Source organism: Salipiger bermudensis HTCC2601 (assembly GCF_000153725.1).
GTDB classification, from domain to species: domain Bacteria; phylum Pseudomonadota; class Alphaproteobacteria; order Rhodobacterales; family Rhodobacteraceae; genus Salipiger; species Salipiger bermudensis.
Window position 1 is genome coordinate 1,047,223 of sequence record NZ_DS022276.1, and the last position, 57,671, is coordinate 1,104,893.

Annotated in this window: 49 protein-coding genes and 2 pseudogenes (1 of these 51 running past the window's edge); 28 read left to right on the plus strand and 23 right to left on the minus strand. The window is 66.8% G+C overall.

Translation table 11 applies throughout. The features are described from left to right. Positions 1-205 precede the first annotated feature (205 nt). Entirely contained in the window at positions 206-2,086 is a 1,881-nt protein-coding gene (locus tag R2601_RS05050) for a hybrid sensor histidine kinase/response regulator (protein ID WP_007794525.1), read from the plus strand. Further along, positions 2,083-2,784, plus strand: coding sequence for a response regulator transcription factor (locus R2601_RS05055; protein ID WP_007794528.1), 702 nt, complete (start codon positions 2,083-2,085; stop codon positions 2,782-2,784). The genes R2601_RS05050 and R2601_RS05055 overlap by 4 nt, the downstream gene beginning before the upstream one ends. Positions 2,785-2,951: 167 nt before the next feature. Here R2601_RS05055 and R2601_RS26930 read toward each other — a convergent pair whose 3' ends face one another. From R2601_RS26930 to R2601_RS05090, 8 genes are all read right to left on the minus strand, one after another. Beyond that, positions 2,952-3,113 carry a hypothetical protein gene (locus R2601_RS26930; RefSeq protein WP_007794531.1) on the minus strand — a complete coding sequence of 54 codons (162 nt, stop codon included), beginning with the start codon at positions 3,111-3,113 and terminating at the stop codon, positions 2,952-2,954. Positions 3,114-3,170: 57 nt separating this feature from the next. After that, on the minus strand, positions 3,171-3,617 hold the full coding sequence (locus tag R2601_RS05060) for a DUF2383 domain-containing protein (RefSeq protein ID WP_007794533.1): 447 nt from the start codon (positions 3,615-3,617) through the stop codon (positions 3,171-3,173). A gap of 59 nt (positions 3,618-3,676) precedes the next feature. Next, positions 3,677-4,876, minus strand: coding sequence for a Zn-dependent hydrolase (locus R2601_RS05065; protein ID WP_007794535.1), 1,200 nt, complete (start codon positions 4,874-4,876; stop codon positions 3,677-3,679). A 75-nt stretch (positions 4,877-4,951) separates the two neighbouring features. Beyond that, positions 4,952-5,383, minus strand: a complete 432-nt coding sequence (locus R2601_RS05070; protein WP_007794538.1) for an acyl-CoA thioesterase — start codon at positions 5,381-5,383, stop codon at positions 4,952-4,954. Beyond that, positions 5,380-6,141, minus strand: a complete 762-nt coding sequence (locus R2601_RS05075) for a TIGR02186 family protein (protein ID WP_007794541.1) — start codon at positions 6,139-6,141, stop codon at positions 5,380-5,382. The genes R2601_RS05070 and R2601_RS05075 overlap by 4 nt, the downstream gene beginning before the upstream one ends. Continuing rightward, positions 6,138-7,043 (minus strand): sulfite exporter TauE/SafE family protein, encoded by a 906-nt coding sequence (locus R2601_RS05080; protein WP_007794545.1) that lies wholly within the window; start codon positions 7,041-7,043, stop codon positions 6,138-6,140. The genes R2601_RS05075 and R2601_RS05080 overlap by 4 nt, the downstream gene beginning before the upstream one ends. 106 nt (positions 7,044-7,149) lie before the next feature. Next, entirely contained in the window at positions 7,150-7,827 is a 678-nt protein-coding gene (locus R2601_RS05085; protein ID WP_254656033.1) for a DUF4386 domain-containing protein, read from the minus strand. Positions 7,828-7,896: 69 nt separating this feature from the next. Continuing rightward, positions 7,897-8,574 carry a TetR/AcrR family transcriptional regulator gene (locus R2601_RS05090; protein WP_254656034.1) on the minus strand — a complete coding sequence of 226 codons (678 nt, stop codon included), beginning with the start codon at positions 8,572-8,574 and terminating at the stop codon, positions 7,897-7,899. Between the two features lie 140 nt (positions 8,575-8,714). Here R2601_RS05090 and R2601_RS05095 point away from each other — a divergent pair, with 140 nt between their 5' ends. Next, positions 8,715-9,908, plus strand: coding sequence for an efflux RND transporter periplasmic adaptor subunit (locus R2601_RS05095; protein ID WP_007794553.1), 1,194 nt, complete (start codon positions 8,715-8,717; stop codon positions 9,906-9,908). 30 nt (positions 9,909-9,938) lie between these two features. Further along, on the plus strand, positions 9,939-13,073 hold the full coding sequence (locus tag R2601_RS05100; protein WP_007794556.1) for an efflux RND transporter permease subunit: 3,135 nt from the start codon (positions 9,939-9,941) through the stop codon (positions 13,071-13,073). 139 nt (positions 13,074-13,212) lie between these two features. Here R2601_RS05100 and R2601_RS05105 read toward each other — a convergent pair whose 3' ends face one another. Beyond that, positions 13,213-14,133, minus strand: a complete 921-nt coding sequence (locus R2601_RS05105; RefSeq protein WP_007794559.1) for a hydrogen peroxide-inducible genes activator — start codon at positions 14,131-14,133, stop codon at positions 13,213-13,215. A 111-nt stretch (positions 14,134-14,244) separates the two neighbouring features. On the opposite strand from R2601_RS05105, the gene R2601_RS05110 reads away from it, so the two are divergent. The 3 genes from R2601_RS05110 (at position 14,245) to pheT (ending at position 18,527) form a co-directional block, all read left to right on the plus strand. Further along, positions 14,245-14,889 (plus strand): peroxiredoxin, encoded by a 645-nt coding sequence (locus R2601_RS05110; RefSeq protein ID WP_007794563.1) that lies wholly within the window; start codon positions 14,245-14,247, stop codon positions 14,887-14,889. A gap of 142 nt (positions 14,890-15,031) precedes the next feature. Then, positions 15,032-15,907 (plus strand): MBL fold metallo-hydrolase, encoded by an 876-nt coding sequence (locus R2601_RS05115; protein WP_007794566.1) that lies wholly within the window; start codon positions 15,032-15,034, stop codon positions 15,905-15,907. A 223-nt stretch (positions 15,908-16,130) separates the two neighbouring features. Beyond that, positions 16,131-18,527, plus strand: a complete 2,397-nt coding sequence (pheT, locus tag R2601_RS05120) for a phenylalanine--tRNA ligase subunit beta (protein WP_007794567.1) — start codon at positions 16,131-16,133, stop codon at positions 18,525-18,527. A 179-nt stretch (positions 18,528-18,706) separates the two neighbouring features. On the opposite strand, the gene R2601_RS05125 is transcribed toward pheT, so the two are convergent. Further along, a complete protein-coding gene (locus R2601_RS05125; protein WP_007794570.1) occupies positions 18,707-19,048 on the minus strand; it encodes a carboxymuconolactone decarboxylase family protein in 342 nt (113 codons plus the stop codon). 293 nt (positions 19,049-19,341) lie between these two features. Between R2601_RS05125 and R2601_RS05130 the strand changes: the two genes are divergently transcribed. Continuing rightward, positions 19,342-20,466 carry an enolase C-terminal domain-like protein gene (locus R2601_RS05130; protein ID WP_040545163.1) on the plus strand — a complete coding sequence of 375 codons (1,125 nt, stop codon included), beginning with the start codon at positions 19,342-19,344 and terminating at the stop codon, positions 20,464-20,466. 5 nt (positions 20,467-20,471) lie between these two features. Here R2601_RS05130 and R2601_RS05135 read toward each other — a convergent pair whose 3' ends face one another. Next, entirely contained in the window at positions 20,472-21,242 is a 771-nt protein-coding gene (locus R2601_RS05135; RefSeq protein WP_007794576.1) for a sulfite exporter TauE/SafE family protein, read from the minus strand. Between the two features lie 146 nt (positions 21,243-21,388). Here R2601_RS05135 and R2601_RS05140 point away from each other — a divergent pair, with 146 nt between their 5' ends. Beyond that, a complete protein-coding gene (locus tag R2601_RS05140; protein WP_007794579.1) occupies positions 21,389-23,077 on the plus strand; it encodes an acyl-CoA dehydrogenase family protein in 1,689 nt (562 codons plus the stop codon). Between the two features lie 458 nt (positions 23,078-23,535). On the opposite strand, the gene glpK is transcribed toward R2601_RS05140, so the two are convergent. Then, positions 23,536-25,020 carry a glycerol kinase GlpK gene (gene glpK, locus R2601_RS05145; protein WP_007794582.1) on the minus strand — a complete coding sequence of 495 codons (1,485 nt, stop codon included), beginning with the start codon at positions 25,018-25,020 and terminating at the stop codon, positions 23,536-23,538. Positions 25,021-25,092: 72 nt separating this feature from the next. Further along, a pseudogene (gene glpD / locus R2601_RS05150) lies at positions 25,093-26,690 on the minus strand (glycerol-3-phosphate dehydrogenase). 278 nt (positions 26,691-26,968) lie between these two features. On the opposite strand from glpD, the gene R2601_RS05155 reads away from it, so the two are divergent. The 4 genes from R2601_RS05155 (at position 26,969) to R2601_RS05170 (ending at position 30,256) form a co-directional block, all read left to right on the plus strand. Then, the gene (locus R2601_RS05155; protein WP_007794589.1) at positions 26,969-27,736 is read left to right on the plus strand and encodes a DeoR/GlpR family DNA-binding transcription regulator; all 768 of its coding nucleotides are present in this window, start codon (positions 26,969-26,971) and stop codon (positions 27,734-27,736) included. Positions 27,737-27,853: 117 nt separating this feature from the next. Beyond that, complete coding sequence (lepB, locus tag R2601_RS05160; protein WP_007794591.1) at positions 27,854-28,687, plus strand: signal peptidase I; 834 nt, start codon at positions 27,854-27,856, stop codon at positions 28,685-28,687. Next, entirely contained in the window at positions 28,684-29,367 is a 684-nt protein-coding gene (gene rnc, locus R2601_RS05165; RefSeq protein ID WP_007794595.1) for a ribonuclease III, read from the plus strand. Before lepB ends, rnc begins: the two co-directional genes overlap by 4 nt. A gap of 19 nt (positions 29,368-29,386) precedes the next feature. Beyond that, complete coding sequence (locus R2601_RS05170; protein WP_007794598.1) at positions 29,387-30,256, plus strand: DMT family transporter; 870 nt, start codon at positions 29,387-29,389, stop codon at positions 30,254-30,256. Here R2601_RS05170 and R2601_RS05175 read toward each other — a convergent pair whose 3' ends face one another. Next, positions 30,257-30,541, minus strand: coding sequence for a hypothetical protein (locus R2601_RS05175; RefSeq protein WP_144266895.1), 285 nt, complete (start codon positions 30,539-30,541; stop codon positions 30,257-30,259). Positions 30,542-30,681: 140 nt separating this feature from the next. On the opposite strand from R2601_RS05175, the gene era reads away from it, so the two are divergent. Both era and R2601_RS05185 read left to right on the plus strand, forming a co-directional pair. After that, complete coding sequence (era, locus tag R2601_RS05180; protein WP_007794606.1) at positions 30,682-31,587, plus strand: GTPase Era; 906 nt, start codon at positions 30,682-30,684, stop codon at positions 31,585-31,587. A gap of 4 nt (positions 31,588-31,591) precedes the next feature. Next, entirely contained in the window at positions 31,592-31,924 is a 333-nt protein-coding gene (locus tag R2601_RS05185; protein WP_007794608.1) for a DUF1491 family protein, read from the plus strand. Between the two features lie 8 nt (positions 31,925-31,932). Here the strand turns inward: R2601_RS05185 and R2601_RS05190 are convergent, their stop codons facing one another. Continuing rightward, entirely contained in the window at positions 31,933-32,370 is a 438-nt protein-coding gene (locus R2601_RS05190; RefSeq protein WP_007794612.1) for a PACE efflux transporter, read from the minus strand. Positions 32,371-32,586: 216 nt separating this feature from the next. Here R2601_RS05190 and R2601_RS05195 point away from each other — a divergent pair, with 216 nt between their 5' ends. After that, complete coding sequence (locus R2601_RS05195; protein ID WP_007794615.1) at positions 32,587-32,964, plus strand: GFA family protein; 378 nt, start codon at positions 32,587-32,589, stop codon at positions 32,962-32,964. A gap of 8 nt (positions 32,965-32,972) precedes the next feature. Here the strand turns inward: R2601_RS05195 and R2601_RS05200 are convergent, their stop codons facing one another. The 5 genes and pseudogenes from R2601_RS05200 to recO form a co-directional block, all read right to left on the minus strand. Beyond that, the gene (locus R2601_RS05200; RefSeq protein ID WP_007794618.1) at positions 32,973-33,743 is read right to left on the minus strand and encodes a FadR/GntR family transcriptional regulator; all 771 of its coding nucleotides are present in this window, start codon (positions 33,741-33,743) and stop codon (positions 32,973-32,975) included. Positions 33,744-33,835: 92 nt separating this feature from the next. Beyond that, entirely contained in the window at positions 33,836-34,294 is a 459-nt protein-coding gene (locus tag R2601_RS05205; RefSeq protein WP_007794621.1) for a molybdenum cofactor biosynthesis protein MoaE, read from the minus strand. 13 nt (positions 34,295-34,307) lie between these two features. Further along, entirely contained in the window at positions 34,308-34,556 is a 249-nt protein-coding gene (gene moaD / locus R2601_RS05210; RefSeq protein WP_007794624.1) for a molybdopterin converting factor subunit 1, read from the minus strand. Further along, positions 34,553-35,219: pseudogene (gene pgsA / locus R2601_RS05215) on the minus strand (CDP-diacylglycerol--glycerol-3-phosphate 3-phosphatidyltransferase). Before pgsA ends, moaD begins: the two are co-directional and overlap by 4 nt. A gap of 54 nt (positions 35,220-35,273) precedes the next feature. Continuing rightward, complete coding sequence (recO, locus tag R2601_RS05220; RefSeq protein WP_007794634.1) at positions 35,274-36,002, minus strand: DNA repair protein RecO; 729 nt, start codon at positions 36,000-36,002, stop codon at positions 35,274-35,276. 57 nt (positions 36,003-36,059) lie between these two features. Between recO and R2601_RS05225 the strand changes: the two genes are divergently transcribed. Beyond that, positions 36,060-36,656 carry a Pr6Pr family membrane protein gene (locus tag R2601_RS05225; RefSeq protein ID WP_007794636.1) on the plus strand — a complete coding sequence of 199 codons (597 nt, stop codon included), beginning with the start codon at positions 36,060-36,062 and terminating at the stop codon, positions 36,654-36,656. Between the two features lie 360 nt (positions 36,657-37,016). Here R2601_RS05225 and amtB read toward each other — a convergent pair whose 3' ends face one another. Both amtB and R2601_RS05235 read right to left on the minus strand, forming a co-directional pair. After that, the gene (gene amtB / locus R2601_RS05230; protein WP_007794639.1) at positions 37,017-38,354 is read right to left on the minus strand and encodes an ammonium transporter AmtB; all 1,338 of its coding nucleotides are present in this window, start codon (positions 38,352-38,354) and stop codon (positions 37,017-37,019) included. 39 nt (positions 38,355-38,393) lie between these two features. After that, a complete protein-coding gene (locus R2601_RS05235) occupies positions 38,394-38,732 on the minus strand; it encodes a P-II family nitrogen regulator (protein WP_007794645.1) in 339 nt (112 codons plus the stop codon). 257 nt (positions 38,733-38,989) lie between these two features. Here R2601_RS05235 and R2601_RS05240 point away from each other — a divergent pair, with 257 nt between their 5' ends. The 4 genes from R2601_RS05240 to rlmH all read left to right on the plus strand — a co-directional run bounded on the left by R2601_RS05240 (position 38,990) and on the right by rlmH (position 44,653). Further along, the gene (locus R2601_RS05240) at positions 38,990-41,173 is read left to right on the plus strand and encodes a transglycosylase domain-containing protein (protein WP_007794648.1); all 2,184 of its coding nucleotides are present in this window, start codon (positions 38,990-38,992) and stop codon (positions 41,171-41,173) included. Positions 41,174-41,276: 103 nt separating this feature from the next. Beyond that, complete coding sequence (locus R2601_RS05245; RefSeq protein WP_007794653.1) at positions 41,277-43,610, plus strand: aldehyde dehydrogenase family protein; 2,334 nt, start codon at positions 41,277-41,279, stop codon at positions 43,608-43,610. Between the two features lie 190 nt (positions 43,611-43,800). Beyond that, entirely contained in the window at positions 43,801-44,172 is a 372-nt protein-coding gene (rsfS, locus tag R2601_RS05250; RefSeq protein WP_007794657.1) for a ribosome silencing factor, read from the plus strand. 10 nt (positions 44,173-44,182) lie between these two features. Continuing rightward, a complete protein-coding gene (gene rlmH, locus R2601_RS05255; protein WP_007794659.1) occupies positions 44,183-44,653 on the plus strand; it encodes a 23S rRNA (pseudouridine(1915)-N(3))-methyltransferase RlmH in 471 nt (156 codons plus the stop codon). Between the two features lie 266 nt (positions 44,654-44,919). Here the strand turns inward: rlmH and R2601_RS05260 are convergent, their stop codons facing one another. Further along, positions 44,920-45,723, minus strand: coding sequence for an undecaprenyl-diphosphate phosphatase (locus tag R2601_RS05260; protein WP_007794662.1), 804 nt, complete (start codon positions 45,721-45,723; stop codon positions 44,920-44,922). Positions 45,724-45,949: 226 nt separating this feature from the next. Here R2601_RS05260 and R2601_RS05265 point away from each other — a divergent pair, with 226 nt between their 5' ends. The 7 genes from R2601_RS05265 to R2601_RS05295 form a co-directional block, all read left to right on the plus strand. Then, positions 45,950-47,386, plus strand: a complete 1,437-nt coding sequence (locus R2601_RS05265) for an NAD(P)-dependent oxidoreductase (RefSeq protein WP_007794664.1) — start codon at positions 45,950-45,952, stop codon at positions 47,384-47,386. Positions 47,387-47,466: 80 nt separating this feature from the next. Further along, positions 47,467-47,904, plus strand: a complete 438-nt coding sequence (locus R2601_RS05270) for a GFA family protein (protein ID WP_040544381.1) — start codon at positions 47,467-47,469, stop codon at positions 47,902-47,904. Continuing rightward, positions 47,901-48,452 carry a Spy/CpxP family protein refolding chaperone gene (locus R2601_RS05275; RefSeq protein ID WP_007794671.1) on the plus strand — a complete coding sequence of 184 codons (552 nt, stop codon included), beginning with the start codon at positions 47,901-47,903 and terminating at the stop codon, positions 48,450-48,452. Before R2601_RS05270 ends, R2601_RS05275 begins: the two co-directional genes overlap by 4 nt. Positions 48,453-48,468: 16 nt before the next feature. Next, a complete protein-coding gene (gltB, locus tag R2601_RS05280; RefSeq protein ID WP_040545165.1) occupies positions 48,469-53,010 on the plus strand; it encodes a glutamate synthase large subunit in 4,542 nt (1,513 codons plus the stop codon). A 391-nt stretch (positions 53,011-53,401) separates the two neighbouring features. After that, positions 53,402-54,067 (plus strand): monofunctional biosynthetic peptidoglycan transglycosylase, encoded by a 666-nt coding sequence (gene mtgA, locus R2601_RS05285; protein ID WP_007794677.1) that lies wholly within the window; start codon positions 53,402-53,404, stop codon positions 54,065-54,067. Positions 54,068-54,558: 491 nt separating this feature from the next. Then, positions 54,559-56,877, plus strand: coding sequence for a sensor histidine kinase (locus tag R2601_RS05290; protein WP_007794680.1), 2,319 nt, complete (start codon positions 54,559-54,561; stop codon positions 56,875-56,877). A 166-nt stretch (positions 56,878-57,043) separates the two neighbouring features. Continuing rightward, positions 57,044-57,671, plus strand: partial view of a response regulator transcription factor gene (locus R2601_RS05295; RefSeq protein WP_007794682.1) — the 5' portion only. Its footprint extends 14 nt past the window's final position; only the first 628 of its 642 coding nucleotides appear in the window; the start codon lies at positions 57,044-57,046; its stop codon lies off the right edge, out of view.

Below are 57,671 nucleotides of genomic sequence, written 5' to 3' on the forward strand. Positions count from 1 at the left end.
AGAGTGACGGGGCGCAGCGCTGCCTGTCTGGCGGGCGCCTGGGGCGCGGGTGCAGGGGCGCTGCCCCTCTGCGGCAGGGCCGCATTCACCCCCGAGGTATTTTCGAACCAAAGAAGATATGGGGGCCTTGTCCGACGTTGCGTCGGTTCGGCTTCCGCGCGCGGGTGGGGAGTGCTAGCCATGGGGCCGAGAGGCGGGAGGCGCGATGAGCAAGGATGCACTGACACAGGCCGGGCTGAACCTGATCCAGCAGGCTCTGTCGATTTATGACAGCGACCTGCGGCTGGCGGTGTGCAACCGCCGCTTCGCCGAGATGTTCGATCTGCCGAAGCGCCTCACCGACGAGGGCGCGCGGTTCGAGGACACCATCCGGCATCTCGTCGAGCGCGGCGAATACGGTCACGTGGACGATCCCGAGAGCTTCATCGCGGTCCGGGTGCAGCAGGCCCGCGCCTTCGAGCCGCATTACATGGAACGCACCCGCGCCAACGGGCGCACCATCTCGGTCGAGGGCTCGCCGCTGCCGCAGGGCGGCTGGGTGACGGTCTATACCGACATCACCGGCATGAAGCGACAGGAGCAGCTGCTGCGCACCCGCTCGGAGCTGCTCTCGGAGGAGGTGTTGCGGCGCTCGGAAGAAGTGTCGGCCAGCAACCGTCAGCTCGAGGCCACCAACGCGGCGCTGCAAGAGGCGCGGCGCGAGCTGACCGAGATCGAGGCGCGCACCCGCCTCACCACCGAGATGATGCCGGCGCACCTTGCACGGGTCGACGCGGCGGGGCGCTACACGTTTTCCAACCGGCGGCTGTCCTCGGTGATGCCGGGGCGGCCCTCTGAGATCCTCGGGCTGCATGTCTCCGAGGCACTGGGGCCAGCCTACGAGAAGGTGCGGCCGCATCTCGAGCGCGCGCTCGGCGGGGCGCAGAGCATTTTCGAGTTCACCGACGAGGGCTCGTCGCGGCGCATCCGGGCGGTGTTCACCCCCGATCCCTGCGAAAGGGGGGTCTACATCCTGAGCCATGATGTCACCGAGGAGACGCAGGCACGGGCGGCGCTGCAGCAGACCAAGCGGCGGGAGCTGGCGGCACAGCTGACCTCGGGGCTGGCGCATGACTTCTCGAACCTGCTGACCATCATCCTCGGCATGCAGGCGAAGCTCGCGCGCATGGTCGAAGGGGAGGAAGCCGAAGCGCTGATCACCGCCACGCTGCAGGCGGCGCGGCGCGGCGGCGAGCTGCTCAACCGCATCGCCGACATCACCAGCCACCGGGCCTGGCGCCCCGAGCCGGTGGCGCTGGCCCGCTTCCTGCGTGATCTCGAGACGCTGGCGCGGCCGTCCCTGCCCGAGGCACTGGCGCTGCGCATCGTGCAAGAGGCCGAGGGCGCCTTCCTGATCGACCCCGGAATGTTGCAGGACGCGGCGCTGAACCTAGTGCTCAACGCCGCCGATGCCTGCGGTGCGTCGGGCGAGATCACCGTTGCCGCCCGCGCCGTGCAGGACACCTGGCTCGAGCTTTCGGTGGCCGACAGTGGACCGGGCTTCAGCGCGGAGGCGCTGGCGCACGGGCTCGACCCGTTCTTCACCACCAAGGGTGGCGAGGGGTCCGGGCTGGGGCTCGCCATGGTCTACGATATGGTCAAGCTTGCCGGCGGCGAGGTGAAGCTCGGCAATGGCGTGCGCGGCGCCTGCGTCACGCTGCGCCTGCCGCTGCGCCGACCCGAGACGCAGCCCACCGGCGGGCTGGCACTGCTGGTCGAGGACAATCCCGAGCTGCGCGCCCAGGTGCGCGAGATGCTCACCGGGATCGGCCACAGCGTCATCGAGGCGAGCTCGGTCGAGGAAGCCTGCGCGCTGGCCGAGGGGCTCGAGATCGATCTCGTGCTGTCAGACATCTCGCTCGAGGGCGCGCTGCCGGGAAGCGCCCTGCCCGGGCTGCTGCCGGATCTGCCGGTGCGGCTGATGACCTCGCTGCCGCCCGATCACCCGCGGCACGTGGAGGCGCGGCAGGCGGCGCCGGTGCTGGCCAAGCCGTTCACCTCGGACGAGCTGCGGACGTTCCTCGGCCACCGGAGGGATGCCGCATGAGCGCGCCTCTGGTCTTCATCCTCGACGACGAGCCTGCGATCCGCACGATCCTGTCGGAGGCGCTGACAGAGGCCGGGTTCCGCACCCTGAGCTTCGCCCGCGCCACGGAGTTCGAGGCGGCGCTGAAACGGGCGACGCCGGATGTCTGCCTTGTCGACCTCGGCCTGCCCGACCGCGACGGGCTGACACTGGTGCATCGGCTGGCGCTGGAACAGGGGGCGAGCGTCATCATCATCTCGGGCCGTGCTCAGGTGCAGGACCGGGTGACCGGGCTCGAGCTCGGCGCCGACGACTACATCATCAAGCCCTTCGATCCGGCCGAGGTGGTCGCGCGCATCCGGGCCCGTCTCCGCGGGCCCCGCGCGGCGCTGCGGCAGAGCGACACCGCCCGGTTCAACGGCTGGACGGCGCATTTCGACCGCTACGCGCTGGAGGACGAGGCCGGCGGGGAGACGCCGTTTTCCCATGCCGAGGGCGAGGTGCTGCGGCTGTTCCTCGACAGCCCCAAGCGCCTGATCACCCGGGCGCAGATGCAGGAGAGCCTTGGCGGCGCCGCAGGCGAGAGCTTCGACCGGGCGATGGATGTGCGGATCTCGCGGCTGCGCACCAAGCTGGGGGAGGATCCCAAGAACCCGCGGCTGATCAAGACGATCTACGGCGCGGGGTATATCTTTCTGGGGGATGTGGAGTGGGCGTGAGGCAGGCATAGCCCGCGGGACAGCGCCTGGGCCTGAGCTTTGGCCTCTCTCAATAGACGCCAACGCTGATTGTTATGGGTGCCGCGACGGGGGTGTCTGTCTGCCGCGCCCAGGGCCGGTCGGCGCTTGGCGGGCAAAATGCCCAGCGCCTCGACCCAAAGCGACATTCAGCCGCCAAGCATCCCCTTGAGCGCCGGCAATACGCCCGCCGCCAGCACACCCACGATCACCCCGGCAAGCACCCTCGGCACAGGGCCGCCGATCCGGGGACCGGCCCAGCACAGCACCCCGCAGATGATGGCGTAATAGACGAGACTGACCGGATCCATGCTATCCTCCCGTTCCCTCGCGAGCACGGTAGCACAGTTTCTGGATCTGCGCGGCGCTCAGGCGTCGCCCGGTTCCTCGGAGAGCAGCGTCACCAATTCGCCCTTCATCTGCTCCAGCTCGTCGCGGTAGCGCGAGGGGGCGAGGCTGCTGAGCGCGGCGTCGAACTCGGCCAGAAGCTGCGCCTCGGCGTCCTCGACGGCGCTCATCATGTCATCGTCGATCTCCTCGAAGAGCGAGCGCAGCGACACCGACGTGCGGTTGACCGCCGCGCGCACTCCGCCAGAGCGGTCGGGTTCACCGCCGAGCGCCGTCATGATCGCGGTGATGCGGTCGCATTGTTCCACGTGAAGGCCGCGGAACTTCAGCGCCACGTGACGAAAGTCGGGCTCGGCCTTCTCGGCCATCTCCTCGAACCAGGCATGGGTCTCGGCGCTGCGCGACAGCAGGTCCTGCAACGTCGAAAGCTGGTCGTCGCTTGCGCTGACGGGCTGGGGATCGGTCATAACGGTTTCTCCGGGAACAGTTTTCTGAAAACGTCCTTCAGGCCGAGAGGTTCCCTGCCCTAGCCGAGCGCGGCCACGGCGCGCGCCAGCGTGTTGAGGCCGGTCACCAGATCGGCCTCGTCGGTGTCCTCTGCAAAGTCGTGGCTGATGCCGCCGATCGAGGGCACGAACAGCATCGAGACCGGCATCAGCCGGGCCACGTTGGTGGCGTCGTGCAGTGCGCCCGAGGGCATCACCCGCCAGTTGCCCGGCGCCTCGGCCTCGGCCGCCGTCTCGAGCGCCGAGCGCAGACCGGCATCCATCGTTACCGGATCGAGCCCCAGCATCGAGCCGAATTCGAGCCCCATGCCATGCGCCGCAGCGATCTCGGCGGCGGTGTCGCGGATGATCGTCTCCATCCGCGCCAGCCGGTCGGCATCGCCGTCGCGCCACTGCATCGAGAAGCGCGCCCGCCCCGGCACGATGGAGGCGGCGTTGGGATGCAGCGCAACATGGCCGATGGTCCAGACAGTCTGCGGGGTCACCACGTTGGCGAAGCGCTCGTTGAGCGCCGCGTTGAAGCTTGCGAGCGCCTGAAAGGCATCGCGGCGCAGGTGCATCGGCGTGGTACCGGCGTGGTTCTGCTGGCCGGTAAAGCTCAGATGCATGTCGCGGATGCCGACGATGGCGTCGACCACGCCGATCTTCTCGCCGCTGGTGTCGAGCACCGGCCCCTGCTCGATATGCATCTCGACATATCCCGAGAAGCGGGAGGGATCGACAAACCCGCCGCGCCGGTCGCCAAAACGGGCCCTGGCTTCGGCAAAGCTCACGCCTTGCGCGTCATGCAGCGCGTCGGCGCCTTCGAGCGTCTGGTTTCCGCCCCAGACCGAGCTGCCGGTGGTGACGCCGAAGCGGCCCTCCTCGTCGGAGAACGACACCACCGAAACCGGCGGCCCTCCGGCCTCCCGAGAGGCGCGGGCCACCTCCAGCGCCGCGACCACGCCCAGCGCACCGTCGAGCCAGCCGCCCTCGGGCTGGCTGTCGGAATGCGACCCCATCAGCAGCGAGCGCCCCTCGGCCAGACCGAAGAGCGAGCCTGCGGGATCGAACTGCGGTGTGAGCCCCGCCTCGGACATGCGGCCCGCGAGCCAGTCGCGCGCGGCGATGTCCTCGTCCGAGAAGCCGGGGCGCGCGACCCCCTTCCCGACGCCGGAGGCGCCGAAGCGGCGCAGGGCATGCAGGTCCTCGAGGAAACGCTTGGGGTCGACGGGCAGCATGGCGGCACTCCTTTCGAAGCGGACCCTGCGGACGGCGCGGCGCGATGTCAAACGCGCTCGCCGGATTCCCGGCGCTCAGGCGAGGATTGTCTCAAGCGCGGCGCGCAGCCCGGCAGGCACGGGCGCGGGGCGGGTGTCGCGGTCGACGGCAACCTGGATGAAGAAGCCCTCGACGCAGGCGATCTCGTCGTCTTCGCGGAAGATGCCGACCTCGTAGCGCACCGAGCTGTTGCCCAGCCGACCGACGCGCAGCCCGGCGTGCAGCTGCTCGGGGAAGCGCGCCTCGGAATGGTAGGTCGCGCCGCTCTCGACCACGAGGTAGCGCAGATCCGCATCCGCGCCGAGATCGACGCCCTGCCCGGTCTGCCAGAGCGCCACGACCGTATCGATGTATTTCAGGTAGGTGACGTTGTTGATGTGACCGTAGAGATCGTTGTCGTCCCAGCGGGTCTGCACGGAGAAGAAGGCACGATAGGCGGAGCGGGGCGACGGGGCTTTGCGGGTCATCCGGATCTCAGGGCTCTGAAGGCCGCCGACGCACCCCAGCCGGCGGCGATGGCGATCACCAGCGAGAGCAGGCCGTAAAGCGGCGGTTGGTTGCGCGAGAGGTTGTAGAGCCAGCGTTCGAGCCCGACCTTGCCGACCTCGAGCTCGGAGCTGTACTGCGACACCACCCGGCCGCCGCGCGTTAGCAGGACGCGGACCGTATAGGTGCCCTCGACGATGTTGGCGGGCATCGAGATCCGTGTGTCGAACAGGGTGGATTCGTTGAACGTCACGGTCACCGGGCGCTGCTGGTACAGACTGCGGGTCTCGCGCAGGCGGATCAGCGCCTCGGTGAAGCTGGGCGAATCGACGATGTTCATCGGCGCGCCGACCGAGCGGATGGCACGATTGACGGACACCTTGTGGCGCAGGTCCTCGACCTCGGAGATCACCTGCGGCCAAGGCGCCGAGGTGGCCACCGCGTAGAACGAGGGCGCCGCGTCGATCTCGACCGCGTCGGTGTTGACCCAGATGCCGAAGCGCCGCTCCTTGCGCCAGACCGTGACCGGGGTGACCGGGCCCGAGACCGTGACGATGACCTCGAGCGGCGGCTCGGTGCGGATCTCGGTCTCGCGCTTCACTGCGCCGAAGATCAGGATCTCGGAGCCGTCAAAATCGGCGGTGATCGAAACCCGGTCCTTGCTCAGCCCCATGACCACCTCCTCGGCCCGGGCCGGCAGGGCGAAGACCGCCAGAAGCAGGAGCAGCAGCCGGATCATTGCACCCCCAGCTCGTAGAGGTCGGCGGGGGTGAGAAACAGGTCGAGCGCCAGCTTGCCGCAGACCAGAAGCACCAGAGAGGCCAGCAGGATGCGCAGCTGCTCGGCCTTGAGCCGCGTGCCGAAGGCGGTGCCGAACTGCGCCCCGATCACGCCGCCGATCAGCAGCACCAGCGCCAGCAGGATATCGACCGTGTAGTTGGTGACCGCGTGTAGCATGGTGGTGAAGGCGGTGACGAAGATGATCTGGAACAGCGAGGTGCCGACCACCACCTTTGTGGGCATGCCCAGAAGGTAGATCATCGCCGGCACCATGATGAAGCCGCCGCCCACGCCCATGATCGCCGACAGCACGCCCACCGAGAGGCCGACCATCACCGGCGGGATCGCCGAGATGTAGAGTCCCGAGGTGCGGAAGCGCATCTTCAGCGGCAGGCCATGCACCCAGCCGTGGTGGCGCCGCTTGGGCGGGCCGCCCTTTTTCGAGCGCCTGAGCGCCCGCAGGCTCTCGACGAACATCAGCGAACCGATGATGCCAAGGAAGACCACGTAGCAGAGTCGTACCAGCAGATCGACCTGACCGACCTGCTTGAGCAGGTTGAAGACGTAGACGCCCAGCGCCGCACCGACGAGGCCGCCTCCGAGCAGCACCGTGCCCATGCGCAGGTCGACGGTCTTGCGCTTGAGATGCGCCAGCACCCCCGAGACCGAACTCGCGACGATCTGGTTGGCGCCGGTGGCCACCGCCACGGCGGGCGGAATGCCCATGAAGAACAGCAGCGGCGTGATCAGGAAGCCGCCTCCGACGCCGAACATGCCCGAGAGCACCCCGACCAGCCCGCCAAGGCCGAAGAGCAGGAAGACGTTGACCGAAACCTCGGCGATTGGGAGGTAGATCTGCATGATCCATCTTTGAAACCGGCGCCCCGATTTGGCAAGCTCCCGGGCGGCGCCGCGTGTGGATCGGCGCGCGACTGTGATAGCGCTGCCGATTTTCTGCCATGCGGGCTCAGCCCGGGGCGCGGGGACCGAGGCCGCGGATCAGCAGCCACAGGCAGAAGGCGGTCTCGGACAGCACCGGCAGCAGGTAGGCCGGGGCGAAGAGGTCGGCCATCGCCGGGGCCATGAACAGGATCGTGCTGCCAAGGATATAGACCACGCCCGCCGCCGCGATCAGCCAACCCAGCAGTTTCGGAACAAACCCCGAGAGCACCAGCAGCCAGCCGGTGAGCAGGCTGTTCACCCCGAAGAACACCAGCCCGAGGTCGTAGCCGTGGCCGTGCAGCTCCAGCGCCAGCATCGCCGCTTCCGGGGCGCCGTCCCCATGCAGGATCAAAAGCGCGCCGTACTGGAACAGCAGCGACATGGCGATCAGAGCCGCCTGCACCAGCCTGAACACCATCGCCATCAACGCCAGCGCCGCGCTCACCGGGCGCAGCAGCAGGTAAAGCAGAACCGCCAGCGCGACGTCGGCCAGCGCCATCACCGTGTCGGCCGCAAGGCTCAGCCGCAGCGTGCCGGGTTGGGCGAGGATGGCCTCGGCAGTGGCCACGGCGTCCCCGGGCATGATCAGGCTGCCGCGCAGGGCGACCTCGCTGGTCAGGCCAAGCAGGATGATCAGAAGATAGAGCGCACCGGCAAGGCGCGCCGCGCCCATCGGGGCGGCAAGAGGGCTTTGGGCGGTCACGGTATCGGATCCTCGCTGCGGCGGCATCTGTCGCCGCGACCCTAGACCGGCTCGCGGGCCGCGCAAAGCTCAGCGCACGCGAACCCCTTCGAGAAACACCCGAACCGCGCGACGGCGGCGCATCTGCTTGTCTTCGCGCGCGTGGCACGCGTCGAGGTGGCGCTCGTTCGGGATCAGCAGATCGTGCAGGACCTCACCCATCACCATGTCGACCAGCAGTTCCGCCGCCTCGGTCGCGGTCATCTCGTGCAGGGTCACCTCGCCGCTCTCGGCGGCGCAGGCCAGTTCGGCCGAGATGTAGCTGATCAGAGCGCCCCGCCCCTCGGCATCCCACTGGCGCGCGATGCCGGGATGGATCGGCGCCTCGGCGATCACGGCGCGCAGCACCTCGACCGCGCCCTGCTCGAATTGCGGCATCTCGTTCAGCGTCAGCAGTTTGTCGAGCCGCTCGACGAGAGGGAGGTCGCGCTCCTCTGGCGCGAGCGGGCGGAAGATGCGCTGCCCAATTCGCGCGAAGGTTGCCCCGAGCAGCTCCTCGCGGCTGGCAAAGATGGTGTAGAGCGTGCGCTTCGACATCCCCGCCTTACGGGCGATGCCAGACATGCTGATGTCCTCGAGCCGGCATTGCATCAGCAGCTCGCCTACTGCGTCGAGCACCATGGCCTCGCGGGTCTCGTGATCGATCTGCACCGGGCGGCCGCGACGCCTTGGCGAAACCGCCCCGGTCTGTGATGATTGATCTGGCACTGCACATCTCCTGTGCCGCAACGCAGAGAAAAAAACTCTGTTCCCGACGCGGCGAGCTTTACAAAACTACACAGTTTCCATATCGCCATTCAAGACCGTTCCGCTTTTCAGCGGCCTTTTGCCTTCTTTGGAGTGCTCCCATGCTCAGAGGACTTACCCGCACCCTGCGCCTTGCCACCGCCGCGCTGGTCACGGCCGCTGCCACCCTGCCCGCAGCCGCGCAGCAGCAGGGCGGCGAACGCCCGCCGCAACCGGTGACCGTGGTGACGCTTCAAGCGTCCGACGTGACGCTCACCTCCACCCTGCCCGGGCGCGTCGCCGCCTCCGGCGTTGCCCAGGTGCGCCCGCAGGTCAACGGCATCATCACCGACCGCCTGTTCGAGGAAGGCGCCGAGGTCGAGCAGGGCGAGGCGCTCTACCGCATCGACCCGGCGGTCTACGAGGCCGCGATGGCCGCTGCCGAAGCCTCTCTGGCGCAGGCGGAAGCCACGCTCAGCTCCGCCCAGCGCGATGCCGACCGTCAGGAAGAGCTGCGCCAGCGCAACGTCGCCAGCCAGCAGAACCTCGACGACGCGCTCGCCGCACGCGACGTGGCGGAGGCGGCGGTGAAGGTGGCGCAGGCCAATGTGCTCTCTGCCGAGATCGATCTCGAGCGCACCACCATCCGCGCGCCGATCAGCGGCTCCGCCGGCCTCAGCGAAGTGACCAAGGGCGCGCTGGTGACCTCGGGCCAGTCGACCGCGCTGACCACCATCCGCCAGCTCGACCCGATCTATGTCGACGTGACCCAGTCCGCCGCCGAGATGCTGCGCTGGCGCCGGTCGGGGCAGGATGTCGAGAGCGAGGGCAATGGCCTCGTGACGCTGACCCTCGCCGATGGCGAGACCTACGAGCACACCGGCCGCCTCGCCGCCGCGGAACCCTACGTGAACGAGCAGACCGGCGTCATCGTGCTGCGCCTCGAGTTCCCCAACCCCGACCAGTTCCTTCTGCCGGGCATGTACGTGCAGGTCGAGATGCCGCAGGGCACCGTCGAGGATGCCATCCTCGCGCCGCAGGAAGGCGTCACCCGTGACCGCCGTGGCCGCCCGATGGCGATGGTGGTGAATGCCGAGAACGCCGTCGAGAGCCGCCAGCTCACCGTACAGCGCGATCAGGGCAATGCCTGGGTCGTCACCGACGGCCTTGCCGCCGGCGACCGCGTCATCGTGGCCGGCCTGCAGAAGGTCTCCGAAGGCATGACCGTGTCGCCGCAGGAACGCGCCGCTGCCGAGGGCGAAGAGTCCGCGGCGGGAGACACTGCCGCAGACACCGCCGAGACCGCCACCGAATAAGCCGCGCCGCGAGCGTCAGGAGTCCCTCTTATGGCCCGTTTCTTCATCGACCGTCCGGTCTTTGCCTGGGTGATCTCGATCCTCATCATGGGCGTCGGCGTGCTGTCGCTGCTCACCCTTCCCATCGCGCAGTATCCGCAGATCGCACCGCCCTCGGTGCGGGTGAGCGCGCAATATCCCGGCGCCTCGGCGCAGACCGTGGCCAATACCGTCACCCAGATCATCGAACAGCAGATGACCGGGCTCGACGGCATGCGCTACATGTCGTCCTCGTCGACCTCGGCCGGGACCGCCTCGATCACCCTGACCTTTGAATCCGGCACGGATCCGGACGTGGCGCAGGTGCAGGTGCAGAACAAGCTCAGCCAGGCCACCGCGCTGCTGCCCGAGACGGTGCAGCGGCAAGGGGTCACCGTCGAGAAGGCGTCGTCGTCCTTCTTCATGGTGATCGGCCTGATCTCCGAGGATGGACGGCTCGAACAGGCCGACCTGTCGGACTACCTGAACTCCAACCTCGTTGACGAGTTCGCCCGCATCGAGGGCGTCGGCGGTGCGCAGGTCTTCGGCGCGCAATACGCCATGCGGATCTGGCTGGATCCGTCCAAGCTCGCCGCCTTCGAGATGACACCCTCGGACGTGGTCAGCGCGGTTTCGGCGCAGAACGCGCAGATCTCGGCGGGCTCCTTCGGCACCCTGCCCGCCCCCGAGGGCCAGCAGCTCAACGCCACCATCACCGCGCAGTCGCTGCTCTCCACCCCGGAAGACTTCCGCAACATCGTGCTGCGCACCGAGACCAATGGCGGCCTGGTGCTGCTGCAGGACGTGGCCGAGGTCGAGATCGGCGCCGAGAACTACTCCACCATCGCGCGCTACAACGGCCAGCCCTCCTCGGGCATGGCGCTGCAGCTGGCCTCGGGCGCCAACGCGCTCGACACCTCCGAGCGGGTCAAGGAGCGGATCGAGGAGTATTCCGAGTTCTTCCCCGAGGGCGTGGGCTACGTCATTCCCTACGACACCACCCCGTTCATCGAGATCTCGATCCACGAGGTGCAGAAGACCCTGATCGAGGCCATCATCCTCGTGTTCTTCGTGATGCTGCTTTTCCTGCAGAACCTGCGCGCGACGCTGATCCCGACGCTGGCGGTTCCGGTCGTCATCCTCGGCACGTTCGGCATCCTCGCGATGGCGGGCTTCACCATCAACACGCTGACCATGCTCGCCATGGTGCTGGCCATCGGCCTGCTGGTCGACGATGCCATCGTGGTGGTCGAAAACGTCGAGCGCATCATGGAAGAAGAGGGTCTCTCCCCGCGTGAGGCAACGCGCAAGTCGATGGGCCAGATCACCGGCGCCCTGATCGGCATCGCGCTGGTGCTCTCGGCGGTGTTCGTGCCGATGGCCTTCTTCCCCGGCTCCACCGGTGTGATCTACCGGCAGTTCTCGATCACCATCGTCTCGGCCATGGCGCTGTCGGTGCTGGTCGCCCTGACCCTGACCCCGGCGCTCTGCGCCACGCTGCTCAAGGCGAAGGATGTGAACCACACAAAACGCGGCCCGTTCGGCTGGTTCAACAAGGGCTTCGACAAGACCGCCGACGGCTACCGCGGCACCGTGGCCTACCTGATCAAGCGCCCGCTGCGGATCATGCTGGTCTATCTCGCCCTCGCCGGCGGCATGGTCTACCTGTTCAACAACACCCCCACCGGCTTCCTCCCGGACGAGGACCAGGGGATCCTGATGGTCCTCGTGCAGGGCCCCACCGGTGCCACCGCCGAGCGTACGCTCGACGTGGTCGAGCAGGTCGAGACCCATTTCCGCGAGAACGAGGCAGAGAACGTCGAGTCGGTGTTCGGCGTGGTCGGCTTCTCCTTCGCCGGTCAGGGCCAGAACATGGGTCTCGCCTTCGTGCGGCTCAAGGACTGGGAGGAACGCCCGGACCCGAGCCAGAGCGTGCAGGCCGTCGCCGGACGCGCCTTCCCGGCCTTCATGGGCATCCAGGATGCGCAGGTCTTCCCGATCGTGCCGCCCTCGGTGATCGAGCTCGGCAACGTCTCGGGCTTCGACTTCTACCTGCAGGCGCAGGCCGGCCAGACCCACGAACAGCTCCTGAATGCCCGCAACCAGCTGCTTGGCATGGCCTCGCAGAGCGAGCTGATCGGCTCCGTGCGCCCCTCCGGGCTCGAGGACGCTGCCCAGTTCAACCTCGACATCGACTGGCGTGCCGCCGGCGCGGTCGGGGTCTCTCCCACCGATGTCGGCAACCTCCTGTCGGTGGCCTGGGCCGGGCAGTACGTGAACGATTTCAACGACAACGGCCGCATCAAGCGGGTCTACGTGCAGGGCGAGGCGGACAGCCGCGCCACGCCGTCGGACCTGCAGAAATGGCGGGTGCGCAATGCCAATGGCGAGCTCGTTCCGTTCGCCAACTTCACCTCCGAGGACTGGGCCTACGGCCCGCAGGGCCTGAGCCGCTACAACGGCATCCCCTCGATGCAGATCCAGGGCGAGCCGGCCGCCGGCGTGACCTCGGGCGAAGCGATGGCCGAGATGGAGCGCCTCGTGTCAGAGTTGCCGCCGGGCTACGCCCTCGCCTGGACCGGCCTGTCGCTGGAAGAACGCGACTCGGGCGGTCAGGCACCGCTGCTCTACGCCCTGTCGCTGGCGGCGATCTTCCTCTGCCTCGCGGCGCTCTACGAGAGCTGGACGATCCCGTTCTCGGTGATGCTGGCAATGCCGATCGGTGTCCTCGGCACCATGGGCGCGGCCTACTGGTTCGGCTTCGAGAACGGCGTGTTCTTCCAAGTCGGCCTGCTCACGGTGATCGGCCTGACCGGCAAGAACGCCATCCTCATCGTCGAGTTCGCCCGCGAACGCTACGAGGCGGGCGAGGAGCTTCTGGCGGCGGTGGCCGAGGCGGCGAAGCAGCGCTTCCGCCCGATCATCATGACCTCGCTGGCCTTCTCGCTGGGCGTGGTGCCGCTGGTGCTGTCCTCCGGCGCCGGCGCCGGCGGCCGCACCGCGGTGGGTTCGGCGGTGCTTGGCGGGACCATCACGGGCACCGTGCTGGGGGTGATCTTCGTGCCGCTGTTCTTCGTCGTGGTGCAGCGCATCTTCGGTCGCAAGAAGGCCAAGGAACTTGCAGCCAAACAGGCCGAGACCGCCTGACCCCCCTGCTATCGCAAGAACAGGCCGCGCCGTCCGGGACATCCCGGGCGGCGCGGTCGCGTTTCAGGTCCAGCTTTCAGGTCCAGATTCCAAGCGCGGTCTTCCGATCCGGGTTACAGGCCCAGATTCAGGCCGGAATTCAGGCCATATCCTGCTGCATCACCGCACGGGTGCGCTGCAGGATCCCGCCCAGCCGTGCAAAGACCTCGGCCCGCGGCGTGCCCGGCCGCCAGCCCAGCATCACCCGGCGCGGACAGGCCCCCTCGAGCGGTGACAGCCCCACCTCCTGCCCTGCCAGCACCCCGGACAGGATCGCCAGATCCGGCAGCAGCGTGATCCCCAGCCCCTCGCTCACCATCGAGATCAGCGTCGAGAGGCTGGTGGCCGAGAAGCTCTCGTCCTGTTCGATCTCGTAGTCGGGAAAGGCTTTGAGCGCATGGCGCTGCAGGCAATGGCCGCGCTCGAGCAGCATCAGCCGCGCCCCCTCCAGCGCCTCGCCGCTCACCGCGCCGCCGCCATAGCCCGACAGGCCGGGCGGCGTGGCGAGGTGGTAGCCGTCATCGAAGAGATGCATCGTCTCGATGCCCGCGATATCGAAGGGCTGGGCGAAGAGGATCAGGTCGAGCCGCCCCGACAGCAGCCCCTCGACCAGTTGCTCGGTCAGCTCCTCGCGCAGGAACAGCCGCAGCTCGGGGAAGGCACCACGCAGCGCCGGGAGGGCCCGCGGGATCAGGTAGGGACCGATGGTCGGGATCGCCCCCAGCCGCAGGTCGCCCTGGTCGGGCCGGCCCTGCGCGGCGGCCAGCGCCTCGATATCACCCGCCGCCAGCAAGAGCGCCCGCGCCCGCCCGGCGATCTCTGCCCCGAGCGGCGTAAGGATCACCGAGCGGGTGTTGCGCTCGGCCAGCTGCACGCCGAGCCGCTCCTCGAGCTCGCGCAGCCCTGCGCTCAGGGTGGGCTGGGTGACGTGGCACAGCTCGGCGGCGCGCGAGAAGTTCAGCGTCTCGGCGAGCGCGGCGAGGAAGCGCAGCTGGCGCAGGGTGATCTGCGGATTGATCATAGAGGTTTTCTATCACAATGAGCGATACAATCAATTTCAAGAATATGACTATCACAAGTACATCGGGGTCATCGAACGACAGACTCTGGTTTTGACAGAAGGAAGACCCCGATGCTCGACGCACCCTGCCCGCAGATGCCCCGCCTCAACGAGCCCGCCCCGGCCTTTGACGCTCCCACCACCGACGGCCGCAAGACGCTTCAGGACTACCGCGGCCAGTGGCTGATCCTGTTTTCGCACCCGGCGGATTTCACCCCGGTCTGCACCACCGAGTTCATCGCCTTCGCCAGGAAGCAGGACGCTTTTGCCGAGATGAACACCGCCCTGCTCGGCCTGTCGATCGACAGCCATTACAGCCACATCGCGTGGATTCTGAACATCAAGGAAAAGTTCGGCGTCGAGATCCGCTTCCCGATCATCGCCGACCTGAGCATGACGGTGGCGCAGTCCTACGGCATGATCCAGCCCGGCGCCTCCGACACCGCTGCAGTGCGGGCGACCTTCATCATCGACCCCGAGGGCGTGCTGCGTGCCATGGTCTACTACCCGATGAACGCCGGCCGATCGGTGGACGAGATCTATCGACTGCTCGTGGCGCTGCAGACCGCCGACGCCAACAAATGCGCGATGCCGGAGAACTGGACACCGGGCGACCCGGTGATCGTGCCGACCCCGGCCACCCCCGAGGCCGCGATGGCCCGCGCCGGCGAAGGCTATGACACCGTCGATTGGTATTTCTCCACCCGCCAGCTCTGATCCGGCGGCCGGTGCGCCCTTGTGGCGCACCGGCGGCACTGGATACCCATGCGGATTGGAACATATCTTCAATTCGGAACATGTCATACGAGAGCGCCGCAGCCATGGGCTCGGCAAGCCCCACAGGACAACGAGGACCAAGATGACCCATAGCCCGATCGTCAAGAGCTTCTGGGACGAAGCAACCGGAAGCTGGCAATATGTCTTCCACGATCCCGCCACCATGAAGGGCGCGATCGTCGATCCGGTCTGGGATTACGACCCGCAGGCCGCCGCCACCAGCACCGAGAACGCCGAGAAGATCCTCGCGTATGTCGAGGAGACCGGCATCGAGGTGGTCTGGATCCTCGACACCCACCCCCATGCCGACCATTTCTCCGCCGCCCCGTGGCTGAAGGAAAAGCTCGGTGCCCCCACCGCCATCGGCGAGAGGGTCACCGGCGTGCAGACGCTCTGGCAGGGCATCTACAACCTCGGCTCCGATGTCCCGACCGACGGCAGCCAGTGGGACAGGCTGCTGGCCGATGGCGATGAAATCATGGTCGGCGAGATCCCGGTGAAGGTGATCTTCTCGCCCGGCCACACGCTGGCTTCGATCACCTATGTCGCGGGCGACGCGGCCTTCGTGCACGATACCTTCATGATGCCCGACAGCGGCACCTCGCGCGCCGATTTCCCCGGCGGCTCCTCGAAGGATCTCTACGAGACCATCCAGAAGATCCTGTCGCTGCCCGACGACACCCGGCTCTATGTCGGCCACGACTACGCCCCCGAGGGCCGCGACGCCGCCTGCTGCGCCACCGTCGCCGAGCACAAGGCCTCGAACATCCACCTCAAGGACGCGCCGTCCGAGGCCGAGTACCGCGCCGTGCGCGACAAGCGCGATGCCACCCTGCCGCTGCCCAAACTGATGCTGGCAGCCTTGCAGATCAACATCCGCGGCGGGCGCAAGCCGGAGCCGGAGGGCGATGGCCGGCGCTACCTCAAGATCCCGCTGGATTACTTCGAGCCACGCTGACGGGGCGAGTTGTCCCGGCCCTGCCCTGTAGCGGGTCGGGCGGGATGCCTCCGGCGGGAGTATTTTCGACGAAGAGAAGATGGGGGCGCTCAAGAACTGTGCCCTCGGCATGGGCGGCAGACGATGGCGCGCGTGGGGCGCATTGGCCGGCCGCCCCTTTCCCCCTGCGCGGCGATCCGCTAAGAGCGGCGCGATACGTGACACCAACACGGGCGGCTTCGCGATGAAATTCACCCTTTCCTGGCTGAAAGAGCACCTCGACACCACAGCCTCGGTCGACGAGATCACCGAGGCACTGACCGATCTCGGGCTCGAGGTCGAAGGGGTCGAGAACCCCGCCGAGCGGCTGGCGGCCTTTACCATCGGCAAGGTCCTCAAGGCCGAGAAGCATCCGGACGCGGACAAGCTCCGTGTCTGCACCGTGCTGACCGACGAGGGCGAGAGCCAGATCATCTGCGGCGCGCCCAACGCCCGCGAGGGCATCACCGTGGTCATCGCCAAGCCCGGCACCTACGTGCCCGGCATCGACACCACCATCCAGGTCGGCAAGATCCGCGGCATCGAGAGCTTCGGCATGATGTGCTCGGAGCGCGAGATGGAGCTGTCGGAAGAGCATGACGGCATCATCGAGCTGGCCTCGGGCGAGGTCGGGCAGTCCTTCACCGACTGGCTCGCCGAGAACGATCCCGCCAAGGTCGACCCGGTGATCGAGATCGCCATCACCCCCAACAGGCCCGACGCGCTTGGCGTCGAGGGCATTGCCCGTGATCTCGCGGCGCGCGGCCTCGGCACGCTGAAACCGCTTACCCCGGTGACGGTCGCGGGCAGCTTCCCCTGCCCGATCTCGGTGACCATCGAGGACAGCGCCAAGGACGGCTGCCCGGTCTTCTATGGCCGCGTCATCAAGGGCGTGAAGAACGGCCCCTCGCCGCAATGGCTACAGGACCGGCTCAAGGCCATCGGCCTGCGCCCGATCTCCTTCCTCGTCGACGTGACCAACTTCTTCACCTTCGACCGCAACCGCCCGCTGCACGTGTTCGACGCCGACAAGGTGCAGGGCAACCTGCGGGTGCACGCAGCTGAGGGCGGCGAGACGCTCGAGGCGCTGGACGAGCGGACCTACACCATGGAGCCGGGGATGATCCTGATCTCCGCCGACAGCGGGCCGGAGAGCCTTGGCGGCGTGATGGGCGGCGAGCCCACGGGTGTCAGCGACGAGACCGTCAACGTCTTCCTCGAGGCGGCCTATTTTGACCCGATCCGCACCGCCTACACGGGGCGCGGCCTGAAGATCAATTCCGACGCCCGCTACCGCTTCGAGCGCGGCATCGACCCGGCCTCGGCCCAGCCCGGCATCGAGGCGGCGACGCGGATGATCCTCGACATCGCAGGCGGCGAGGCCTCCGAGGTGGTGGTCGCGGGCGAGACCCCCGATGTCAGCCGCGCCTACAAGCTCGACACCGACCGCGTGGTGAGCCTCGTCGGCATGGAGATCCCGGCCGACGAGCAGCGCGCCACTCTGGAGGCGCTCGGCTTCACGCTCGAGGGCGACATGGCCCACGTGCCGAGCTGGCGCCCCGACGTGATGGGCGAGGCGGATCTCGTCGAGGAGGTCGCCCGCGTGGCCTCGCTCACCAAGCTCAAGGGCCAGCCGATGCCGCGCCCGCAGGCGGGCGTGCCCGCCCCGATCCTGTCGCCGATGCAGAAGCGCGAGCAGATCGCGCGTCGTACCGTGGCCGAGCTCGGCTACAACGAATGCGTCACCTACAGCTTCATCGACAAGGCGGCGGCGGAGCTCTTCGGCGGCGGCGACGATGCCACCATGCTCGCCAACCCGATCAGCTCCGAGATGAGCCACATGCGCCCGCAGCTGCTGCCGGGCCTGCTGCAGGCGGCGGCGCGCAACCAGGCGCGCGGCTTCGCCGATCTGGCGCTGTTCGAGGTTGGCGCGGCCTTTCAGGGCGGCGAGCCGGAAGAGCAGCACACCCAGATCACCGGCCTGCTCGTGGGCCGCAGCGGCCCCAAGGACGTGCACGGCGCCTCGCGCCCGGTCGACATCTTCGACGCCAAGGCCGATGCCGAGGCGGTGTTGTCTGCGATCGGCGCGCCCGCCAAGATGCAGATCCTGCGCGGCGCCGAGGAATGGTGGCACCCGGGCCGTCATGGCAAGCTCTGCCTCGGCCCCAAGAAGGTGCTCGGCGTGTTCGGCGAGATCCACCCCAAGGTGCTGGCCGAGCTCGGCGTCAAGGGCCCGGCGGTGGGCTTCACGCTCTACCCGTCCGAGATCCCGCTGCCGCGCTCCAAGGGCTCGGGCCGTCCGGCGCTGAAGCTCAACGACCTGCAGGCGGTCGAGCGTGACTTCGCCTTCGTGGTCGATGCCGACGTGGCGGCGCTCGATCTGGTCAACGCCGCGGCGGGCGCCGACAAGGCGCTGATCGAGGAGGTCCGGGTGTTCGACGAGTTCATCGGCGGCAGCCTCGGCGAGGGCAAGAAGTCGCTGGCGATCACCGTGCGCCTGCAGCCCTCCGACGCGACGCTGAAGGAGAAGGACATCGAGGCGGTCGGCGCCAAGATCGTCGAGAAGGTGACCAAGGCCACCGGCGGCACGCTGCGCGGCTGAGCCCGCCTCACCGCTTGAGACAGGAAAGGCGCGGCTCCGCGAGGGCCGCGCCTTTTGCGTTCATCGCGCGGCGTTCCGTTGCCGGCACATGGGCATTGCGGGCCCTAGACGCAGCTCCCTTGCGCGTGGCCCCATGCCCTTGCCGTCTTTGTCGCGACGCGGTGAAGACCGTTCTCCGCTCAGCCCTCGGCGGTCAGCTCGTCGAAGATCGCCAGCGCCTTGGCGGCGTAGCTGAGCCCAGGGCCACCTGCCATCTGCACCGACATGCCCAGCACGTCGACCAGCTCTTCACGGGTGGCACCGGCCTTCACCAGCGCTGCCACGTGCGACAGGATGCAGCCCTCGCAGCGGATCGCCACGGCGATGCCAAGTGCCACGAATTCCTTTTGCTTCCTGCTCAGCGCGTTGTCGACGGTCGCGGCCTTCTGGAGCTCCATGAAGCCGGCAAAGGTCTCGGGCATGGCCTTGCGCAGCTCGCGCATGTAGCCGGCATTGGCGCTGATCTGGTCCTTGAAGCTCATGGCCTGTCCTTTCATGCAAATCGCTTGCATCTCTAAGACCATGCAGCCCTCGCCCGAGCCTTGATCGAGATCAGGCGGCGCGCGGGAAGCCCCCATGCATCACATGCAAGCCTTTGCAGGTATGACCGGCCCGCAGAGCGCCTGTTTCCACGGCGATTTCCGCACCCCGGTCACACGATCCGTGAAAATTCCGGCGAGACGGTCGCCCGCCCTTGGCCGAGCCCACGGATCGACGCTAACAAGCCCGCAAGACCGCCGCGCCGGACGTGGCCCACAGCCAGACGGAGCCCATGATGAGCGACCACAAGATCGACCGCATCCGCGTTCACCGCGTGCTGATCCCCGGCAAGGCGGTGCATTCGCACGGCATCGGCGACGTGGCGGGCATCCACGCCGTAATCCTCGAGGTGATCACCGACACCGGCCTGACCGGCTGGGGCGAGGCCTCGCCCTGGCCCGCCTTCACCGGCACCGCAGAGGGTACAGTCGCGGCGCTCTATACCTATCTCCGCCCGCATCTCATCGGGCAGGACCCGGTGCAGGTCGAGCGCCACATGCGGGACGCCGAGGCACTGGTGGTGGGCCACCCCGAGGCCAAGGCGGCGCTCGAGATGGCGCTGCTCGATCTCACCGGACAGATCTCGGGCCTGTCGGTCTGCGAGCTGGTGGGTGGCCGGATGCGCGACGACATGGGGCTGAGCTTTTCCGTCGCCAACCCGGATTTCGGCAAGGATCTCGAGGACGTGGCGGCGATGTGGGCCGAGGGCGTGCGGATCTTCAAGATCAAGACCGGCTTCAAGAGCCACGGCTTCGACCTGATGCGGCTCGAGAAGCTGCGCGGGATCTACGGCGCCGAGGCCGACCTGCGCATCGACTACAATCAAGGCCTGCCCGCCTATGACGCGGTGCGCTGCATCCGCGATCTCGAGGCCTTCCGCCCGACCTTTGTCGAGCAGCCGGTGAAGATGCACGAGCGCGACGCGCTGGCCCATATCGCCCATGTGATCGAGACCCCGATCATGGCCGACGAGTCGGTCTTTGGCGTGCGCGAGGCGCTTCACGGGGTGCAGATCCGCATGGCCGACATCTTCTCGCTGAAGGTGATGAAGTCCGGCGGCATCCGCCGCGCGCTCGAGGTCAGCGCCATCGCCCGCGCCGCCGGGATCGAGGTCTATGGCGGTTGCATGTTCGAGACCGGTCTCGCCCATGCCGCCGGCGCTCACCTGATGGCGGCGCTGCCTGAACTGCGGCTCGACTGCGAGTTCTACATGTCGACCTACTATGCCAGCGAGGACATCCTCACCGAGCCCTTCCCGGTCCGGGGTGGCCGGGTGCACGTGCCAGAGGGCCCCGGTCTCGGGGTGGCGGTCGACCCGGCGATGCTGGCGAAATACGCGCAGGCCGAGGCGCTCGGCTAGGGCGCTCAGCCCAGGAAGGCGCGGCGCAGCAGGTTCAGCGCCGCGACCAGCAGCACCCAGAGGGTGATCTTGCGGAACGCCGCCTGATCGATCCGGTCATGCACCTTCATGCCCAGCCACATGCCGAGCATGGACGGCACCACGAGAAAGGCCGAGAACCACACGGTCTGAGCATTGAGCACGCCGGACACCGTATGCGCCCCGGTCAGCGACAGCGCGCCAAGCCCGTAGGCCACGCCCTGCACGCGGATCTGCTCGCGCTTCTCGGTGTCGATGGCGGTGAGATAGGCCACCATCGGCGGCCCCCAGACCCCGGACATGCCGCCGATGAAGCCCGCGACGCTGCCGATCACCACCTCGGCAAAGCGGTTCTGCCCGTTCTTCAGATGCGGCCGCCATCCGGCCAGCTGCATGATGCAGAACAGCGCCACCGGCCCGCCGATCATCGCCAGAAGCACCGGAACGGGCAGCACCCGCACCAGCTGTGACGAGAGCAGCAGGCAGAGCAGCCCCGCGCCCAGAAACACGCGGAATCGCTTGAGCGAGGCCAGGGCGGCGCCGAAGCCGTGTTGCAGCGCCTGCACCGCGTTGCTGATCAGCGCGGGCAGGATCAGACCGGCCAACGCCAGCTCGGGCGACAGGAAGCTGCCAAGGCCCGAAATCAGGATCATCGGCAAGGCAAACCCGACCATGCCTTTGACCAACCCAGCCAGAGCCGAGACCCCGAAGGAAAGAACGAGCAAGGAGGGCGGGATCAGGCTAAATATCGTGTCCATGGGATGCTCATAACATGCTCGCGCGGCATGTCTTTCTGAAATTTGCGCGCAACAATAGAACTAAGGAATACCTCACGGGGTATTTTTGTTGCGCTGCACCTGCAAAGTAGGTATCCCCACCGAGACCCAGGAGAAGGAAGTGATTCATGGCACATGACGGACAGGACATCGCCCTCGGCCAGAGCATCCTGCTCGACGATCTGACCGGCCTCACCAAGGCCGCCATCGCCCCCGCCGAGGCGGTGCTCGAGGCCGCGCGTGCTTCGCTGCGCGCCACGGTCGAGGAGGATGGCCGCGTCTCCGGCAAGCTGATCGAGGAAAACCAGTTCGCCGCCCACGGGCTCGCCTGGCTCGCCACCTATGTCGAGAGCCTGCGCCAGATGCAGTACTGGGCCGACAAGCTGACCGGCGAAGGCGGCTTCGGCGAGGTCGAACAGCTGATCCACCAGATCGCGTTTGGCGAGTATCTCAACCAGATTGCCGGCGGCATCCAGATGAACCAGGGCGAGATGGTGCGCCTCTCGGATCTGGGCGTCAGCGCAGAGGCCGCCGCCGCGCTGCGCACCGATGCCACTGAAACGCTGATGGCGCGGGGCAACAGCCAGGCCGCCCGCTCGCGCCTCGTGGAGCTGATGCAGGAACGCTCGGCCGAGATCACCGTCGGCAAGACCGCGCTCGACGAAGAGCTCGAGATGATCCGCGAGCAGTTCCGCCGCTACGCCGTCGACAAGGTCGAGCCCTTCGCCCACGAGTGGCACCTGAAGGACGAGCTGATCCCGATGGAGGTCATCGAGGAGCTCGCCGAGATGGGCGTGTTCGGCCTCACCATCCCCGAGGAATACGGCGGGTTCGGCCTGTCCAAGGCCTCGATGTGCGTGGTCTCGGAAGAGCTGTCGCGCGGCTATATCGGCGTGGGCTCGCTGGGCACCCGCTCCGAGATCGCCGCCGAGCTGATCATCGCCGGCGGCACCGAGGAGCAGAAGCAGAAATGGCTGCCGGCGCTGGCCTCCGGTGAGAAGCTGCCCACCGCCGTGTTCACCGAGCCCAACACCGGCTCGGATCTTGGCTCGCTGCGCACCCGTGCGGTCAAGGACGAGAACGGCGATTACACCGTCACCGGCAACAAGACCTGGATCACCCACGCCGCGCGCACCCACGTGATGACGCTGCTGGCCCGCACCGATCCCTCGACCGACAACTACAAGGGTCTGTCGATGTTCCTGGCCGAGAAAACCCCGGGCACCGATGCTGAGCCGTTCCCGACCGAGGGCATGACCGGCGGCGAGATCGAGGTGCTGGGCTATCGCGGCATGAAGGAATACGAACTCGGCTTCGATGGCTTCAAGGTCAAGGGCGAGAACCTGTTGGGCGGCGAGGAAGGTAAGGGCTTCAAGCAGCTCATGGAGACCTTCGAGAGCGCCCGCATCCAGACCGCGGCCCGCGCCATCGGCGTGGCGCAGGCGGCGCTCGACGTCGGTATGCGCTATGCCGAGGACCGGAAGCAGTTCGGCAAGTCGCTGATCGATTTCCCGCGGGTGTCGGGCAAGCTCGCGATGATGGCGGTGGAGATCATGATCGCCCGCCAGCTGACCTACTTCTCGGCGCGCGAGAAGGACGAGGGCATCCGTTGCGATCTAGAAGCCGGCATGGCCAAGCTGCTCGGCGCCCGCGTGGCCTGGGCCAATGCCGACAACGCGCTGCAGATCCACGGCGGCAACGGTTTCGCGCTGGAATACACCGTGAGCCGCATCCTGTGCGACGCCCGCATCCTCAACATCTTCGAGGGTGCAGCCGAGATTCAGGCTCAGGTGATTGCACGCAGGCTTCTTGGGTGACGATGTCGCAAACCCTCCGGGGGAGGGTTGGCCTCGGCTGCACGCCGAGATTCAGGCTCAGGTGATTGCACGCAGGCTTCTTGGGTGACGATGTCGCAAACCCTCCGGGGGAGGGTTTGCCTCGGCTGCACGCCGAGATCCAGGCTCAGGTGATTGCACGCAGGCTTCTTGGGTGACGATGTCGCAAACCCTCCGGGGGAGGGTTTGCCTCGGCTGCACGCCGAGATCCAGGCTCAGGTGATCGCACGCAGGCTTCTTGGGTGACGATGTCGCAAACCCTCCGGGGGAGGGTTTGCCTCGGCTGCACGCCGAGATCCAGGCCCAGGTGATTGCACGGCGCCTGCTGGGCTGAGCACCTGCACTGACGCTGAAACAGGAAGGGCGGTGACTTCGGTCACCGCCCTTTTCCATTCATTAGGACATCTCCGGCGCGGCGGCGCCAAGGCGACGGCCCGACCTCAGAACTTCTGCGCCGCCTCCACCGCGCGTTTCCACGCGGCGTATTTGCCCTTGCGCAGATCGTCCTCCATCGCCGGCTCGAACTGCCGCTCAAGCGCCCAGCCTTCGGCAAATTCCTCCATCCCGGGATAGATTCCGGCGCGCTGTCCGGCAAGCCAGGCGGCGCCCATCGCCGTGGTCTCGAGCACCTGCGGCCGGTCCACCGGCGCGCCGGTGATGTCGGCGAGGAACTGCATGGCAAAGTCGCTGGCGCTCATGCCGCCATCAACCCGCAGCGCCGCCTCGTCGGCCCCTTTCCAGTCGGCATGCATCGCGTCGAGCAGGTCGCGGGTCTGGTAACCCACGCTCTCGAGCGCGGCCCGGGCGAACTCCGCCGGGCCGCTGTTGCGCGTCATGCCGAACATCGCGCCGCGACACTCGGCGTTCCAGTAAGGCGCACCAAGCCCGGTGAAGGCCGGGACCAGCACCAGATCCTGCGAGGGGTCGGCGGCCTCGGCCAGCGGCTGGGTCTCCTTGGCGTGGCGGATGATCTTGATACCATCGCGCAGCCACTGCACCACCGCGCCGGCGATGAAAATCGAGCCCTCAAGCGCGTAGGTGCGCTTGCCGTCGAGCTGGTAGGCGATGGTCGAAAGCAGCCGGTTCTGCGAGCGCACAAGCTCTTCGCCGGTGTTGAGCAGCGCGAAACATCCCGTGCCATAGGTCGATTTCAGCATCCCCGGGCGGAAACAGGCCTGACCGATGGTCGCCGCCTGCTGGTCGCCAGCCACCCCGAGGATCGGGATCTCGGTGCCAAAGAGATCGGCCCGCGCCATGCCGAAATCGGCGGCGCAATCCTTGACCTCGGGCAGCATCGACATCGGGATACCCAGCATCTCGCACATGGTCGAGGACCAGCGCCCCTTGCTGATATCGTAGAGCATGGTGCGGGCCGCGTTGGTGGCATCGGTCACGTGCACATGGCCCGCGGTCATGTTCCAGATCAGCCAGCTGTCGACGGTGCCGAAGGCCAGTTCCCCGGCCTCGGCGCGGGCCCTTGCACCGTCGACATTGTCGAGGATCCACGCCACCTTGGTGGCCGAGAAATAGGGATCGAGCAGAAGGCCGGTCTTTTCCGTCGCAACCGCCTCGTGGCCCTCGGCCTTGAGGCTCTTGCAGAACTCCGAGGTCCTCCGATCCTGCCAGACGATGGCGTTGTGGATCGGGCGGCCGGTCTTGCGGTCCCAGACCAGCGTGGTCTCGCGCTGGTTGGTGATGCCGATGCCGGCGATGTCGGCGGCGCGCACGCCGGCCTTCTCCATCACACCGCGGCAGGTCGCCGCCGTGGTGGTCCAGAGGTCCGAGCAGTCATGCTCGACCCAGCCCGAGGCCGGGTAGTGCTGCGGAAACTCCTCCTGCACCGACGCCGCGATGTTCAGATCCTTGTCGAACAGGATCGCGCGACTCGAGGTCGTGCCCTGATCGATTGCGAGAATATAGCCCATATCTCCCCCCTCCGGTCTTTCCCTTGCGGCGCTCCTGCCGCTCAATCTGTTGCGGGTGAGGCCCCCGTCCAGTCACCCGACACGTGTGTCGACGCGACGATGGCCCGCCTGCATGTAATCCTCCAGCGCCGCGACCTGCGCCTCGCTCTGGCGCAGCCCGAGCTTGCTCCTCCGCCAGAGCACGTCCTCCGCGGTGCGCGCGTATTCGTGATCCATCAGCCAGTCGACTTCGGCCCCGGTGAGATCGCCGCCGAACATCGGGCCAAGCGCCTCGATATCCTTGGCTTCGCCGAGGATCTTGCGCGCCTCGGTGCCGTAATGCTTGACCAGCCGGCGCGCCCAGCGCTCGCTCAGGAACGGGTAGGAGCGCTGCAGCCCCGAGATCTGCGCCGGCACGCCGTCGACCGGGAAATCCCCGCCCGGCAGGGTGACACCGGCGGTCCAAGGCCCGCTTACGCCGGGCAGGTTCTCGGCGATCTTCTCGAGCGCGCTTTCCGCGAGGCGGCGATAGGTGGTGATCTTGCCACCGAAGACGTTCAGCAGCGGCGCCCCGCCCGCGCCCTCGACCTTGATGGTGTAGTCGCGGGTGGCCGCCGTGGCGCTGCTGGCGCCGTCATCGTAAAGCGGGCGCACGCCGGAATAGGTCCAGACCACGTCCTCGGCAGAGATCTCCTGCTTGAAGTAGCGGTTGGCGAAGTCGATCAGGTATTGCTGCTCTTCCGGGCTGCAGTCGGGGCGCTTGTCAGGGTCGAGATGCTCGGCATCGGTGGTGCCGATCAGGGTGAAATCCTCCTCGTAGGGGATCGCGAAGATGATCCGCCCGTCGGTACCCTGGAAGAAGTAGCACTTGTCGTGATCATAAAGGCGGCGCGTCACGATATGCGAGCCGCGCACCAGCCGGACCCCTCCTTGACGTTGAGATGCACCTTCTCGTGGATGATGTCGCCCACCCACGGGCCACCGGCATTGATCAGCATCCGGGCAAAATGGGTGACGGTCTCTCCGGTTTGGGTGTCCTGCACCTCCACCCGCCAGAGATCACCGTCGCGCGCCGCCGAGAGCACCTTGGTGCGGGTCATGATCTTTGCGCCACGCGCCTCCGCATCGCGGGCATTGAGCACCACGAGACGCGAATCCTGCACCCAGCAGTCGGAATACTCGTAAGCCGTCTCGAACCGGTCTTCGAGCGGGGCACCCTCGGGTGTGCCCTTGAGAGAGACGGTGGAGGTGCCCGGCAGGATCTTCCGCCCGCCGAGGTGGTCGTACATGAACAGGCCCAGCCGGATCAGCCAGGCCGGGCGGCGCCCCTTCATCCACGGCATCACCGTGGTCAGCAGCTTCGAGGTCGGCGTGTCACTCTCGAAGCGCATCGACGGGTGATAGGGCAGCACGAAGCGCATCGGCCAGCTGATATGCGGCATGGCGCGCAGCAGCACTTCGCGCTCGATCAGCGCCTCGCGCACCAGCCGGAACTCGAAGTATTCGAGGTAGCGCAGCCCGCCGTGGAACAGCTTGGTCGAGGCCGAGGAGGTCGCCGACGCGAGGTCGTTCATCTCGGCCAGCCGGACCGACAGGCCCCGCCCTGCCGCGTCGCGGGCGATGCCGCAGCCGTTGATGCCGCCGCCGATAATGAAGAGATCGGTCGCCTCTCGCGTCTGCTGGTCTGCCATGGCCCTGTCCTTGCTGCGATATGCGTCTTATCGGTATGCCGAAAGCACACCCGTCTCGCAAGTTAAACGCTTTCGCTTTCTTTCGTTTCCAGAAAATTGGCAAAAAACCGCATTTTCGCGTTGAAACGCGCAGCGCTCACGGGGGTTTTCCCCGCCCGAAGATCAATAGGGCGGTAACATGGCACCATTTCGCAATCGATATGGCGGGAAATCTGCGCTATTCCCTTGCGAGATCGGCATGGCAGCGGCACAGTTGCGAACAAAAACGAAAGCCTCGAATGTCCAGCTCTTTTCGCCACCCCGAAATCCTCGAGATCGCGCGCCGCGACGGCAAGGTCAGCGTCGAACTTCTGGCGCAGCATTTCGGTGTCACCTTGCAGACCATTCGCCGCGACCTTGCCGATCTTGCCGAGGCAGGCCAGCTCGACCGGGTGCATGGTGGCGCGGTGCTGCCCTCGGGCACGGTCAATATCGGCTACGAGGAACGGCGCGAACTCAACCCCGCTGCCAAGAGCGCCATCGCACGGGCCTGCGCCGAGCAGATCCCGGACGACATCTCGCTGTTCCTCAATATCGGCACCAGCACCGAGGCGGTGGCCCGGCAGCTTCTCACCCACCGCAACCTGCTGGTGGTGACAAACAACATGAACGTCGCCAACATCCTCGCCGGCAATCCCGATTGCGAGGTCATCGTCACCGGCGGGCACCTGCGGCGCTCGGATGGCGGGCTGGTCGGCAACCTTGCCGCCGGCACCATCGGGCAGTTCAAGTTCGACCTCGCGGTGATCGGCTGCTCGGCGCTCGATGCCGAAGGCGACCTGCTCGATTTCGACATCCAGGAGGTCGGCGTGAGCCAGGCCATCCTGCGCCAGTCGCGGCGCACCTTCCTCGTGGCCGACGCCTCCAAGCGGACCCGCAGCGCACCGGCGCGCATCGCCTCGCTGAGCCAGATCGACACGCTGTTCACCGACGCGCCCCTGCCCGGCCCGCTGGCGCAGCGCTGCGCCGATTGGGGCACCGAGATCGTCATCGTGCCCTCGGCCTGATCCCGCGCGAGCCCCGGCTTTGCGGGACGCGACGCTGCAGCCGCCGGACGGCTGTCTTGACACTCCATCGCCTGCCGCCCATGAAGCCGGGGTCAGACGGCGCGAAAGGCATGTTTCATGGCAAAAGAGAAAGAAACCGGCGGCTTCCTCGAGACCGTCAAGACGATCGTCTACGCGCTTCTGATTGCGGGCGTGTTCCGGACGCTGTTCTTTCAGCCCTTCTGGATTCCCTCCGGCTCGATGAAGGACACGCTGCTGATCGGCGACTTCCTCTTCGTCAACAAGATGAGCTACGGCTATTCCTACGCCTCCTGCCCGTCGATCCGCCTGCCCGTGGTCGGGCTCGACGTCGACGCCAAGGACATCTGCGGCTGGCTCGGCGATGACAACGGCCGGATCTTCGGCTCCGAGCCCGAGCGCGGCGATATCGCGGTGTTCCGCCACCCGGTCACCGGGCGCGACTTCATCAAGCGCGTGATCGGCATGCCGGGCGATCGCATCCAGATGACCAACGGCCTGCTCTACATCAACGACGAGCCGGTCGAGGTCGAGCGCAACGGCACCTTCTCCGAGACCGCCGAGCCGCAGGGCCCGCAACAGCTGCGCCCGCGCTGCGAGAACGGCCCCGTGGGCACCGGCGGCGCCTGCGAGAAATCGCGCTGGACCGAGACCCTGCCCAACGGCAAGTCGCATGACATCCTCAACATCGCCATGCAGGGCTCGGACAACACCCGTGTCTATACCGTGCCCGAAGGCCACTACTTCATGATGGGCGACAACCGCGACAATTCCTCCGACAGCCGCGTGCCCAGCGCCGCCGGCGGCGTCGGCTTCGTCCCGTTCGAGAATCTGATCGGCAAGGCAAACCGCGTCGTCTTCTCGTCCTCCGGCCGCTCGATGCTGTTCTTCTGGACCTGGCGCGGCGACCGCTTCTTCCACAAGCTGCAATGAAGAGGTCTGCCGAGATCATCGCGCTCGAAGAGCGTCTCGGCCACCGCTTTGACCGGCCCGAGTTGCTGCGCCGTGCGCTGACGCACTCCTCGATGTCGGCCCCGGGCCGCGAGGACAACCAGCGGCTCGAGTTCCTCGGCGACCGGGTGCTGGGCCTCGTCATGGCCGAGGCGCTTCTGGCCGACGACCGCAACGCCTCGGAAGGCCAGCTTGCGCCGCGCTACAACGCGCTGGTGCGCAAGGAAACCTGCGCCGACGTGGCGCGCGAGGTCGACCTTGGTGCCGCGCTGAAGCTTGGCCGCTCCGAGATGATGTCGGGTGGCCGCCGCAAGATGGCGCTGCTGGGCGATGCCATGGAAGCGGTGATCGCAGCGGTCTATCTCGACGCCGGGTTCGAGGCCGCCAAGGATCTGGTGCGCCGGCTCTGGGGTGATCGGGTCACGCGCGTCGACGAGGATGCGCGCGACGCCAAGACCTCGCTGCAGGAGTGGGCGCAAGCGCGCGGGATGCCGCCGCCGGCTTACGTAGAGACCGCGCGGTCCGGCCCCGATCACGCCCCGGTCTTCACCATCGAAGCGCGGCTCTCATCCGGCGAGACGGCGCAGGCCACCGCCGGGGCCAAGCGCAAGGCCGAGCAGGAGGCCGCCGCGGCGCTGCTTGCCAAGGTGACGGGTGGCTGAGCGCGGCGCGTCCGGAAATATGCTGGGCGCGCTCTTCATGTGCGCCGCCATGACGCTGTTCGCCATCGAAGATGCGCTCTTCAAATCGGTGACGCCGGCGCTGCCGCCCGGAGAGGCGACACTTATCTTCGGCCTCACCGGCACAGCGATCTACGTGCTGCTCACCCTGCGCGCGCGCGAACCGGTGCTGCACCCTGCGATCCTGCGCCCGAGCCTGATGATGCGGACCGTCTTCGAGATCATCGGACGGCTGTTCTTTGCCCTGTCGCTGGCCTACACGCCGCTCGCCATCACCTCGTCGATCCTGCAGGCCGCGCCGCTGGTGGTTACCGCCGGCGCGGCGCTGCTGCTGGGCGAACAGGTCGGCCCGCGACGCTGGATCGCCATGGCGGTGGGCTTCATCGGCGTGCTGATGATCCTGCGCCCGACGCCAGACGCCTTCCGCCCCGACGCGCTTCTGGCGGTCGCGGGCATGATCGGCTTCGCGATGCGCGATCTGTTCACGCGCGCCAGCCCGCCGGCGGTCTCGACCAACCAGCTGGGTGTGCTGGGCTTTGCGGTTCTCATCGTGGCCGGGCTGATCATGCTGCCCTTCGACCCTGCCCCGCCGCGCCTGCCCACGGGCACCGAGCTCGGCCGGCTGCTGCTGACCGGTGCCGTGGGCGTCGCCGCCTACACGGCGCTGACTCGCGCGATGCGCGTGGGCGAGGTTTCGGTGGTGGCGCCGTTCCGCTATTCGCGGCTTCTGGTGGCGCTGACCTTCGCCTTCCTGTTCTTCGGCGAGCGCCCCGATCTCTGGACGCTCGCGGGCGGGCTGCTGATCGTGATCAGCGGGGTCTACACGCTGTTGCGCAGCGGCAAGCCGCGCCCCCCTGCCCGCCCCGAATGATCAGAGCTTCTCGCAGCTGACCTCGATCGCGGCGTCGCGACGCGCGCCGCCAAGCGACTCCTGCGCCAGCGCGATGGCCTGCGCGTTCTTTGCCTTCCAGCGCTTCGCCTGGCTCTGGCACTCGCCAAGGGACACGCCCTGCTCGCTGCCCTTGAGCGGCGAGTCGCGATAACTGCCATCGCCCTGCAGGGCGTGGATCGTCGGGACATAAAGGGTCTCGGCGCCGGCCATCGTGGCCAGCGCCATGGTCATCAGGGCCAAAGCTGCTGCATGAACCTGTCGCATCAAAGTCTCCTTGCGCGTCGCTCCGAGTCGGAGCCTTCGCTATATAGGGCAGAGTGTCTGCCCTGCCAGCATCGCGTCCTATGGCTCTTTGCGCAAAAAACGACTATGTGATGCGGATCATTCCCCCAACGGACCAGCCCATGACCACACGCGCCGGATTTGTCGCCCTGATCGGAGAGCCCAACGCGGGCAAATCCACCCTCACCAACCGCATGGTGGGGGCCAAGGTGAGCATCGTCACCCACAAGGTGCAGACCACCCGCGCCCGCATCCGCGGCGTGGCGATGGAGGGCGACAGCCAGCTTGTCTTTGTCGACACGCCGGGCCTGTTCAAACCGCGCCGCCGGCTCGACCGCGCCATGGTCGCCGCGGCATGGGGCGGGGCGGCCGATGCCGACATCATCGTGCTTCTCGTCGAGGCCCATCGCGGCATCACCGAGGGCGTCGAGCGCATTCTTGAAGGGCTGGCCGATCTTCCTCAGGGGCGCACCGTGGCGCTGGCGATCAACAAGATCGACCGCGTCGAGGCCAAGGTGCTGCTGAAGCTGACCGAAGATCTCAACGAACGCTACGCCTTCGCCAAGACCTTCATGATCTCGGCCGAGAAGGGCCACGGCGTGAAGGACCTGCGCGAATGGCTCGCTGGCGAGGTTCCCGAGAGCCCGTGGCTGTATCCCGAGGACCAGATCGCCGACCTGCCGATGCGGACGATCGCCGCCGAGATCACGCGCGAAAAGCTGACCCTGCGCCTGCATCAGGAGCTGCCCTACCAGCTCACCGTCGAAACCGAGAGCTGGGAAGAGCGGCAGGATGGCTCGGCCCGCATCGATCAGGTGATCTACGTCATGCGAGACGGCCACAAGGGCATCGTTCTGGGCCGCAAGGGCGAGACGGTGAAGGCCATCGGCCAGGCCGCCCGCACCGAGCTCGAGGAATTTCTCGGCCGCAAGGTGCACCTGTTCCTCCAGGTCAAGGTGCGCGAGAACTGGCTCGAGGAGGCCGAGCGCTATTCCGAGATGGGGCTCGACTTCAAGGACGGCAACTGACCCCGTGGCCCGTCTGACCACGCGGTTCTGGGTCGACGCCTATCTCGCCCGGCTGTCGTTCCAGACCATCCCTGCCTACGTGACCGCCCATGGCGACGACCATGCCGGCGCGGTTCTCGTGAAGCTCTCCACGCTTGACGGCAAGGCGCGGGCCTTCACCCGTGGCTTCGACCTGATGACCGGCGCCCGGCAATGGACCGAGCTGGCCGCGGGCGATGAGCGCGAGGTCGATGCCAGCATCGCGAAGCAGCGCAGCTTCGACCCCGATCTCTGGGTGATCGAGGTCGAGGACCGACAGGGCCGCCACCTGCTTGACGAGGAGGGGCTCTCGGACTGAGGCCCGCGCTACTCGGCGGCCCGCGCCGCCTGCCATTCGGGCAGGGGAAAGAGCCGGTCGTAGCCCCAGTTGAAGCACAGCGCGTAGAGCATGTAGAACAGCGCAAAAGCCGCATCCATCACCAGCGCCTGCCAGATCGAGATGCCGAGATACCAAGCGATGAACGGCATCAGCACCACCAGCAGACCGCCCTCGAACAGCACTGCGTGCAGGATGCGGACGCGCTTGGTCTTCTCGGTGCTGCCGGTCTGGCGCTGCAGCCCCAGATCAAAGAGATAATTGTAGATCAGGTTCCACAGCGTCGCGAGCGTGGCGCTGACGATGCCGACCACGCCGATGTCGTGCATTGGCATCTGGAAGGCGAGCGCGCCGAGCGGAATCACCAGTAGCAGCCCGACGATTTCAAAGCTGATGGCGTGACGAAGACGATCGAGAGGTGAGCGCATGGCGACCTAGTCCTTGGTTGCCGGGCCGTCCCGAATGATATCCCGAGCTGGGGGAGGTCGTCCTCACACCTTAGAGATGCCAACGTCAGGGGCAGTCTTCAAGGCGCGGATGCGTGCGATTGGCGGATATGTGCTTTAGACAGCCCGAGCAGTGCCTCTGGCAGACCGCGTCGGCGGCTGCCAGACTGGCGACGTGACGAAAGGGAGGCGAGACGAATGAGCGAAACACGGGGAGGCTGCCTCTGCGGCGCGGTGCGCTTCGTGGCAAGCGGCGCGCCGGTCCGGGTCGGGATCTGCCATTGCATGGATTGCCGCAAGCACCACGGCGCTGCGTTCTTTGCGGCCGCCGTGTTCCCGGCATCGGCCGTCCGCGTCACCGGCGCGCCGCGCAGCTATCAGGGGCGGCATTTCTGCCAGACCTGCGGATCATCGGTCTTTGCACAGAGCGGCGAGGAGGTGGAGCTGCATCTGGGAGCGCTCGACACACCGGGCCAGTTCGCACCGAGCTACGAGCTCTGGACCTGCCGCCGCGAGCCTTGGCTGCCAGCCTTCCCCGATATGACCTCCTTCGAGCGTGACCGCGAGGAGATCTAGAAGCCGCCTCAGCCTTTGGTGCGCACCCGTTCAAAGCGCTGGCGGGCGATGTCCTCGTCGCGCTCGGCCTGCCGGTCGGCGGCCAGCGCGTCCTCGACATAGCTCAGATGCGCCTCGACGGCGGCCCGGGCGGCTTTCGGGTCGCGGGCCTGCAGCGCGGTGTTGATGGCGCGGTGCTGATCGAGCAGCGCCTCGCGGGTGGTGCGCTGCTTGAACATGACGGAGCGGTTGTAGAACACCCCCTCGCGCAGCAGCTGGTACATCGACCGCATCATGTGCAGCATGATGACGTTGTGACCGGCCTCGATGATCGCGAGGTGGAAATCGGCGTCGAGCCGCGCCTCGTCGGCCGGGTTGCGCTTGCCATGCGCCACCTCCATCTGCCCGAAGAGCTCGCCGATGACCCGCAGATCGGTCTCGGTGCCATGGGTCGCGGCGCGCTCGGCGGCGAGGCCCTCCATGTCGCGTCGAAAGCTCAGGTAGTCGAACACCGCCTCGTCATGGCGGGCAAAAAGCTGCACCAGCGTGTCGGAGAACGCCGAGCCCAGCGCCTCGGTGACAAATATCCCGGCCCCCGCGCGCGAGCTCAGCAGGCCGCGCGATTGCAGATCCGACACGGCCTCGCGCAGCGAGGGACGCGACACGCCCAGCCGCTCCGAAAGCTCGCGCTCCGCCGGAAGCCGCTCGCCCGGGCGCAGGATGCCACGCAGAATCAGTTCCTCGATCTGACGCACCACCGCGGCGGCGAGCTTTTCCGAATGCACGGGACGGAAGGGCATGAGAGGATCCGATCTTGCGAGAATTGGTCAGATCATATGACCGCACCGCCTTTGGACGCAAGGCGCTCTGGCGCGGCGTCACCGGTCAGCGCTCACCAGCGGTCGAGCGCAGCCTCGTCCTCGTCCTTGGCCGCGACCCAAGACTGGTCGCCACCGGCGCTTTCCTTCTTCCAGAAGGGCGCGCGGGATTTCAGGTAGTCCATCAGGTATTCCGCCGCCTCGAAGGCGTGCTGGCGATGCGCCGAGGCGGTGGCGACCATCATGATGCGCTCGCCCGCCGCCATCTTGCCGTAGCGGTGGATCACCAGCACCTCGCCCAGCGACCAGCGCGCCTGCGCCTCGCTGGCGATCTTGGTCAGCGCCTTCTCGGTCATGCCGGGATAATGCTCGATCTCCATGCCCTCGAGGCCACCGGCCACGTCGCGCACCACGCCGGTGAAGGTCACCACCGCGCCAAGATCGGTGCGGCCCGCGGCGAAGCGCTCGGCCTCAACGCCGAAATCGAACGGCGCCTCCTGCACCACGACCCGAAGTCCGGCCTGATCCGACATCGCCCGCCCCCCCTCAGCCGCCGGTCATCGGCGGGAAGAACGCGACCTCGCGGGCACCGGCCAGCGGCGCATCGAAATCCGTGAGTTCTTGATCGACGGCCACGCGCAGCGCCGAGAGATCGGCAAAGGCCGCCTCGTAGCGCTCCTCGCGCGCCTTCAGCTCCTCGACCAACGCGGCCACGGTGGCGGCAGAGGTCTCGAGTTTCTCTTTCGGCAGCCCGATGCGCTCGCGCACCCAGGCGAAATACAGCACGTCGATCATCTGTCGTCCCTCAGGTGGGGCCAGGCCTTCACAAAGTAGTCCCAGCCGGTGATCAGCGTCAGCGCGGCGGCCATCCACAGCAGCGTCAGACCGAGATAGCCCGCCCAGAGCATACCCTGCTCCTTCCAGACCAGCCCGTGGATGTCCTCGGCTTCGTGACTGAGAATCGCGCTGACCTGTTCCGGCGATACGCCCTCGACGCTGACCGCAAGGTAATGCTCGAACACGCCTTGCGCGAAAAGCACCGCGATCGCGACCATCTGGAAGTGGTCTTCCACTTCGCCAGCTTGGTGACCTTGAGCGTGCCGGCGGTGTCGCCGAGGAACTCGCGCAGGCCGCTGACGAAGACCTCGCGGAAGAGTATGAAGGTCGCGGGCAGCACCAGCCACGGCGACATCGAGGAATAGCCCACGATCACCCATCAGCGCGATCACCACCCATCGCCTTGTCGGCGATCGGGTCGAGCATCGCGCCGAGCTTCGATTCGAGGCTCCATGTCCGGGCGATATACCCGTCGAACCAGTCGGTTACGGCGGCGCTGATGAACAGCAGCAGCGCGAACCAGTCCGCCAGCGGACGGGAGAAATACAAAAACATCACCGCCACGCCGGGAGCGGCGAGCAGGCGGAGGGCGGTGAGGGTGTTGGGCAGGGTCCAGCGCATGGACGATACGTAGCGCCCTTTTGGGGGCGAGGAAAGGGAGCCGCGCGCGACAGTTCAGCTCGATTGTCGCGCCAGCCGGTCGAGGAACAATCCGCGCGCCGCCGGCAGCGGCCTGTCGCCCAGCGCCGGGGCAAGCCGGTTCTCGAGGAAATGCCCCGTCGTCCGCAGCGCATCGAGGATCTCGCCGTCGGGCGCGCTGCCGCGGCCCAGCATCACCGGCGGCAGCGGCAGCAGCCGCGCCACCCAGTCCCCTGCCCCGAAGGCCGAGACCGCCCGCCCGGTGCGCGGCGAGACGTAGTCGAGCGGTTCGTTGGTTCCGGTCACGGCGCAGGCCGAGAGATCGAGGCCGAAGCCCATCTCGTCGAGCAGCGCCATTTCCCAGCGCATGTAGGCCAGAGGCCAGAGCTCGCGCTCGGCCAGCAGGTCGAGCAAGCTCTCGGTGCGGGCATAGAGCGCCGGGTGGGCTTCGCGCTCGGGCAGGCAGAACGACAGCAGCGCCACCACCGCGTTGAGCCCGGCCAGCGACAGCCGATCGGACATGGCGCTGGCGGCGCGCGAGCGCTGCGGCTCGACGGTCCAGGCGCCCATGTGATCCTCGAGTCGCGCCCGCCAGGTCAGGTCCAGCTGCGCGCCGGGCTGCAGCGAGGGCGCGATCTTGCGCGAGGTGCCGCCACGCAGCACGCCCATGTGACGGCCATGCTCGGCGGTAAAGACCTCGAGAATCGCCGAGGTCTCGCCATGCCTGCGGGTCGAGAGAAGAATGCCGGTGTCGCGCCAGTCCATGCGCGCGACTATCCTCCGCCTTGCCGGGATCGGCAAGTTGCGTCACATCTTGCAGCCATGACCCTGCGCGCCCGCCTCTTCGCAACGCTCATCGCCCTCGTCTCCGTGGCGGGGCTGGTGCTGCAGTTCGTGACCTACGGCATCGACCATCCCGGCGCCGACGCGCTCGACACGGTCTGGAGCCTTGCGCGCTATTTCACCATCCTGACCAACGCGCTGGTGGCGGTGAGCTTCACGCTCATGGCGCTTCGCGGGCGGATGCCCGGCCCGCTCTGGATCGGCGGCCTGACGCTTTGGATCGCCATCGTCGGGGTGGTCTACTACGCGCTGCTGGCCAACGCGGTGAGCGGGCTCGACGCGGTCGCCGACCGGTTGGTGCACATGGTGACCCCCCTTCTGACGGTGGCGTTCTGGCTCTTCTGCGCCCCGAAACACGGGCTGTCTCTGGTCAGCGCGGCGACCTGGCTGCTCTGGCCGCTGGTCTATGTGGGCTATGCGCTGCTGCGCGGGCAGCTGGACGGGCTCTACCCGTATTTCTTCGTCGACCCGACAAGGATCGGCTGGGACGGCGTGCTCCGCTGGTCGGCACTGCTCTGCGCCAGCTTCGCCAGCGCCGGGGGGCTGCAGGTGGGCCTCGCCCGGTTTCTGCGCTAGGCCCCCAGGCCAAGCCTCGCCACATCAGCTATCGGCAGTCCCGCCCAGCCGGGATCCTGCAAGCCATTGAGCCCCCTCTCGAGCCACAGCGACAGGCGTCGCGCACGCTGCAGCCGAGGCGTGGGGCGCTCGCCTCGGTTGCGAGACCGCTTCCAACGACCGTCAGCGTGGCAGCCCTTCCGCGACCGTCTCAGAGTCAGAGTCAGATCCACCACACGCTCCGGCGGCCACCTTGGTCAAGCCGGCGCCCGGCCCCTCGTCCTTGCCGACTGGCCCGCAGCCCCGGATCCCCGGACAACAAAAAACCCGGGCGCGAACGCCCGGGCAGTTGGTCACGAAAGGCTGATAGGAAGGAGGAGATCAGCCCTTGGAGAATTCCGGGTAGGCCTCCATGCCCAGCTCGCCCATGTCGAGGCCCGCGATTTCTTCCTCTTCCGAGACACGGATGCCCATGACCAGCTTGAGGATGAACCACACGACCGCGGAGGTGACGACGGTGAAGATGCCGACCACGACGATGCCGTAGAGCTGCGTGCCGAGCGAGGCGTCACCGTTGGTGAAGACCACGGCGATGGTGCCCCAGATGCCGCAGATCAGGTGGACCGGGATCGCGCCGACGACGTCGTCGATCTTCATCTTGTCGATCGCCGGGATGGCGAAGACCACGATGATACCGCCGATGGCACCGATGATGGTGGCTGCGCCCAGCGAGGGGGTCAGCGGCTCTGCGGTGATCGAGACGAGGCCTGCGAGGGCGCCGTTCAGGACCATGGTGAGGTCGGGCTTCTTGAACATCACCTGGCTGACGATCAGCGCGGCGATGGCGCCACCGGCAGCAGCGGTGTTGGTGTTGGCGAAGATGCGCGACACGTCTGCGACGTCACCCACGGTGCCCATTGCCAGCTGCGATGCGCCGTTGAAGCCGAACCAGCCGAGCCACAGGATGAACGTGCCGAGCGTGGCGAGGGTCAGGTTGGAGCCCGGGATCGGGATCACGGTGCCGTCCTTGAACTTGCCGATACGCGGGCCGAGGATGATGGCACCGGTCAGAGCGGCCCAGCCACCCACGGAGTGCACGACGGTCGAGCCGGCGAAGTCGAGGAAGCCTGCTGCGTCGAGGAAACCGCCGCCCCACTTCCAGGAGGCCTGCAGCGGGTAGATGATCGAGGTCAGCACGATCACGAAGATCAGGAACGGCCACAGCTTGATACGCTCGGCCAGGGTGCCCGAAACGATCGACGCGGTGGTGGCGCAGAACATCAGCTGGAAGAAGAAGTCCGAGCCGGTCGAGGCGTAGCCGTAATCGTCGGCACCTTCGGCGGTCACACCCACGACTTCAAGAACCGCGGGGCCCCAGACGCCGGAGATGATGCCTTCGGAGGCCCAGGTGCCGAGCGGGTACATCAGGTTGTAGCCGATCAGGTAGTAGAAGATCGCGGCGAGCGAGAACAGCGCGACGTTCTTCATGCACTGCATGGCGACGTTCTTGGAGCGGACGAGGCCGGCTTCCAGCATCGCGAAGCCTGCGGCCATCCACATCACCAGGAAACCACCGATGAGGAAGAGCAGCGAGTTGAAGATGAAGACGGTGTCGGTCGAGGCGTTGACGCCCGGAGCGGGGCCCTCGTCCTGTGCCAGGCCCAGCGAGGGCAGCGCGATCAGCGCGGCAGCCGGGGCGAGAGTCTTGAGAAGTTTCATGTTCCGTTGTCCCTTGTAATCTTTGCGAACGAACCGCGATCAGATCGCGTCTGCGTCGGTTTCGCCGGTACGGACCCGCACCGCCTGCGCCACGTCCAGCACGAAGATCTTGCCGTCGCCGATCTTGCCGGTCTGCGCCGTCTTGGTGATCGTTTCGACAACCTGGTCGGCCATGGAGGCAGCAACCACGATCTCCAGCTTGATCTTCGGTACGAAGTTCACAGCATATTCTGCGCCGCGGTAGATTTCGGTGTGGCCGGACTGAGAGCCGAAGCCCTTGATTTCCGTCACCATCATGCCGCGCACGCCGATACCGGTGAGCGCCTCGCGCACCTCCTCGAGCTTGAACGGCTTGATCGTCGCAATGATCAGTTTCACCTTGGTCCCTTTCAGTTTTGCAGACGGCTGCCTGCGGTATGCATGGGCAGAAAGCCGCCCGATGCCTGGCATTGGAAGAAAAGGCCCTTGTAAGGCCCGAGCGAGTCCCCATTGACGCACAAGAAAAGTGCTTAATCTGACTGATCGCACAATTTTAATGCACATCAAAAAGTCATTAATCGGGCAGTTTCGCGGTCTACATCACCCGCCAAAGTCGCTATCCTGCCTCGAAAGAGCAGCATGCCAGGCAAGACGACATGAGTGATTCAGGCCGGGGCAAGGGCCGGCTGGTGGCGGAGCGACGCTACCAGGAAAAGGCCGGCCAAACGCCCAGGAAATCCAAGCCGAAGAAGACCAACCGCAAGGCACCGCGGCGCAAGCCCGTGCGCAAGCGCAATCCCATCGCGGCCTTCTTCATTGGCATATTCCGCTGGGTCTTCGGCCTGATCTGGAAGATCACATGGCGGATCACGGCGGTTGTGGCGCTGCTCCTCGCGGTCGGCGTGGGCTATTTCTACGCCCAGCTTCCCCCGGTCGAGGATCTGCTCGACGGCCGCGCCCGCGGCTCGGTCACGCTGATGGACCGCAATGGCCAGATCTTCGCCTGGCGCGGCGACCAGTTCGGCGGCGCGGTGACCGCCGACAGCGTCAGCCCGCATCTGCGCAACGCGGTCATCGCCACCGAGGACAAGCGCTTCTACCGCCACTTCGGCATCTCGCCCCGCGGCATCGCCAGTGCCGTGCGCATCAACATGTCCGAGGGCCGCGGCCCGCTCTCGGGCCACGGCGGCTCGACCATCACCCAGCAGACCGCGAAGCTGCTCTGCCTCGGCGTGCCCTTCGACGACACCCAATGGGAGAGCGAGGCCGCCTACATCTCTGATTGCCGCCGCACCACGCTGGTCCGCAAGGGCCGCGAGGCGCTCTACGCGATGGCGATGGAGGCCAAGTACACCAAGGACGAGATCCTCTCGATCTATCTCAACCGCGCCTACATGGGCGGCGGCGCCTACGGTGCCGAGGCCGCGGCGCAGCGCTATTTCAGCAAACACGCCGGCGAGCTGAACCCGCAGGAATCGGCGATGCTCGCCGGTCTGCTGACCGCGCCGTCGTCGCTGTCGCCGACGAACGACATCGAGCGCTCGCAAGCGCGCGCCGCCACGGTGCTGCGGCTGATGAACGATCAGGGCTTCCTCTCCGCCGAGCAGACCCAGCGCGCGCAGGCCAACCCGGCGGAACTTTCGGAAGAGGCGCAGCGCCGTCTTGGCGGGTATTTCGCCGACTGGGTGATGTCGACCGGGCCGGAGTTCTTCACCCGCGACACCACCGAGGACGTGGTGATTGCGACCACGCTCGACCCCAAGCTGCAGCGCGCCGCCGAAGAGGCGATGAACACCGTCTACCGCGAGAAGGTCACCAAGCCCGGCTCGGTGGTGCAGGCGGCGATCGTGGTGATGTCGGCGGACGGCGCCGTGCGCGCCATGGTCGGCGGCAAGAAGACCGGCGTCTCGGGCGTGTTCAACCGCGCCACGCAGGCCAAGCGCCAGACCGGCTCCTCCTTCAAGCCCTTCATCTACGCCACCGCGCTGGAGCTCGGCTATTCGCCCTATGACACCGTCGTCGACGAGCCGTTCTGCATGAACATCCCCGGCTCGGGCCAGTGGTGCCCCGAGAACTACAGCCGCAACTACAAGGGAACCGTCACCCTCACCGACGCGCTCAAGCAGTCGCTCAACATCCCCGCGATCAAGATCTCCGAAAGCGTCGGCCGCGATCTGGTGCACAAGGTGGCAAACGAGTTCGGCATCAAGTCCGAGCTCAACGACACCCCTGCCATGGCGCTCGGCACCTCCGAGGCCACGCTGCTGGAGATGACCGGCGCCTATTCCGGCTTTCTCAACGGCGGCTCCGCGGTGGTGCCCTACGGGCTCAAGGAACTGCGGCTCAAGGGCGATGACGAGGTGCTCATGGGCACCGGCGGCGGCATCCGCGAGCGGGTGATCCAGACCGAGGCGGCGGGCCAGCTGACCTGGATGATGGAGAAGGTCATCACCGAGGGCACCGGTCGCCGCGCGATCCTGCCCGACGGCCGCCCGGCCGCCGGCAAGACCGGCACCTCGAACGATGCCCGCGACGCGTGGTTCATCGGCTTCACCGCCGACTACGTGGTTGGCGTCTGGATGGGCAACGACGATAACTCGCCGCTCAGCGGTGTCACCGGCGGCGGCCTGCCGGCCGACATCTGGCGCGAAACCATGGTACGCGTGAACGAAGGCCTGCCGATCAATCCGCTGCCCGCCATCGCCCCCGAGGGCCCCTCGCCGCAGATGGTCGAGGAGCAGCAGCGCCAGCAGCAACAGCAGCAGGCGCCGACGCAGGAACGCCGCCAGCGCGACAACTTCATCCAGCAGGTCCTGCGCGACCTTCTGGGCGGCGGCTGACTGACGCCACGGCGCACCGCGCGAGGGATGGGATTTTTCTTTCCCTCGCGCCGCCGACACGGTCTAACACTGGCCACGTCCCCTCGACGGAAGGAGCCCCGGCATGAGCGTGAAAGAGATCTTCGAGAGCATGGAATACGGTCCCGCCCCCGAAAGCCCCGCCGAGGCGCTTACCTGGCTCGTCGACCAGGGCGACCGCTTCGGCCACTTCATCGACGGCGCCTTCACCCCGCCGGGCGAGACCTTCGAGAGCCGCAACCCGGCGACCGGCGAGGTCCTGGCGAGCCTCACGCAGGCGACACAGGCCGATGTCGACGCCGCCGTCTCTGCCGCCCGCGCCGCACAGGGAAAATGGCAGCGCCTCGGAGGTCCGGCCCGCGCCCGTCACCTCTATGCCATCGCCCGGCTGGTGCAGAAGCACGCCCGGCTCTTCGCGGTGCTCGAGACGCTGGACAACGGCAAGCCGATCCGAGAGAGCCGCGACATCGACGTGCCCCTCGTCGCCCGCCACTTCTACCACCATGCCGGCCATGCCCAGCTGATGGAGAGCGAGATGCCGGGGCGCGAGGCGCTCGGTGTCTGCGGCCAGATCATCCCGTGGAACTTCCCGCTGCTGATGCTGGCATGGAAGGTCGCTCCGGCGCTGGCGATGGGCAACACCGTGGTGCTGAAGCCCGCCGAATGGACCTCGCTCACGGCCCTGCTTTTCGCCGATATCTGCCGCCAGGCGGGCCTGCCCAAGGGTGTGGTCAACATCGTCACCGGCGACGGCGCGGTCGGAGAGATGATCACCGCCTCGGAGGTCGACAAGATCGCCTTCACCGGCTCGACCGAGGTCGGCCGGAAGATCCGTGAGGCCACCGCCGGCAGCGGCAAGGCGCTGACCCTCGAACTGGGCGGCAAGTCGCCCTACATCGTCTTCGAGGATGCCGATCTCGACAGCGCCGTCGAGGGGCTGGTGGATGCGATCTGGTTCAACGGCGGGCAGGTCTGCTGCGCCGGCTCGCGGCTTCTCGTTCAGGAGGGCATCGCCGAGCGCTTCCACGCAAAGCTCAAGGCGCGCATGGAGAAGCTGCGCATCGGCGATCCGCTCGACAAGTGCATCGACGTGGGGGCCATCGTCGATCCGGTGCAGCGCGACCGCATCGCCGCGATGGTCGCAGGCAGCGACGGCGAGATCTTCCAGTCCGGCCCCTGCCCCGAGGGCTGCTTCTACCCGCCGACGCTGATCTCCGGGCTGTCGCCGGCCTCGAAGCTGATGCAGGACGAGATCTTCGGCCCGGTGCTGGTCTCGGCCACTTTCCGCACGCCTTCCGAGGCGGTGCAGATGGCCGACAACACGCGCTACGGCCTCGCCGCCAGCGTCTGGTCCGAGAACATCAACACCGCGCTCGACATCGCGCCCAAGCTCGCCGCCGGCGTGGTCTGGGTCAACGGCTCGAACATGTTCGACGCCGCCGCTCCCTTTGGCGGCCTGCGCGAAAGCGGCTTCGGGCGCGAGGGCGGCCCGGAGGGTCTCACGGCCTACACCCGCGACAGCCGCAAGCCCAAGGCGCTCAAGCCCATCGCGCCCTTCGGCGGCGACGAGGCCGAGCCGCAACCGGTGGACCGCACCGCCAAGCTCTATATCGGCGGCAAGCAGGCGCGGCCCGATGGCGGCTACGCCCGCGCGGTCAACGACAAGCGCGGCAAGCTCATCGGCCAGGCGCCGCTGGCCAACCGCAAGGACATCCGCAACGCCGTCGAGGCGGCGCGCGGCGCGGCAGCGTGGTCTTCGGCCAGCGCCCACAACCGCGCTCAGGTGATCTATTATATCGGCGAGAACCTCTCGGCGCGCGCCGAGGAGTTCGCCGCCACCATCGACCGCATGACCGGCGCCCGCACCGGCGCCAAGGAGGTCGAGAAATCGGTCGAGCGGCTCTTTACCTATGCCGCCTGGGCCGACAAGTTCGATGGGCGCATCGCCAACGTGCCGCTGCGCGGCGCGGCGCTTGCCATGCGCGCGCCCTGCGGCGTGATCGGCGGCTTCTGCCCCGATGCCTACCCCCTGCTCGGGCTCGTGTCGCTGATGGCCCCGGCCATCGCCATGGGCAACCGGGCGATTCTCGTGGCCTCCGAACCGTTCCCGCTCGCCGCGACCGAGTTCTACCAGGTGCTCGAGACCTCGGACGTGCCGGGCGGCGTGGTCAACATCCTCACCGGCAGCCATGCCGAGCTGGCGCCCACGATGGCCAGCCACATGGATATCGAGGCGGTGTGGAGCTTCTCGGGCGCCGATCTCTCGACAGAGATCGAACGCGGCGCGGCGGGCAACCTCAAGCGCGCTTGGGTGAATTACGCCCAGGACCGCGACTGGATGGGCGCCGATGGCGAAGGCCGCGCCTTCCTCGAGGCCGCGACCGAGGTCAAGACGGTGTGGATCCCCTGGGGCGCCTGATACGGGCTTGATACGCGGCGGCGCGGGCGTTAAGCGCTGCGCTGCCCTGCGATCATTGAGATTTTGCGACTCCGATGCTATCTTAAAGGCACGCCCGGCGCCGGGGTGGCTTTCGGCGCTTGCAACCAAGGAGGACAACGTCCTGACACTTACTGCGAATGCGGCCGGTGCCGCAGAGCCGGGGGCGCCGATGAACGGCCTGCCCCAATCCGAGGTCACAAGCGAGCAGATCCTCGCGCGCATCCTCGAAAGCCTCGATGACAACAAGGCGGAAGACGTCGTGCAGATCGACCTGCGCGGCAAGACCTCCGTGTGCGACCAGATGGTCGTGTGCTCGGGCCGCTCCTCGCGTCAGGTTGTCTCGATCGCCGAGAAGCTGGTCGAAGACCTGAAGCACGATCTGGGCCTGCTGCCCAAGATCGAGGGTCAGGACACCGGCGACTGGGTTCTGGTCGACACCGGCGATGTCATCGTCCATGTCTTCCGCCCGGAAGTGCGCGAGTTCTACCAGCTCGAGAAGATGTGGATGCCGCTTGGCAAAACCGCGCAGACCGTGACCTGACCACGGTCTCATGCGCGTACATCTTTGCGTCGTGGGGCGCCTTCGGGCGGGCCCCGAACGCGATCTTGTCGACGACTACCTGAAAAGATTCGACCGCACCGGTCGTGCGCTCGGGCTTGGCCCGGTGCGCGTGGTGGAGGTCGACGACCGCAAGGGCGGCGGCATGGCCTCCGAGGCGGAGTTGCTGCGCCGCGCCCTGCCCTCCGGCGCGCGGCTCTGCATCCTCGATGAACGCGGCAAGCTCATGAGCTCTCCGGATTTCGCCCAGACCCTCGGCCGCTGGCGCGATGACGGCACCCAGGACATGGCCTTCGTCATCGGCGGTGCCGACGGCCTCGACCCGTCGTTGCGCGCCGAGGCCGACATGGCGCTGTCCTTCGGGCAGATGGTCTGGCCGCACATGTTGGTGCGGGTGATGATCGCCGAGCAGCTCTACCGCGCCGCCTCGATCCTCGCAGGAAGCCCATACCACCGCGTGTGAGGGCCCGTTACGATTCACCTGAGCGGGAATTCGCGCGCGCAGCATTCCACGGCGGCGGGTTTCCGCTAGCGGTATTGAGGCACCATTGCCAAGCCCGACATGCTTGAATTAGCAGGATTCCCAAGCGTGTGCTCGCTGCCTGAAATCGCGCGTATGCGTCGGCAACCCTGTCCCCAGCGGTCAATTCCCGTCCGCGAGTCGGCGCATCTCAAGGCCCCGGAGTTCCCCAAACTCCGGGGCCACCTTCTTTCTTGGAAAGAGACTGCTCAGCTATAGGCGTAGATCAGCAGACCGGCGCCGAGAATGACGCGGTAGATGACGTAGGGCGTGAAGCTCACCGAGTGCAGCAGACGCATCATCAGGGTCAGCGCCGCCAGCGCCGCACCAAAGGCGAAGACCGCGCCGATCAGCCCGTCGATGGCAACGCTGGCATCGGCCTCGGAGGCGACCTCGAGCCCCAGCAAAGCGCCCGAGGCGAGGATCGTCGGAATCGACATCAGCATCGCGATCTTGGCGGCGTCGTGCCGATTGTAGCCCAGGAACCGCCCGCCGGTGATGCAGATGCCCGAACGCGAGGTGCCGGGGATCAGAGCCACCGCCTGCCAGAGCCCCATCTTCAGCGCATCCATTGCGCCCCAGTCCTGCTCTTCCTTGTGCACCGGCCCGCGCTGGTCGGCCCAGTAGAGCACGATCCCGAAGCCCAGCATCGTCCAGCCGATCACCGCCACCGAGCGCAGCGCCTCGTCGAGACCGGTGATCTTCATCAGGAGGCCCGCGATGATCACCGGGATGGTGGCGATGATCAGGCCGAAGGCGAGCCGCGCCCCCGGCGTCTCGCGCCGTCCGCGGATCAGGTCGACGGTGCCCAGCGCCACCACGCGTACGTCGCGCCAGAAATAGAGCACCACGGCGGCCAGCGTGCCGACATGCACGGCAACATCGATGGCCTGCCCCTGATCGGCCATGCCTGTCAGATTCGGCAGAAGAATCAGGTGACCTGAGGAGGAAATAGGCAGAAACTCGGTGATGCCCTGTATCAGGGCCAGCAGGATGAGCTGCAGCATTGGCATGGGCAGGAACCTCCGGCTAGCCTCACACCGTGTCTATAACGCCCTTGTTTCAAGGGGAAAAGCGTCAAATAGGTCCGGCTCGTTACTCAGTTTTCATGAAAGAATGCTGTGCGCCGAGTCGTGTTCGCAAAATAAAGCGAATATAGGTCAGCCTTTCTGACTTTTCTTTCAATTCAGCTTTCAGTATTGAAGCCCGACCCAAGGACTTGTTCGGAGACCCAGGAACATGGCGAAGCAGCCGATGCTCAAATTCGTGAAGATCGAGCGGGATATGCCCGAGAAACGCGAGGCAGATGTCCGGAACAAGGACTTCGACGAAATCTATGCCGAGTTCGCCGACGCCAAGGCGACGGAGCAGTCGAGCCGTTGTTCGCAATGCGGCGTGCCCTACTGCCAGTCGCACTGCCCGCTGCACAACAACATCCCCGACTGGCTGCGCCTGACCGCGACCGGCCGCCTCGAGGAGGCCTACGAGGTCAGCCAGGCGACCAACACCTTCCCCGAGATCTGCGGCCGCATCTGCCCGCAGGACCGTCTGTGCGAGGGCAACTGCGTCATCGAGCAGTCGGGCCACGGCACCGTGACCATCGGCTCGGTCGAGAAGTACATCACCGACACCGCGTGGGAGAAAGGCTGGGTCAAGCCCGCCTCCCCGGCGCAGGAACGTCAGGAAAGCGTCGGCATCATCGGTGCCGGCCCCGGCGGCCTTGCCGCCGCCGACATGCTGCGCCGCGCCGGCGTGCAGGTGACGGTCTATGACCGCTATGACCGTGGCGGCGGCCTGCTGACCTACGGCATCCCGGGCTTCAAGCTCGAAAAGGAAATCGTCATGCGCCGCATGCAGCAGCTCGAGGATGGCGGCGTCCGCTTCGTGATGAACTGCAGCGTCGGCGAGGACATGTCCTTCGAAGACATCCGCGAACAGCATGACGCGGTGATCATCGCCACGGGCGTCTACAAGTCGCGCGACCTGCGCGGCCCCGGAGCTGGCGCCAAGGGCATCGTCAAGGCGATCGACTACCTCACCGCGTCGAACCGCACCGCCAATTTCGGCGATACCGTGCCGGAATACGAAAGCGGCGAGCTCAACGCCAACGGCAAGAAGGTCGTGGTGATCGGCGGCGGCGACACCGCCATGGACTGCGTCCGCACCGCGATCCGTCAGGGCGCCGAGAGCGTGAAATGTCTCTACCGCCGCGACCGTGCCAACATGCCCGGCTCGCAGCGCGAAACCCAGAACGCCGAGGAAGAAGGCGTGCAGTTCGAGTGGCTGACCGCGCCCAAGGGCTTCATGGGCGATCCGGTCTCCGGCGTGCTGGTACAGAAGATGCGCCTCGGCCTGCCCGATGCCACCGGTCGCCAGTCGCCCGAGCTGATCGAGGGCTCCGACTACGAAGAGCCCGCCGATCTGGTCATCAAGGCGCTCGGCTTCGAGCCGGAAGAGCTGCCGACGCTGTGGGGCGCGCCCGAGCTGGAAGTGACCCGCTGGGGCACCATCAAGGCCGAGTTCACCTCCGGCCGCACCGCCCTGCCCGGCGTCTACGCCGTGGGCGACATCGTGCGCGGTGCCAGCCTCGTGGTCTGGGCGATCCGTGACGGCCGCGACTGCGCCGAGCACGTGCTGCAGGACTTCAACAAGACCGCCGCCGTCGCGGCGGAGTGATCCAGGGCGCGCGCCAGCGCGGCGCGCCCCGCAAGCCGGCGCGTCGGATGGCCCGATGCGCCATGCCAGAGGACAGGGTGATGACCGGACGGACAGGCGCATGCATGTGCGGCGCGGTGCGCTTCACGGCGAAGTCGATGGGCGGCTTCGGCGTCTGCCATTGCGAGCAGTGCCGCCGCTGGGCCGGCTCGGCGCTGTTCGCCGTCACCGTGCCGGTCGCCGACATGGCGATTGAGAACGCGGGCAGCATCCGCGCCTTCCGCTCCTCCGACTGGGCCAGCCGCGAGTTCTGCGGCACCTGCGGCTCGGTGCTTTGGTATCGCTACGACAAGGGCGTCGACGGCGCCGGCGATTACGAGGTCACCATCGGCCTGCTCGATGATGCCTGCGGGCTGGTGCTCGAGCGCGAGATCTTCGCCGACGAGAAGCCCGACTGCTGGGCACTGCAGGGCGATCATCCCCGCATGACCCGCGCCGAGACGCTGACCAAGTACGGCGTGCAGGTGGACGGCGCATGATCCGCGCCCTGCCCACTCTGGCGCTTGCCGCGCTGCTCGCCGCGCCCGCCACGGCCGAGATCCAGCCCTATGCCGGGCAGGACGCGCGCGACGTCGCCTCGCTGAGCGCGGCAGATGTGCAGGCGATCCTCGCGGGCGAGGGCTGGGGCCTGGCAAAGCCCGCCGAGCTCAACGGCTACCCCGGTCCGGCCCACGTGCTGGAGCTCGCCGAGGAGCTGGAGCTGACAGACGAACAGACCGCCTCGGTAGAGGCGATCCATGACGAGATGACGCGCGCGGCGATGACTGCCGGCGCCGAATACGTCGCCAGCGAAGAGCATCTGACCAAGATGTTCCGCGCCGGTCACGCTGAGCCCGACATGCTCGCCGCCCTGCTGCAAAGCTCGGCCAACGCATTGTCGCGGCTGCGCGAGGTGCACCTTGCGGCGCATCTGGCGGTGACGCCGCTGCTGAGCGACGACCAGAAAGAGACTTACGCGCGTCTGCGCGGATATGGCGGCGGGACCGGGGGGCACGAAGGTGCCGGCCACGACCACCCGCAGCATTGATCAAGGAGGCTTGACCATGACCACTTACGACCAGAACTGGGCCGCCGCCGAGGAAGCCAAGCGCAAATGGATGGAAGAGAACGCCCTGTTCCGCGAGGAGCATGAGCATTCGTCCTGCGGCGTGGGCCTCGTGGTGTCCATCGACGGCAAGCCGTCGCGCAAGGTTGTCGAGGCAGGCATCACCGCGCTGAAGGCCATCTGGCACCGCGGCGCAGTTGACGCCGACGGCAAGACCGGCGACGGCGCCGGCATCCATGTGCAGATCCCTGTCGCGTTCTTCTACGACCAGATCGACCGCACCGGCCACGCGCCGCGCAAGGGTGAGCTGATGGCCGTGGGCCAAGTCTTCCTGCCGCGCACCAACTTTGCCTCGCAGGAGACCTGCCGGACCATCGTCGAGACCGAGGTCCTGCGCATGGGCCACTACATCTACGGCTGGCGCCACGTGCCGGTGAACGTCGACTGCCTTGGCGAGAAGGCCAACGCGACGCGCCCGGAGATCGAGCAGATCCTGATCTCGAACGCCAAGGGCGTCGACGAGGAGACCTTCGAGCGCGAGCTCTACGTCATCCGTCGCCGCATCGAGAAGGCCGCCGCCGCGGCCGGCATCAACGAGCTCTACATCGCCTCGCTGTCCTGCCGCTCGATCATCTACAAGGGCATGATGCTGGCCGAGCAGGTGGCGGATTTCTATCCCGATCTGCAGGACGAGCGCTTCGAGTCCGCCTTCGCGATCTACCACCAGCGCTATTCCACCAACACCTTCCCGCAGTGGTGGCTGGCCCAGCCCTTCCGCATGCTCGCCCATAACGGCGAGATCAACACGCTGAAGGGCAACACCAACTGGATGAAGAGCCACGAGATCCGCATGGCCTCGTCGACCTTCGGAGAGATGGCCGAGGACATCAAGCCGATCATCGCCAGCGGTGCGTCGGACTCCGCCGCCCTCGACGCGGTGTTCGAAGTGCTGGTCCGCGCCGGGCGCAACGCGCCGATGGCCAAGACCATGCTGATCCCGGAATCGTGGTCCAAGCAGGCGGTGGAGCTGCCGCAGGCGTGGCGCGACATGTATTCCTACGTCAACTCGGTGATGGAGCCGTGGGACGGCCCCGCGGCGCTCGCCATGACCGACGGCCGCTGGGTCTGCGGCGGTCTCGACCGCAACGGCCTGCGTCCGATGCGCTATGTCGTGACCGGTGACGATCTGCTGATCGCCGGCTCCGAGGCGGGCATGGTTCCCGTCGACGAGGGCACCGTCCGCGAGAAGGGCGCGCTTGGCCCAGGCCAGCTCATCGCCGTCGACATGGAAGAGGGCAAGCTCTACCACGACACCCAGATCAAGGACCGCCTCGCGGCCTCGCAGCCCTTCGGCGAATGGGTCGGCAAGATCACCGATCTTGACGAGCCGCTGTCGAAGGTCACCGAGAAGCCGGTCTTCACCGGCGCCGAACTGCGCAAGCGTCAGATCGCGGCGGGCTACTCGATCGAGGAGCTCGAGCAGATCCTGTCGCCGATGGCCGAGGACGGCAAGGAGGCGCTGGCCTCGATGGGCGACGACACGCCCTCTGCGGTGCTGTCCAAGAAGTATCGCCCGCTGAGCCACTTCTTCCGCCAGAACTTCAGTCAGGTCACCAACCCGCCGATCGACAGCTTGCGCGAATTCCGCGTCATGAGCCTCAAGACGCGGTTCGGCAACCTCAAGAACGTGCTCGATGAATCCTCGTCCCAGACCGAGATCCTCGTGCTCGAGAGCCCGTTCGTGGGCAACGCCCAGTTCGACGAGCTGAAAGAGCACTTCAATGCCGGGCTGGTCGAGATCGACTGTACCTTCCCCGCCGATGGCGGCGAGGGCGCGCTGCGCGAAGCACTGGCGCGCATCCGCAACGAGGCCGAGGACGCGGTGCGCTCGGGCGGCGGGCACCTCGTGCTCACCGACCAGCACCAGTCCGAGGACAAGGTCGCGATGCCGATGATCCTCGCCACCTCGGCGGTACATTCCTGGCTGACCAAGAAGGGCCTGCGCACCTTCTGCTCGCTGGGCGTCCGCTCGGCCGAGTGCATCGACCCGCATTACTTCGCCGTCCTCGTGGGCTGCGGTGCGACCATCGTGAACCCCTACCTCGCCGAGGACAGCCTGGCCGACCGCATCGACCGCGGCCTGCTCGACGGCAGCCTGACCGAGAACGTCGCCCGCTTCCGCGAGGCCATCGACCAGGGTCTGCTCAAGATCATGGCCAAGATGGGCATCTCGGTGATCTCGTCCTATCGCGGCGGCCTCAACTTCGAGGCCGTAGGCCTGTCGCGCGCCATGTGCGCCGAGTACTTCCCCGGCATGCTGAGCCGGATCTCGGGCATCGGTGTGCACGGCATCCAGAACAAGGCCGAGGAGATCCACGAGCTGGCCTTCCGCGGCGGCCGCGACGTCCTGCCGATCGGCGGCTTCTACAAAGCGCGCAAGTCGGGCGAGACCCACGCGTGGGGGGCGCAGACCATGCACCTCATGCAGGCGGCCTGCAACAAGGCCTCCTACGAGCTTTGGAAGACCTATTCCAAGGCGATGCGGGCCAACCCGCCGATCCACCTGCGCGACCTGCTGGACGTGAAGCCGATCGGCAAGGCGATCCCGATCGAGGAGGTCGAGAGCATCACCTCGATCCGCAAGCGCTTTGTCACCCCGGGGATGTCGCTGGGTGCGCTGTCGCCCGAGGCGCACAAGACCCTCAACGTCGCGATGAACCGCATCGGCGCCAAGTCGGATTCCGGTGAAGGCGGCGAGGATCCGGCACATTTCGTGCCCGAGCCCAACGGCGACAACCCGTCGGCCAAGATCAAGCAGGTGGCATCGGGCCGCTTCGGCGTCACCGCCGAGTACCTGAACCACTGCGAAGAGCTCGAGATCAAGGTCGCGCAGGGTGCCAAGCCCGGCGAGGGTGGCCAGCTTCCGGGCATGAAGGTCACCGATCTGATCGCCCGCCTGCGCCACTCGACCAAGGGCGTGACGCTGATCTCGCCGCCGCCGCACCACGACATCTACTCGATCGAGGACCTTGCGCAGCTGATCTACGACCTCAAGCAGATCAACCCGCGCTGCAAGGTGACGGTGAAGCTGGTGGCGTCTTCGGGCGTCGGCACGATTGCGGCCGGTGTTGCGAAGGCCAAGGCCGACGTGATCCTGATCTCGGGTCACAACGGCGGCACCGGCGCGTCGCCGGCGACCTCGATCAAGTATGCCGGTCTGCCATGGGAGATGGGCCTCACCGAGGCGCACCAGGTTCTGGCGATGAACAAGCTGCGTGACCGTGTCACGCTGCGCACCGACGGCGGTCTGCGCACCGGCCGTGACATCGTCATGGCCGCCATGATGGGCGCCGAGGAATTCGGCATCGGCACCGCCGCGCTGATCGCCATGGGCTGCATCATGGTCCGCCAGTGCCAGTCGAACACCTGCCCGGTGGGCGTCTGCACCCAGGACGAGGAGCTGCGTGGCAAGTTCACCGGCAATGCCGACAAGGTGGTCAACCTGATCACCTTCTACGCCACCGAAGTGCGCGAGATCCTCGCCTCGATCGGTGCACGCAGCCTGAACGACGTGATCGGCCGCGCCGATCTGCTGCGTCAGGTGTCGCGCGGGGCCGAGCATCTCGACGACCTCGACCTCAACCCGCTGCTGATCCGCGTCGATGGCGCAGACGACATCGTCTACGACCGCTACAAGGACCGCAACGCGGTGCCCGACACGCTCGATGCCGAGATCGTCCGCGACGGTCACCGCTTCCTCGAGGACGGCGAGAAGATGCAGCTCTCCTACGCGGTGCAGAACACCCACCGCACCGTGGGCACGCGGACCTCGTCGCACATCGTGTCGAAGTTCGGCATGCGCAACGCGCTGCAGCCCGATCACCTGCACGTCAAGCTGACCGGCTCCGCCGGCCAGTCGCTGGGGGCCTTCGCGGCGCCGGGCCTCAAGATCGAGGTGTCGGGCGATGCCAACGACTATGTCGGCAAGGGCCTGTCGGGCGGTCTGATCGTGGTGCGTCCGCCGATGATGTCGCCGCTCAAGGCGGAAGAGAACACCATCATCGGCAACACCGTGCTCTACGGTGCCACCGACGGCCACCTCTTTGCTGCCGGCCGCGCAGGCGAGCGCTTCGCGGTGCGCAACTCGGGCGCCAAGGTGGTGGTCGAGGGCTGCGGCTCGAACGGCTGCGAGTACATGACCGGCGGTGTGGCGGTGATCCTCGGACCGATCGGCGCCAACTTCGGTGCCGGCATGACCGGTGGCATGGCCTATCTCTATGACCCCGAGGGCATGGCGCAGGATATGCTGAACATGGAAAGCCTCGTCACCTGCACCGTCACGCAGGAGCACTGGGAAGCCGAGCTGAAGGACCTCATCGAGCGTCACGTCGCCGAGACCAAGAGCCGCAAGGCGCAGGACATCCTGCAGCACTGGGATCTCGAGAAGGGCAACTTCCTGCAGGTCTGCCCCAAGGAGATGCTCAACAAGATCGCCCACCCGCTGGGAATCGAGGACAGCGTCGCGGTTCCGGCCGAGTAAGCCGCTCCAAGAGGAAACAACAAAAACGCCCGGGCACTCCCCGGGCGTTCTTGTTTTTCAATACCTTGGCTCGGGGCCGCCTCACGAGGGCCGCATTCTCCCCCAAGTGGTGTCGCAATACCGTGAGATGATGAACCCTGTCCCGGCTCATCCCGGGGCACAGCGTGGTGTACGGGTACGAGTGACAGGACCTTCTTTGCCGCACAGAGGCGGTCCGGGTCCGGTGCGTTCGGGCGTACCGGGCCCTTTTTGCGAACACTGCTTTCCCGAACGAGTCCGCCCGTGTAGACCATGATCCATGGCGCGAGCAGCAAAGAAAACCAAAGCGAAGCAGACCAGCGATTCCGCCCCGCGCAAATCCGCGTCGGGGACCAGACGGCCGTTCCGACCGTTGCGCTGGTTCATCCGGCTGGCCGTTCGCGGGGGCCTTGTTCTGCTGGCGCTGGTGCTGCTGCTCGTGGTGCTCTACCGCGTGGTCGACCCGCCCACCACCTACACCATGTGGTCCGAGGGCAAGCGGCTGGGCGCGCCCGTCGATCACGTCTGGGTCGATGCGGACGACATCGCGCCGGTGATGCTGCGCTCGGTCGTGGCAGCGGAGGACGCGAACTTCTGCACCCACTGGGGCTTCGACATGAAGGCGATCCGCAACGCCATCGAGGAAGGCGGCAACCGCGGTGCCTCGACGATCTCGCAGCAAACGGTGAAGAACGTCTATCTCTGGCAGGGCCGCAGCTGGCCGCGCAAGGCGCTCGAGGCGATGATCACGCCGCTGGTCGAGGCGGTCTGGCCCAAGCGCCGGATCCTCGAGGTCTATCTCAACATCGCCGAGTTCGACGAGGGCGTGTTCGGCGTCGGTGCTGCGGCAGAGCATTATTTCGGGGTCGCCTCACAGGCGCTCAGCGCGACGCAGGCGGCCCGTCTGGCGGCGATCCTTCCCGATCCAAAGGATCGTTCCGCCTCGCGGCCCTCAAACTTCGTGCAACGCCGCTCGGCGCAGATCCGCGACGGTGCTGCCACGATCGAGCGCGATGGCCGTGACGACTGCTTCGAGTAAGCCGGTCGTCTTTACGCTGAGGGAATTGGTGCGCACTCTGGTTTCGAATTAAAGGTGCATATGAGATTCGCCTTATGGGCACACGCCTATTCGTCACGCCGGTGAAACCGCAATTTCCGCCCCCCCTCTGTGACGCCTCGAATACTCTCTCGAAGAGCGGAACCGCGGAAAAGAAAACCGGCGCCAGATGGGGATATCTGACGCCGGCTCTTGCTGAAACAGAATACTATAAGCGCCACTCACTAACGCCGTTAAACAACTTTAAACAATATTGCCGATCCGGGAACGCATGACGGGAACTCGATACTCCCCCGGTGCCGACGGACATAAACTTCTCATAACGGGGCCCGAAACGAAATTAGCGTGATTGCCTGCGTAGTTTTGCCTATGCGCAATCGCCGCCGTGGCAGTTGCCCGGAACGCCCCTTTGTGGAAGAACTTCGGGGCATGTAAGCCACCGGCCGGCCGGCGGACTCTGGCACGGGGGTGTGATGCGCGTTTCACTTGGAGCACTGCTGGCAGTCGGCCTTGCCGGGCTGCAGTTCATCGCGGTTCTCGCGGTGGTGTTTTCCTCCTACGTGACCTCGGAACGCGCGCTTCTCGATCACGCCCGCGACCTGCTCAGCGATGTCGGCACCAACACCATTGAGCATTCCCGCGGCTTCCTCAGCCCCGCACGCGGCGCCGCAGAGCTTTCGGCCCGGCTGGCTCAGGACCGGGTGATCGCCAGCGACGTGCCCGAGCTGCTCGAGCAGCTGCTGTTCCAGCAGCTTCAGCTCGCGCCGCAATTCGCCGGGGTCTATCACGGCAACGAGAACGGGGATTTCGTCTATGTCATGCGCGCGGATAATGCGCCCGGGCCGTTCCGGACCAAGATCATCCGCGTCAACGGTGACAAGCGCAGCACCGAACTGATCTGGCGCGACGACGAGTTCCGGGTGATCGAGCGCCGCCTCGACCCCGACGACACGTACGATCCGCGCACGCGCCCGTGGTACATCCGCGCTCGCCAGCAGCTGACCACGATCTGGACAGATCCCTACATCTTCTTCTCCTCCCAGCAGCCCGGCATCACGCTGGCCTCGCCGGTGATGGACGGCCCCGACAGCGTGCGCGGCATCGTCGGCGTCGATATCGAGATCAGCGACATCTCGGATTTCCTCGCTCGGCTGCGCATCGGCAGCACCGGGCGGGCGCTGATCATCCACCGCAATGGCGACGTGCTGGCGCATCCGAACCAATCCCTGCTCAAGACCAAGGACGCCGACGGCACGCTGCGCTTCGTCGACATCCGGCAGTTCGAGGACCCCATCGCCCGTGCCGCCTTTGCGCAGGTCATGGAGAACGGGGTCGCTGCCGTGGAAGAGGAGACGCTGTCGCAGTTCCGCTACAACGGCGGGACCTATGTGGCCGTCGTGATGCCGCCGATCAGCGAGCACCTGCCCTGGACCATCGCGGCCTACGCGCTGGAAAGCGACTTCACCGAGGTGATCAAGGAGAACCGCCTGACCAACATCTGGATCGCGGCGGTGGTTGCGGCAATCACCGGGATCTGCGGGCTGGCGCTGGCGAATTTCATCTACAAGCCGGTGCGCGCCTTCGCGGTGCGCTCGGCGCTGATCTCGCAGGGGGAACTCGATCCTTCCGAACCGCTGCCCAAGACCTACCAGGAGCTCGAGAACGCCAACGAGACGCTGATGCAGCAGATCGCCGCGCGGCGCGAGACCGAGATGGAATACGGCAGCACCTTCGCATTGTCCTCGCGCGGCATGGCCCAGATCGACGCCCGGACGGGGCGCTTCCTGCGCGTCAACGAGCGATTCTGCGAAATCACCGGCTACAGCGCCGAGGCGCTTCAGGTCATGGCGATCTCGGACCTGATCCACCCGGACGACCCGCCCTTCCGCCTGTTCACCGGAGACGACGGCGATCCGGTCCGCGAGATCAACCAGGAACTGCGCTGCGTGCGGCGTGGCGGCGCGGCGATCTGGACGGCGCTCAACTCCATCCTGATCTTCAACCAGCAGGGCCGGCCGCTGCACTTCGTGCTCACCATGGACGACATCACCCAGGCCAAGCACACCGAGGAACAGATCGCCGAGCTCAGCAAGGACCTGTCGAATCTGTCGCGCGACAACACAATGGGCCAGGTCGCCGCCGGGCTGGCGCACGAGCTCAACCAGCCACTGACCGCCATCGCGCAGAACGCTGACAGCGCGCTCTACGCGGTCGACCAGATGAGCGCCGCCAATCCCGAGCTGCACGCCACGCTCGAGGAGATCGCCGAGCAGTCGGTGCGCGCCGGCGAGATCATCCGCGCCCTGCGCGCCTTCATCCGCCGCGACGAAGGCATCCGCACCGATTTCGATCTTTCCGAACTGGTGGCGCAGACCCAGCGCCTGGTCATCGCCGAAGCCCGCGCCGCCAACGCGACGATGACCACCGAGCTCGAAGACCTGCCGCCGGTGAACGCCAACCGCCTGCAGATCGCGCAGGTTCTGGTGAACCTGCTGCGCAATGCCATCGAGGCCGTGGCCGAGAATACCGAAGGCGAGCGCCGCGTTACCGTGCGGGCGCACAGGCTCGGCAAGCAGGTTCTCGTGACCGTGGCCGATACCGGCCCGGGCGTGTCGCCCGATATCAGTCTCTTCACCGATTTCGAGACCACCAAGCCCAGCGGCATGGGCCTTGGCCTGTCGATCTGCCAATCCATCGTGCAGGCCAATGACGGTCGCCTCTGGCACGAGCGCTCGGACCCGCGCGGCGCAAGTTTCCGCTTTACGGTGAATGCCGCGGAAATGCCGTCCTGACCGGATCCCGGTAAACCGAAAAACTGGCGTGTCCGCATGGATGCAAAGAGACCAAATTGGTCTACCAACAGTTGCTTATCCTTGAAAAAGCTGACATTCCGCGCTGAACTCTTTTCGAGAAACAGAATTTCCCTGCGCTGTTTCGCAATTCAGGTTTCGGTTTTCCATGGGTGACAGCAATCAGATGATCTTCATCGTCGATGATGATCAGGACATCCGGACCTCACTGACCCGCGCGCTGACGCAGCGCGGCTTCGAGGTCGAGGCCTTCGCCTCCGGGCGCGAGTTTCTCGCCGCCTATGATGGTGAGCAGGCCGCATGTCTGGTGCTGGATCACGGCATGCCGGGAATGAGCGGGCTCGAATTGCAGGCCCTGCTGAACGGCCAGGGCAGCCCGCTGGCTGTGGTGTTCATCACCGGCCATGGCGGGGTACCGGAATCGGTGCAGGCGATGAAGGCCGGCGCGGTCGATTTTCTCGAGAAACCGTTCCGCCAGTCGGTGCTGATCGAACGGATCGAGACCGCCCTCGAGATCGCATCGGCCAAGCGTGACGCGCTCGAGACGCGGCGCGCGCTGCAGGCCCGCTTCAATCGGCTGACTGCGCGCGAGGAAGAGATCGTCAAGCGCATGCTCACCAACCCCGCCGAGGTATCGAGCAAGGAGATCGCCAACTCGCTCGGCATCAGCCCGCGCACCGTCGATCACCACCGCGCCCGCATCCTCGAGAAGCTCGAGATCCGATCGCTGGTCGAGCTGGTCGACCTTGTCAGCAAGCTGCGCGGCGAAAGCGCAT

Coding starts and splice junctions, on each gene's coding strand:
- R2601_RS05075 (WP_007794541.1), bottom strand. CDS start 6,141: ATGATCCGGCTGCTGCTCCTGCTTCTGGCGGTCTTCGCCCTGCCGGCC.
- R2601_RS05195 (WP_007794615.1), top strand. CDS start 32,587: ATGAGCGAAACACGGGGAGGCTGCCTCTGCGGCGCGGTGCGCTTCGTG.
- R2601_RS05070 (WP_007794538.1), bottom strand. CDS start 5,383: ATGACCCGCAAAGCCCCGTCGCCCCGCTCCGCCTATCGTGCCTTCTTC.
- R2601_RS05275 (WP_007794671.1), top strand. CDS start 47,901: ATGATCCGCGCCCTGCCCACTCTGGCGCTTGCCGCGCTGCTCGCCGCG.
- R2601_RS05265 (WP_007794664.1), top strand. CDS start 45,950: ATGGCGAAGCAGCCGATGCTCAAATTCGTGAAGATCGAGCGGGATATG.
- R2601_RS05110 (WP_007794563.1), top strand. CDS start 14,245: ATGCTCGACGCACCCTGCCCGCAGATGCCCCGCCTCAACGAGCCCGCC.
- rlmH (WP_007794659.1), top strand. CDS start 44,183: ATGCGCGTACATCTTTGCGTCGTGGGGCGCCTTCGGGCGGGCCCCGAA.
- rnc (WP_007794595.1), top strand. CDS start 28,684: ATGAAGAGGTCTGCCGAGATCATCGCGCTCGAAGAGCGTCTCGGCCAC.
- R2601_RS26930 (WP_007794531.1), bottom strand. CDS start 3,113: ATGGATCCGGTCAGTCTCGTCTATTACGCCATCATCTGCGGGGTGCTG.
- R2601_RS05125 (WP_007794570.1), bottom strand. CDS start 19,048: ATGAGCTTCAAGGACCAGATCAGCGCCAATGCCGGCTACATGCGCGAG.
- R2601_RS05245 (WP_007794653.1), top strand. CDS start 41,277: ATGAGCGTGAAAGAGATCTTCGAGAGCATGGAATACGGTCCCGCCCCC.
- pheT (WP_007794567.1), top strand. CDS start 16,131: ATGAAATTCACCCTTTCCTGGCTGAAAGAGCACCTCGACACCACAGCC.
- recO (WP_007794634.1), bottom strand. CDS start 36,002: ATGGACTGGCGCGACACCGGCATTCTTCTCTCGACCCGCAGGCATGGC.
- R2601_RS05170 (WP_007794598.1), top strand. CDS start 29,387: ATGCTGGGCGCGCTCTTCATGTGCGCCGCCATGACGCTGTTCGCCATC.
- R2601_RS05200 (WP_007794618.1), bottom strand. CDS start 33,743: ATGCCCTTCCGTCCCGTGCATTCGGAAAAGCTCGCCGCCGCGGTGGTG.
- lepB (WP_007794591.1), top strand. CDS start 27,854: ATGGCAAAAGAGAAAGAAACCGGCGGCTTCCTCGAGACCGTCAAGACG.
- R2601_RS05065 (WP_007794535.1), bottom strand. CDS start 4,876: ATGCTGCCCGTCGACCCCAAGCGTTTCCTCGAGGACCTGCATGCCCTG.
- R2601_RS05270 (WP_040544381.1), top strand. CDS start 47,467: ATGACCGGACGGACAGGCGCATGCATGTGCGGCGCGGTGCGCTTCACG.
- glpK (WP_007794582.1), bottom strand. CDS start 25,020: ATGGGCTATATTCTCGCAATCGATCAGGGCACGACCTCGAGTCGCGCG.
- gltB (WP_040545165.1), top strand. CDS start 48,469: ATGACCACTTACGACCAGAACTGGGCCGCCGCCGAGGAAGCCAAGCGC.
- R2601_RS05100 (WP_007794556.1), top strand. CDS start 9,939: ATGGCCCGTTTCTTCATCGACCGTCCGGTCTTTGCCTGGGTGATCTCG.
- era (WP_007794606.1), top strand. CDS start 30,682: ATGACCACACGCGCCGGATTTGTCGCCCTGATCGGAGAGCCCAACGCG.
- R2601_RS05155 (WP_007794589.1), top strand. CDS start 26,969: ATGTCCAGCTCTTTTCGCCACCCCGAAATCCTCGAGATCGCGCGCCGC.
- R2601_RS05290 (WP_007794680.1), top strand. CDS start 54,559: ATGCGCGTTTCACTTGGAGCACTGCTGGCAGTCGGCCTTGCCGGGCTG.
- R2601_RS05190 (WP_007794612.1), bottom strand. CDS start 32,370: ATGCGCTCACCTCTCGATCGTCTTCGTCACGCCATCAGCTTTGAAATC.
- rsfS (WP_007794657.1), top strand. CDS start 43,801: ATGAACGGCCTGCCCCAATCCGAGGTCACAAGCGAGCAGATCCTCGCG.
- R2601_RS05060 (WP_007794533.1), bottom strand. CDS start 3,617: ATGACCGATCCCCAGCCCGTCAGCGCAAGCGACGACCAGCTTTCGACG.
- amtB (WP_007794639.1), bottom strand. CDS start 38,354: ATGAAACTTCTCAAGACTCTCGCCCCGGCTGCCGCGCTGATCGCGCTG.
- R2601_RS05105 (WP_007794559.1), bottom strand. CDS start 14,133: ATGATCAATCCGCAGATCACCCTGCGCCAGCTGCGCTTCCTCGCCGCG.
- moaD (WP_007794624.1), bottom strand. CDS start 34,556: ATGATCGACGTGCTGTATTTCGCCTGGGTGCGCGAGCGCATCGGGCTG.
- R2601_RS05260 (WP_007794662.1), bottom strand. CDS start 45,723: ATGCCAATGCTGCAGCTCATCCTGCTGGCCCTGATACAGGGCATCACC.
- R2601_RS05140 (WP_007794579.1), top strand. CDS start 21,389: ATGGCACATGACGGACAGGACATCGCCCTCGGCCAGAGCATCCTGCTC.
- R2601_RS05050 (WP_007794525.1), top strand. CDS start 206: ATGAGCAAGGATGCACTGACACAGGCCGGGCTGAACCTGATCCAGCAG.
- R2601_RS05175 (WP_144266895.1), bottom strand. CDS start 30,541: ATGCGACAGGTTCATGCAGCAGCTTTGGCCCTGATGACCATGGCGCTG.
- R2601_RS05205 (WP_007794621.1), bottom strand. CDS start 34,294: ATGTCGGATCAGGCCGGACTTCGGGTCGTGGTGCAGGAGGCGCCGTTC.
- R2601_RS05130 (WP_040545163.1), top strand. CDS start 19,342: ATGAGCGACCACAAGATCGACCGCATCCGCGTTCACCGCGTGCTGATC.
- R2601_RS05095 (WP_007794553.1), top strand. CDS start 8,715: ATGCTCAGAGGACTTACCCGCACCCTGCGCCTTGCCACCGCCGCGCTG.
- R2601_RS05225 (WP_007794636.1), top strand. CDS start 36,060: ATGACCCTGCGCGCCCGCCTCTTCGCAACGCTCATCGCCCTCGTCTCC.
- R2601_RS05115 (WP_007794566.1), top strand. CDS start 15,032: ATGACCCATAGCCCGATCGTCAAGAGCTTCTGGGACGAAGCAACCGGA.
- R2601_RS05240 (WP_007794648.1), top strand. CDS start 38,990: ATGAGTGATTCAGGCCGGGGCAAGGGCCGGCTGGTGGCGGAGCGACGC.
- R2601_RS05135 (WP_007794576.1), bottom strand. CDS start 21,242: ATGGACACGATATTTAGCCTGATCCCGCCCTCCTTGCTCGTTCTTTCC.
- R2601_RS05055 (WP_007794528.1), top strand. CDS start 2,083: ATGAGCGCGCCTCTGGTCTTCATCCTCGACGACGAGCCTGCGATCCGC.
- R2601_RS05080 (WP_007794545.1), bottom strand. CDS start 7,043: ATGCAGATCTACCTCCCAATCGCCGAGGTTTCGGTCAACGTCTTCCTG.